This is a genomic window from Streptomyces sp. NPDC031418 (genome assembly GCF_055581605.1).
This window is the reverse complement of the sequence record NZ_JBVIJC010000010.1, coordinates 1-56484: the sequence shown is the minus strand read 5'-3', so window position 1 is coordinate 56484 and position 56484 is coordinate 1. Positions and strand designations below refer to the sequence as shown.

General features: G+C 71.9%; 44 protein-coding genes and 4 pseudogenes (1 of these 48 only partly in view). 29 read left to right on the top strand and 19 right to left on the bottom strand.

Annotated features, from left to right (window positions below; translation table 11 throughout):
* Window positions 1-1457: the 3' portion of a Na+/H+ antiporter gene (locus ACZ5CZ_RS16225; protein ID WP_468943207.1), read on the top strand. 139 nt of this gene lie to the left of the window's left edge; 1457 of the gene's 1596 nt are visible here — the last part of the coding sequence; its start codon lies beyond the left edge, outside the window; its stop codon occupies window positions 1455-1457.
* Between the two features lie 6 nt (window positions 1458-1463).
* Here the strand turns inward: ACZ5CZ_RS16225 and ACZ5CZ_RS16220 are convergent, their stop codons facing one another.
* Together ACZ5CZ_RS16220 and ACZ5CZ_RS16215 are read right to left on the bottom strand one after the other, a co-directional pair.
* Entirely contained in the window at window positions 1464-2381 is a 918-nt protein-coding gene (locus tag ACZ5CZ_RS16220; protein WP_385840059.1) for a 1-aminocyclopropane-1-carboxylate deaminase/D-cysteine desulfhydrase, read from the bottom strand.
* A gap of 279 nt (window positions 2382-2660) precedes the next feature.
* Window positions 2661-3254, bottom strand: a complete 594-nt coding sequence (locus ACZ5CZ_RS16215) for an N-acetylmuramoyl-L-alanine amidase (RefSeq protein ID WP_468943203.1) — start codon at window positions 3252-3254, stop codon at window positions 2661-2663.
* A 224-nt stretch (window positions 3255-3478) separates the two neighbouring features.
* On the opposite strand from ACZ5CZ_RS16215, the gene ACZ5CZ_RS16210 reads away from it, so the two are divergent.
* From ACZ5CZ_RS16210 to ACZ5CZ_RS16200, 3 genes are all read left to right on the top strand, one after another.
* Window positions 3479-4885 carry a family 2B encapsulin nanocompartment shell protein gene (locus ACZ5CZ_RS16210; protein ID WP_468943200.1) on the top strand — a complete coding sequence of 469 codons (1407 nt, stop codon included), beginning with the start codon at window positions 3479-3481 and terminating at the stop codon, window positions 4883-4885.
* A 112-nt stretch (window positions 4886-4997) separates the two neighbouring features.
* Window positions 4998-6149: a family 2 encapsulin nanocompartment cargo protein polyprenyl transferase gene (locus ACZ5CZ_RS16205; RefSeq protein ID WP_468943198.1), complete on the top strand. Its 1152-nt coding sequence runs from the start codon at window positions 4998-5000 to the stop codon at window positions 6147-6149.
* 156 nt (window positions 6150-6305) lie between these two features.
* The gene (locus tag ACZ5CZ_RS16200; RefSeq protein WP_385840055.1) at window positions 6306-6638 is read left to right on the top strand and encodes a DUF952 domain-containing protein; all 333 of its coding nucleotides are present in this window, start codon (window positions 6306-6308) and stop codon (window positions 6636-6638) included.
* Between the two features lie 16 nt (window positions 6639-6654).
* On the opposite strand, the gene ACZ5CZ_RS16195 is transcribed toward ACZ5CZ_RS16200, so the two are convergent.
* From ACZ5CZ_RS16195 to ACZ5CZ_RS16180, 4 genes are all read right to left on the bottom strand, one after another.
* Window positions 6655-7413 (bottom strand): VOC family protein, encoded by a 759-nt coding sequence (locus ACZ5CZ_RS16195; RefSeq protein WP_468943195.1) that lies wholly within the window; start codon window positions 7411-7413, stop codon window positions 6655-6657.
* Between the two features lie 126 nt (window positions 7414-7539).
* The gene (locus tag ACZ5CZ_RS16190) at window positions 7540-7956 is read right to left on the bottom strand and encodes a VOC family protein (protein ID WP_450784585.1); all 417 of its coding nucleotides are present in this window, start codon (window positions 7954-7956) and stop codon (window positions 7540-7542) included.
* 40 nt (window positions 7957-7996) lie between these two features.
* Window positions 7997-8395 (bottom strand): helix-turn-helix transcriptional regulator, encoded by a 399-nt coding sequence (locus tag ACZ5CZ_RS16185; protein ID WP_385840051.1) that lies wholly within the window; start codon window positions 8393-8395, stop codon window positions 7997-7999.
* A gap of 58 nt (window positions 8396-8453) precedes the next feature.
* Entirely contained in the window at window positions 8454-9665 is a 1212-nt protein-coding gene (locus ACZ5CZ_RS16180; protein ID WP_468943193.1) for an MFS transporter, read from the bottom strand.
* A 217-nt stretch (window positions 9666-9882) separates the two neighbouring features.
* Here ACZ5CZ_RS16180 and ACZ5CZ_RS16175 point away from each other — a divergent pair, with 217 nt between their 5' ends.
* A complete protein-coding gene (locus ACZ5CZ_RS16175; RefSeq protein ID WP_468943190.1) occupies window positions 9883-11304 on the top strand; it encodes a non-reducing end alpha-L-arabinofuranosidase family hydrolase in 1422 nt (473 codons plus the stop codon).
* Between the two features lie 51 nt (window positions 11305-11355).
* Here the strand turns inward: ACZ5CZ_RS16175 and ACZ5CZ_RS16170 are convergent.
* Window positions 11356-11711, bottom strand: a pseudogene (locus ACZ5CZ_RS16170) (ASCH domain-containing protein).
* 647 nt (window positions 11712-12358) lie between these two features.
* Here ACZ5CZ_RS16170 and ACZ5CZ_RS16165 point away from each other — a divergent pair.
* The 4 genes and pseudogenes from ACZ5CZ_RS16165 to ACZ5CZ_RS16150 all read left to right on the top strand — a co-directional run bounded on the left by ACZ5CZ_RS16165 (window position 12359) and on the right by ACZ5CZ_RS16150 (window position 14717).
* Window positions 12359-12679 carry a PadR family transcriptional regulator gene (locus ACZ5CZ_RS16165; RefSeq protein ID WP_468943188.1) on the top strand — a complete coding sequence of 107 codons (321 nt, stop codon included), beginning with the start codon at window positions 12359-12361 and terminating at the stop codon, window positions 12677-12679.
* A pseudogene (locus ACZ5CZ_RS16160) lies at window positions 12676-12915 on the top strand (zf-HC2 domain-containing protein); the annotation flags it as partial. The gene ACZ5CZ_RS16165 and the pseudogene ACZ5CZ_RS16160, both read left to right, overlap by 4 nt.
* Window positions 12916-13579: 664 nt before the next feature.
* The gene (locus tag ACZ5CZ_RS16155) at window positions 13580-14059 is read left to right on the top strand and encodes a diadenosine tetraphosphate hydrolase (protein WP_468943185.1); all 480 of its coding nucleotides are present in this window, start codon (window positions 13580-13582) and stop codon (window positions 14057-14059) included.
* A gap of 172 nt (window positions 14060-14231) precedes the next feature.
* On the top strand, window positions 14232-14717 hold the full coding sequence (locus ACZ5CZ_RS16150; RefSeq protein ID WP_468943182.1) for a hypothetical protein: 486 nt from the start codon (window positions 14232-14234) through the stop codon (window positions 14715-14717).
* A gap of 133 nt (window positions 14718-14850) precedes the next feature.
* Here the strand turns inward: ACZ5CZ_RS16150 and ACZ5CZ_RS16145 are convergent, their stop codons facing one another.
* The 3 genes from ACZ5CZ_RS16145 to ACZ5CZ_RS16135 all read right to left on the bottom strand — a co-directional run bounded on the left by ACZ5CZ_RS16145 (window position 14851) and on the right by ACZ5CZ_RS16135 (window position 19107).
* A complete protein-coding gene (locus tag ACZ5CZ_RS16145; RefSeq protein ID WP_468943181.1) occupies window positions 14851-16632 on the bottom strand; it encodes a hypothetical protein in 1782 nt (593 codons plus the stop codon).
* 583 nt (window positions 16633-17215) lie between these two features.
* Window positions 17216-17716, bottom strand: coding sequence for an NUDIX domain-containing protein (locus ACZ5CZ_RS16140; protein ID WP_468943179.1), 501 nt, complete (start codon window positions 17714-17716; stop codon window positions 17216-17218).
* A gap of 35 nt (window positions 17717-17751) precedes the next feature.
* A complete protein-coding gene (locus ACZ5CZ_RS16135; protein WP_468943176.1) occupies window positions 17752-19107 on the bottom strand; it encodes a tetratricopeptide repeat protein in 1356 nt (451 codons plus the stop codon).
* Window positions 19108-19331: 224 nt separating this feature from the next.
* Here ACZ5CZ_RS16135 and ACZ5CZ_RS16130 point away from each other — a divergent pair, with 224 nt between their 5' ends.
* The 4 genes from ACZ5CZ_RS16130 to ACZ5CZ_RS16115 all read left to right on the top strand — a co-directional run bounded on the left by ACZ5CZ_RS16130 (window position 19332) and on the right by ACZ5CZ_RS16115 (window position 22382).
* Window positions 19332-20084, top strand: a complete 753-nt coding sequence (locus ACZ5CZ_RS16130) for a hypothetical protein (protein ID WP_468943174.1) — start codon at window positions 19332-19334, stop codon at window positions 20082-20084.
* Window positions 20085-20166: 82 nt separating this feature from the next.
* Window positions 20167-21078, top strand: a complete 912-nt coding sequence (locus tag ACZ5CZ_RS16125; RefSeq protein WP_468943171.1) for a phosphotransferase family protein — start codon at window positions 20167-20169, stop codon at window positions 21076-21078.
* A 1-nt stretch (window position 21079) separates the two neighbouring features.
* Window positions 21080-21772: a class I SAM-dependent methyltransferase gene (locus ACZ5CZ_RS16120; RefSeq protein WP_468943169.1), complete on the top strand. Its 693-nt coding sequence runs from the start codon at window positions 21080-21082 to the stop codon at window positions 21770-21772.
* Between the two features lie 31 nt (window positions 21773-21803).
* Window positions 21804-22382 (top strand): HAD domain-containing protein, encoded by a 579-nt coding sequence (locus ACZ5CZ_RS16115; protein ID WP_468943166.1) that lies wholly within the window; start codon window positions 21804-21806, stop codon window positions 22380-22382.
* 50 nt (window positions 22383-22432) lie between these two features.
* On the opposite strand, the pseudogene ACZ5CZ_RS16110 reads toward ACZ5CZ_RS16115, so the two are convergent.
* Window positions 22433-24114, bottom strand: a pseudogene (locus tag ACZ5CZ_RS16110) (relaxase/mobilization nuclease domain-containing protein).
* Window positions 24115-24225: 111 nt separating this feature from the next.
* On the opposite strand from ACZ5CZ_RS16110, the gene ACZ5CZ_RS16105 reads away from it, so the two are divergent.
* The gene (locus ACZ5CZ_RS16105) at window positions 24226-24471 is read left to right on the top strand and encodes a hypothetical protein (protein WP_468943163.1); all 246 of its coding nucleotides are present in this window, start codon (window positions 24226-24228) and stop codon (window positions 24469-24471) included.
* A gap of 7 nt (window positions 24472-24478) precedes the next feature.
* On the opposite strand, the gene sodN is transcribed toward ACZ5CZ_RS16105, so the two are convergent.
* On the bottom strand, window positions 24479-24874 hold the full coding sequence (gene sodN / locus ACZ5CZ_RS16100; RefSeq protein WP_014674929.1) for a superoxide dismutase, Ni: 396 nt from the start codon (window positions 24872-24874) through the stop codon (window positions 24479-24481).
* A gap of 145 nt (window positions 24875-25019) precedes the next feature.
* Here sodN and sodX point away from each other — a divergent pair, with 145 nt between their 5' ends.
* Entirely contained in the window at window positions 25020-25454 is a 435-nt protein-coding gene (gene sodX / locus ACZ5CZ_RS16095; RefSeq protein WP_385840321.1) for a nickel-type superoxide dismutase maturation protease, read from the top strand.
* On the opposite strand, the gene ACZ5CZ_RS16090 is transcribed toward sodX, so the two are convergent.
* A complete protein-coding gene (locus ACZ5CZ_RS16090; RefSeq protein ID WP_385840043.1) occupies window positions 25358-25987 on the bottom strand; it encodes a CGNR zinc finger domain-containing protein in 630 nt (209 codons plus the stop codon). The two genes, sodX and ACZ5CZ_RS16090, sit on opposite strands and share 97 nt — an antisense overlap.
* A 462-nt stretch (window positions 25988-26449) precedes the next feature.
* Here ACZ5CZ_RS16090 and ACZ5CZ_RS16085 point away from each other — a divergent pair, with 462 nt between their 5' ends.
* The gene (locus tag ACZ5CZ_RS16085) at window positions 26450-27673 is read left to right on the top strand and encodes an NAD(P)-dependent malic enzyme (protein ID WP_385840042.1); all 1224 of its coding nucleotides are present in this window, start codon (window positions 26450-26452) and stop codon (window positions 27671-27673) included.
* Between the two features lie 153 nt (window positions 27674-27826).
* Window positions 27827-28792: a zinc-binding dehydrogenase gene (locus ACZ5CZ_RS16080; protein ID WP_385840041.1), complete on the top strand. Its 966-nt coding sequence runs from the start codon at window positions 27827-27829 to the stop codon at window positions 28790-28792.
* Window positions 28793-28918: 126 nt separating this feature from the next.
* On the opposite strand, the gene ACZ5CZ_RS16075 is transcribed toward ACZ5CZ_RS16080, so the two are convergent.
* Both ACZ5CZ_RS16075 and ACZ5CZ_RS16070 read right to left on the bottom strand, forming a co-directional pair.
* A complete protein-coding gene (locus ACZ5CZ_RS16075) occupies window positions 28919-29941 on the bottom strand; it encodes a helix-turn-helix transcriptional regulator (RefSeq protein ID WP_468943157.1) in 1023 nt (340 codons plus the stop codon).
* Between the two features lies 1 nt (window position 29942).
* Window positions 29943-30869 (bottom strand): DUF4097 family beta strand repeat-containing protein, encoded by a 927-nt coding sequence (locus ACZ5CZ_RS16070; RefSeq protein ID WP_468943154.1) that lies wholly within the window; start codon window positions 30867-30869, stop codon window positions 29943-29945.
* A gap of 416 nt (window positions 30870-31285) precedes the next feature.
* Between ACZ5CZ_RS16070 and ACZ5CZ_RS16065 the strand changes: the two genes are divergently transcribed.
* The 8 genes from ACZ5CZ_RS16065 to fxsT all read left to right on the top strand — a co-directional run bounded on the left by ACZ5CZ_RS16065 (window position 31286) and on the right by fxsT (window position 44028).
* Window positions 31286-31468, top strand: coding sequence for a DUF6104 family protein (locus ACZ5CZ_RS16065; protein ID WP_019058231.1), 183 nt, complete (start codon window positions 31286-31288; stop codon window positions 31466-31468).
* A gap of 152 nt (window positions 31469-31620) precedes the next feature.
* A complete protein-coding gene (locus ACZ5CZ_RS16060; protein WP_385840038.1) occupies window positions 31621-32028 on the top strand; it encodes a CU044_2847 family protein in 408 nt (135 codons plus the stop codon).
* On the top strand, window positions 32025-34481 hold the full coding sequence (locus ACZ5CZ_RS16055) for a VMAP-C domain-containing protein (RefSeq protein WP_468943151.1): 2457 nt from the start codon (window positions 32025-32027) through the stop codon (window positions 34479-34481). The genes ACZ5CZ_RS16060 and ACZ5CZ_RS16055 overlap by 4 nt, the downstream gene beginning before the upstream one ends.
* A gap of 176 nt (window positions 34482-34657) precedes the next feature.
* Window positions 34658-35698: an AAA family ATPase gene (locus ACZ5CZ_RS16050; protein WP_468943149.1), complete on the top strand. Its 1041-nt coding sequence runs from the start codon at window positions 34658-34660 to the stop codon at window positions 35696-35698.
* 7 nt (window positions 35699-35705) lie between these two features.
* Window positions 35706-39047, top strand: coding sequence for an SAV_2336 N-terminal domain-related protein (locus ACZ5CZ_RS16045; protein ID WP_468943146.1), 3342 nt, complete (start codon window positions 35706-35708; stop codon window positions 39045-39047).
* A 103-nt stretch (window positions 39048-39150) separates the two neighbouring features.
* On the top strand, window positions 39151-39429 hold the full coding sequence (gene fxsA, locus ACZ5CZ_RS16040; RefSeq protein WP_385840033.1) for an FxSxx-COOH cyclophane-containing RiPP peptide: 279 nt from the start codon (window positions 39151-39153) through the stop codon (window positions 39427-39429).
* A 200-nt stretch (window positions 39430-39629) separates the two neighbouring features.
* Window positions 39630-40931: an aKG-HExxH-type peptide beta-hydroxylase gene (locus ACZ5CZ_RS16035; RefSeq protein ID WP_385840031.1), complete on the top strand. Its 1302-nt coding sequence runs from the start codon at window positions 39630-39632 to the stop codon at window positions 40929-40931.
* Window positions 40932-41025: 94 nt separating this feature from the next.
* A complete protein-coding gene (gene fxsT, locus ACZ5CZ_RS16030; protein WP_385840030.1) occupies window positions 41026-44028 on the top strand; it encodes an FxSxx-COOH system tetratricopeptide repeat protein in 3003 nt (1000 codons plus the stop codon).
* A 147-nt stretch (window positions 44029-44175) separates the two neighbouring features.
* On the opposite strand, the gene ACZ5CZ_RS16025 is transcribed toward fxsT, so the two are convergent.
* The 4 genes from ACZ5CZ_RS16025 to ACZ5CZ_RS16010 all read right to left on the bottom strand — a co-directional run bounded on the left by ACZ5CZ_RS16025 (window position 44176) and on the right by ACZ5CZ_RS16010 (window position 50940).
* Complete coding sequence (locus ACZ5CZ_RS16025; RefSeq protein WP_385840029.1) at window positions 44176-47952, bottom strand: multifunctional oxoglutarate decarboxylase/oxoglutarate dehydrogenase thiamine pyrophosphate-binding subunit/dihydrolipoyllysine-residue succinyltransferase subunit; 3777 nt, start codon at window positions 47950-47952, stop codon at window positions 44176-44178.
* 300 nt (window positions 47953-48252) lie between these two features.
* Window positions 48253-49377, bottom strand: a complete 1125-nt coding sequence (locus tag ACZ5CZ_RS16020; RefSeq protein ID WP_385840027.1) for a HAMP domain-containing sensor histidine kinase — start codon at window positions 49375-49377, stop codon at window positions 48253-48255.
* Window positions 49374-50114: a response regulator transcription factor gene (locus ACZ5CZ_RS16015; protein WP_385840026.1), complete on the bottom strand. Its 741-nt coding sequence runs from the start codon at window positions 50112-50114 to the stop codon at window positions 49374-49376. The genes ACZ5CZ_RS16020 and ACZ5CZ_RS16015 overlap by 4 nt, the downstream gene beginning before the upstream one ends.
* A gap of 148 nt (window positions 50115-50262) precedes the next feature.
* Window positions 50263-50940 (bottom strand): spermidine synthase family protein, encoded by a 678-nt coding sequence (locus ACZ5CZ_RS16010; RefSeq protein WP_468943139.1) that lies wholly within the window; start codon window positions 50938-50940, stop codon window positions 50263-50265.
* Window positions 50941-51110: 170 nt separating this feature from the next.
* Here ACZ5CZ_RS16010 and ACZ5CZ_RS16005 point away from each other — a divergent pair, with 170 nt between their 5' ends.
* From ACZ5CZ_RS16005 to ACZ5CZ_RS15990, 4 genes and pseudogenes are all read left to right on the top strand, one after another.
* Complete coding sequence (locus tag ACZ5CZ_RS16005; RefSeq protein WP_385840024.1) at window positions 51111-51938, top strand: rhomboid-like protein; 828 nt, start codon at window positions 51111-51113, stop codon at window positions 51936-51938.
* A gap of 149 nt (window positions 51939-52087) precedes the next feature.
* Window positions 52088-54523 carry an endopeptidase La gene (lon, locus tag ACZ5CZ_RS16000; RefSeq protein WP_468943136.1) on the top strand — a complete coding sequence of 812 codons (2436 nt, stop codon included), beginning with the start codon at window positions 52088-52090 and terminating at the stop codon, window positions 54521-54523.
* A gap of 93 nt (window positions 54524-54616) precedes the next feature.
* Window positions 54617-55588 (top strand): serine/threonine-protein kinase, encoded by a 972-nt coding sequence (locus tag ACZ5CZ_RS15995; RefSeq protein WP_385840022.1) that lies wholly within the window; start codon window positions 54617-54619, stop codon window positions 55586-55588.
* A gap of 138 nt (window positions 55589-55726) precedes the next feature.
* A pseudogene (locus ACZ5CZ_RS15990) lies at window positions 55727-56484 on the top strand (hypothetical protein); the annotation flags it as partial.

Below are 56484 nucleotides of genomic sequence, written 5' to 3'. Positions count from 1 at the left end.
ACACCCTGGACCCCGAGATCGTCCTCCCGCTGGTGCTGCCGCCCCTGCTGTACAAGGAGGGCACCGAGAGTTCGTACCTCGACCTGCGGGCCCAGCTGCGGCCGGTGGCGCTGCTGTCGATCGGGTACGTCCTCTTCGCGACCCTCGCCGTCGGCTGGGCCGCCTATGTCGTCGTACCGGGGCTGCCGCTGCCCGCCGCGCTGGTGCTGGGCGCGGTGGTGGCGCCGACGGACGCGGTCGCGGCCGCGGCGATCGCGCGCCGGGTCGGCCTGCCGTCCCGGATCACGACCATCCTCCAGGGCGAGTCGCTGCTCAACGACGCCACCGCGATCACCGCCTACAAGGTGGCCCTCGGCGCCGCGCTCGGCGAGGGCGCCACCTGGGCGGGCGGCATCCGCGAGTTCCTGCTGGCGGCGGTCGGCGGGGTCGCCGTCGGGCTGGTGCTCATGGTGCCGATCCACTGGCTGCGCACGCGACTGAAGGAGGCGCTGCTCCAGAACACCCTGTCGCTGCTCATCCCGTTCGTCGCCTACGGGGTGGCCGAGCAGTTCCACGGCTCCGGTGTGCTCGCGGTCGTCGTGGTCGCCGTCTATCTCGGACACCGCGCGTGGGAGGTCGACTTCGCCACCCGGCTCCAGGAGGACGCCGTGTGGCGGATGGTCGCCTTCCTGCTGGAGTCGGCGGTCTTCGCCCTGATCGGTCTGCAACTGCCCCTGGTCCTCAAGGGGCTTGGCGCGTACCGGGGCACCGACGCCCTCGGTTACGCGGTCGTCGTCTTCCTGGTCGTCGTCGCGGCCCGGTTCGTGTGGGTCTACCCGGCCACCTTTCTGCCACGTCTGCTCTTCCCCCGGATCCGGGAACGCGAGGAGAACCCCACCTGGCGGGCGCCGATCGTCACCTCATGGGCCGCGATGCGCGGGGTGGTGTCGCTCGCCATCGCCTTCTCGATCCCGCTCACGGTGCACGGCGGCGGCCCCTTCCCGCAGCGGAACCTGATCCTCTTCCTGACGTTCGCCACGGTCATCGGCACCCTGGTCGTCCAGGGCCTGACCCTCGCGCCGCTGATCCGCCTGATGCGGTTCCCCGGCCGGGACCGGCAGGCCGAGACGCTCGCCGAGGCCAACGCCCAGGCGCAGGCCTCCCGGGCCGCCGAGAGCCGCCTGGACGACCTCCTCGCCGACGACCGCAACGCCCTGCCGCCACCGCTCGCCGACCGCCTCCGCCAGGTCCTGGAGCGCCGCCGCAACTCCGTCTGGGAACGCCTCGGGCAGACCAACCCCGTCACGGGCGAGTCCGTCGACGACACCTACCGCCGGCTGTCCCGCGAGATGATCAGCGCCGAGCGGGAGGTCTTCGTCAAGCTCCGCGACCACCGCTATCTGGACGACGAGATGCTGCGCGTCCTGCTCCGCCGGCTGGACCTCGAGGAGGCGGCCGCCTACCGGGAGGCCGGCTGACCCCGGTCAGGCCGGCTGGCCCGGGTCAGCCGGCGGGAAGGGGCGGCCCGTCACGACCGCCGCGACGGCCGTCCCGCGCGGGAAGGCGCCTTCCTCGGCGAGGGTGGTGAGTCCGAGGAGCAACTTGGCGACATAGAGACGTTCGACGGGCAGGCCGTGGCGGTCCTCGAAGTCCCGCGCGAACGCCTCCAGCCGTGGTGTCGTACGCGCGTAGCCGCCGCAGTGGAAGCGGTCGTCCAGCGACCAGGAGCCGGTACGTGCGCCGAAGGCACGTTCCTGCAAGGCGCTGACCTCGCTCTCCAGGAAGCCGCCCTTGAGTACCGGTATGCCCAGTGCGCGCTGCCCCGCGGCCAGCCCGGCGGCGAGGCCGGCCAGGGTGCCGCCGGTGCCGCAGGCGACCGCGACGACGTCCGCGCGCCCGCGCAGTTCCTCGCCCAGCGCGCGGCAGCCGTGCACCGCCTCCGCGTTGCTGCCGCCCTCCGGGACGACATACGCCCCCTCGGCACCGGCCGCGCGCAGCACGGCGGCCAGCGTCTCCGGCTCGGCCTTGCGCCGGTACGTCGACCTGTCGACGAAGTGCAGCCGCATGCCGTCGGCGGCGCACCGGGCCAGGGACGGGTTGAGCGGCCGGCCGGCCAGCTCCTCGCCGCGCACCACACCGGTGGTCGCCAGGCCCAGCAGCCGGCCCGCGGCGGCAGTGGCCCGCAGGTGGTTGGAGTAGGCGCCGCCGAAGGTGAGCAGCGGGCGGCCGGCCGCCGCCGCGATGTTCGGCACCAGCTTGCGCCACTTGTTGCCGATGAGCTCGGGATGGATCAGGTCGTCGCGCTTCAGCAGCAGCGTGACCCCCTGCCGGCCGAAACGCTCGTCCCGGACCTCCTGGAGCGGGGAGGGGAGGCGAGAGGCGAGAAGGTCGACGCTGGTCACCGCTTCATTGTCGCCCGTGGCGCGGGCCCGCGGGGGCGGTTGGACCCCAACAGCTACACAGTGCTGTGGGGTGAAGCACAGGGGCAGGGGCAGGGGCAGGGGCAGGAGCTGGGCCCGGCTCGCCCGGGGCGGCGATGGCGCCGGGGGCCGTTGTTGCCCTGGGTGGCGGCCGCGCGGGGTCGCGGCTGCCACCCCCTTCAACCGCTCCCTCGGCCACGCCGCCTCCGGCGCCGGGGAGCGTCGTCGCCCCAGGGCGGCAGCCCGCCCGCGCCCGTGGCGCTACTCCTTCAGCCGCTCCCCGACCCGCTCCCTCAGCCACGCCATGCCGAAGCCCCGCGGGTCCACCTTTCCCGGCTGCCACTCCCGGTGCCCGATGACCGACCGCTCCGTCCAGCCGTGCCGCCGGCACACCGCCGCCGCGGCCCGCTCGATCGCGTCCAGCTGCCGCGTCGGCCAGGGGTCCGTCCCGTCGCCCAGGTTCTCGCACTCGAAGCCGTAGAAGTGCCGGTTGCCGTCGGTGTCGGACGCGTGGGCCGGCGGCAGCGCCTTCTCGGCGATCACCGCGCGCAGCACGTCGTCGTCGCCGAGCCCCGCGTGGTTGGCACGGCCGTAGCCGACCAGGTGGACCGTGCCGTCCTTGGTGATCACTCCGTGGCACAGCGGGCCCGGCAGCCCCGCGTACCCGTCCCGGCAGACGCCCACCGTGTGCGCGCTGCCCCGGGTCGCGGTGTGGTGGATCATCACGCCGTGCACGGGTCCCCAGGGCCCCTTGTGGTTGCGGTGGTGGTGGCGCCAGTCACCGACCTCGGCGACCTCCAGGCCCTCCGCGCGAAGAGCGTCCAGAAAGCTGCTCGCGGACATGGGTGGGGCCATGACCGACTCCTTCGTCCCGTGCCGGTGGCCGCGCGGGGCGGCCCTGCTGTCCCCGCACTTCTATCGAAAACGGGCGTGGAATCCCCCACCATGCCCACTAATCCGATGATCCATTCCCGCTCTTTCGGGTAATGGCGCGCCCACGGTCCGCGCTGGGAGGCTCGGTTCCGAGACCAGTGCCCGCTGCGATCCGGCGCTGGGTACACATGGGAGGAAACCTTTTTATGTCGGTAGGCGAAGAGGTCCGCTCGGAGCAGGGCAAGCCGCAGCAGTCCCTCGGGACGGCGGCCGCGCGGAACCTGGCCACCACGACCAAGTCCGTACCGCAGATGCAGGAGATCAGCTCCCGCTGGCTGCTGCGCACGCTCCCCTGGGTCGACGTCCAGGGCGGCACGTACCGGGTGAACAGGCGGCTGACGTACGCCGTCGGTGACGGCCGTATCACCTTTGTGAAGACCGGTGACCAGGTCGAGGTCATCCCTGCCGAGCTGGCCGAGCTGCCGGCGCTGCGGGCGTACGAGGACGACGAGGTGCTGACGGAGCTGGCGCGCCGCTGCCGCCAGCGTGACTTCGCCGCGGGGGAGGTGATCGCCGACTTCGGCAACCGGACCGACGAGGTGTACCTGCTCGCCCACGGCCGCGTGGAGAAGGTCGGCACCGGCCCCTACGGCGACGACGCCGTCCTCAAGGTCCTCGCCGACGGCGCCTACTTCGGCGACGAGGCGCTGCTCGACCCGGACGCCATCTGGGAGTACACCGTCCGCGCGGCCACCCCGACCACGGTGCTGATCCTCGGCCGCCAGGACTTCGAGCAGATCGCGGAGCGCTCCGACTCGCTGCGCGAGCACCTTCAGCAGGTGCGCTCGGTCCCGCAGCAGCGGACCAACAAGTACGGCGAGAAGGAGGTCGACCTGGCGGCCGGCCACTCCGGCGAGCCGGACATCCCGCACACCTTCGTGGACTACGAGCCCCGCCCCCGCGAGTACGAGCTGAGCATCGCCCAGACCGTGCTGCGCATCCACTCGCGCGTGGCCGACCTGTACAACCAGCCGATGAACCAGACCGAGCAGCAGCTGCGGCTCACGGTCGAGGCGCTCAAGGAGCGCCAGGAGCACGAACTCGTCAACAACCGCGAGTTCGGCCTGCTGAACAACTGCGAGTACGACCAGCGGATCCAGCCGCACGACGGCGTGCCCAGCCCGGACGACATGGACGAGCTGCTCAGCCGCCGCCGCAGCACCAAGCTGTTCCTCGCCCACCCGCGCGCGATCGCCGCGTTCGGACGCGAGCTGAACAAGCGGGGGCTGGTCCCGGAGACCATCGAGATCGGCGGCAACCGCATCCCCACCTGGCGCGGGGTGCCGATCTACCCGTGCAACAAGATCCCCGTCACCCCGGAGCGCACGACCTCGATCATCGCCATGCGGACCGGCGAGGCCGACCAGGGTGTCATCGGCCTGAGGCAGTCCGGCATCCCGGACGAGATCGAGCCGAGCCTGTCCGTGCGTTTCATGGGCATCAACGAACAGGCCATCATCAAGTACCTGGTCACGGCGTACTACTCGGCCGCCGTCCTGGTGCCCGACGCGCTCGGTGTGCTGGAGAACGTCGAGATCGGCCGCTGGAGGTGACGTTTCTGCACGTCGGGGCCGTGTCTCCGCGCACCGGCCCGGGTATGTCTCCGGGGTATGCGTCCGGCCGGCCCGGTACCGCCGGTGTCCGCGGACCTGGCGAGGGGGAGACATGGCCGAGTTCATGACGGAGACCGAACGGCGTTCGCCCGCCGTGCCCCGTCCGGGCACCGAGCCGAAGGCGCCGGGCCGGACCGGTGACGGCGGCGGCACCGGCCCGCTCGACGGGCTGGAGGCGGCGGCCCTGCTGGAGGCGACCCGGGCGATGGTCGACCCGGAGCTGCGCCTGGCGATCGGCTCGCTGCCCGACTCCATGCGCCGGGTCGCGCGCTACCACTTCGGCTGGGAGCAGGCCGACGGCACACCGGCCGCGGGCAACGCCGGCAAGGCGATCAGGCCCGCGCTGGTGCTCGCCGCGGCCGGCGCGCTCGGCGGCCCGGCGGCCCGCGCGGCGGCCGTCCGGGCGGCGGCGGCCGTCGAACTCGTCCACAACTTCACGCTGTTGCACGACGACGTGATGGACCGGGACACCAGCCGCAGGCACCGGCCCACGGTGTGGACCGTGTTCGGGATCCCCGACGCGATCCTCGCCGGGGACGCCCTCCAGGCGCTGGCCCTGCGGCTGCTCGCCGAGGACCCGCACCCGGCCGCCGGCCCGGCCGCGGCCCACCTCGCGGCCTGTGTCATGGAGCTGTGCGCCGGCCAGCACACCGACACCGACCTGGAGGACCGCGCCCCGGACACGGTCACCCTGGACGAGGTGCTGGCCATGGCCGAGGCGAAGACCGGCGCGCTGCTCGGCTGCGCCTGCGCCCTCGGCGGGCTGTACGCGGGCGCGGACGACGAGGTGGTGGCCGCGCTGGACGGCTTCGGCCGTCAGGCCGGGCTCGCCTTCCAGCTGATCGACGACGTCATCGGGATATGGGGCGATCCACAGCGCACCGGCAAGCCGGCCGGCGCGGACCTGGTCGCCCGCAAGAAGTCACTGCCGGTGGTGGCGGCGCTCGTCTCCGACACCCCGGCGGCGGCCGAACTCGCCGCGCTGTACGGCAAGCCGTACGCCAAGGGCGAGCCGGTGGACGCCGAGGAGATCGCCCGCACGGCCCTCGCCGTGGAGCAGGCCGGGGGCCGGGACTGGGCGCAGACCGAGGCGGCCGACCGGATGGCCCGGGCCATGCAGGAACTGGCCCGCGCGGTCCCCGACCCGGAGTCGGCGGGCGGGCTGCTGGCCCTCGCCGAGTTCGTCACCCGGCGCACCAGCTGAGCGCCGTCGCCCCCGGCGGCGCCACGGAACCCGGAGCCCCGGGTCCGCGCGGCTCCTGACCCCGCTCGGACATGAAGGCTCCGGCCAGGCGGGCCCCGCACATCCCCACAGTGTGCGGGGTCCGCCGCTGTCGTACCGGGGACGTAGCGTGGTCCTATGCCGATATCGCCCCGCATCTTCCATGTGACCGAACGCGCACTGTGGGAAGCGGCCCGGGAGCGCGGCACCTACGAGGTGTCGACGCGCGGCCGCACCCTCCAGGAGGAGGGCTTCATCCACTTCTCCACCCATGAGCAGCTCCCGCGCATCGCCGCGCTCCTCTACGACGACTACGAGGGCCCCGACGACCTGGTGGTCCTGGTCGTGGACCCGGCGCGGCTGGGAGCGCCGCTGAGATACGAGGCCGTGGCACCGGGCGGCGAGGAGTTCCCGCATGTGTACGGACCGGTGCCGGTCGAAGCGGTGGTGGATGTCCAGCCCTGGGTCTGAGCGGCTCTGACCGTGATCAGTCCCGGGGACCGGTCGGCAGCCCGCCCGTCTCCGGGTCGCGCCCGGTGAGGCAGTAGAGGCCGCCCGCCGGGTCCCGCATCACCGTCCAGTGCGCGCCCGGGCGGACCAGGGCGGCGCCCAGCTCCTCGTGCCGGGAGCGCGCCGCCGTGAGGTCGGCGCAGGCCAGGTCGAGGTGGGCGGTCGTGGTGGTGGCGTGCTCGTCGTCCAGCCGCTGGAGCAGGATCCGCACCGGCAGACCGGCCGGCGGCACCACCACCTCGAACTCCGGCCGGGAGCCGGTCCGCCGCTCCCATCCGGTCAGCTCCGCCCAGAACGCGGCCTCGGCGGCGTACCCGGAGGGCGGGATGTCCAGGCACACCTGGTCCAGCCGGCTGCCCGCCACCACCGGCGGCCGGACCGCCTCCGCGTGCCAGGGCACGGCGCAGAACAACTGCCCGCCCGGAGACCGCAGTACGGCCCACCCGTCATGGTCCGCCACCAGTTCCGCGCCGAGCCGGCAGGCCTTCTCGGCCAGCTCCCGTACGTCCTCGACGCACAGATCGAGATGGGCGCCGCCCGGGCCCTCGGCGACGCCCTGGAGCTTCACACACGGGTCCGCCCCGCTGTCCTCGGCCGGCAGCAGGGTTGCGAACTCCCCGTCCTCGCCGCGCGGTTCGGACAGCCGGGTACCGGTGACGGCCGTCCAGAAGGCGCCCGCCTCGGCGAGACGGTCGGCGGGCCGGTCGATGAAGGCGTACGTCCAGCGAATGATCATGGCGGGGAGTGTAGGCGCGAAGCCGCGCCGGGGTACGGGGCGTTCATGGCGCAGGTTCACGACAGCCCAGCCAGCGCCGGGTGTTCACCGCGCGGGCTCACGAAAGCCCCGCCGGTACGCGCCTCTTCACTTCGCGGGCTTCTGGAAGCAGCGCAGCATGTTGCCCGCCGGGTCGCGGAAGGCGCAGTCGCGCACCCCCCACGGCTGGTCCGTGGGCTCCTGGAGCACATCCGCGCCGGACTCGCGCAGCCGCTCCCACAGCGCGTCGCAGTCGTCGGTGGCCAGGATGACCCCGCGCAGCATGCCCTTGGCGAGCAGTTCGGCGAGCGCCTGCCGGTCGGCCGGGGAGGCGTCCGGGTTCGCGCCGGGCGGCTCCAGCACGATCTCCACGTCCGGCTGGAGCGGCGAGCCCACGGTCACCCACCGCATCCCCTCGTAGCCCACGTCGTTGCGGACCTCCAGGCCGAGCACGTCACGGTAGAAGGCGAGCGCCTTGTCGTGGTCGTCCACGGCGATGAAACACTGCGCGAGTCTCACGTCCATGGGATCACGCTAGGCCGGTCGTGCCGCTGGTGCGCGCTGCTCAGTAAAGTCGGCGGCGCGGCCGGGTGAACGTACGGGCCACGCAGGACGGGATCGCCGCCGCCTCCTCGTGCGGACGGGCCCGGTAGGCACTCGGCGTCTCGCCGACCAGCTCGGTGAACCGGGAACTGAACGAGCCGAGCGAGCTACACCCCACGGCGAGGCACACCTCGGTCACCGTGAGGTCGCCGCGGCGCAGCAGCGCCTTGGCCCGCTCGATGCGCCGGGTCATCAGATAGCTGTACGGCGTCTCGCCGAAGGCCTTGCGGAAACTGCGCTGGAAGTGGCCCGGGGACATATGGGCGTCCCGGGCCAGCTCGGTCATGTCGAGTGGCTCGGCGTACTCACGGTCCATACGGTCGCGCACGCGCCGCAGCCGCACCAGGTCCTCCAGGGTCACGCTTCAGCCTGACACACGGCACTGACAGCGGGCGGCCGGATCCGGTGAGCGCCGGGGCTCAGGGCCGCCGGGCCCCGGCCGAGCCGCGCTCCCACGCCCACACCGCGAGCCCCAGCGCCAGCACCGCGCCGCCCGCCGCCGGGACCGCGGCCCAGCCTCCGAACCGGTACGCGGTGATGCCGAGCATCGAACCGGCCGCGCCACCGAGGTAGTACGACGTCATGTACACGGAGGCGATCCGGGCCGGGGGCACGTCCGGCAGGCCGTACACCACACTCATGTTCAGCAGGTGGACGCCGTGCACGGCGACGTCCAGCAGCAGGGCCCCGGCCATCAGCCAGACCAGGCTGTGCCCGCCCGGCCACAACGCCGCGAACCCGGCCACGCCCAGCGCGAGCAGCGCCCCGGTGGCCGTCCGCTGCCGACCCCGGTCGGCGAACCGCCCGGTCGCCCGAGCCGCGATCGCGCCCGCCGCGCCCACCAGCGCGAACAGCCCGATCGCGGACGAGCCCCAGCCGTAGGGCGGGCCGGCCAGCACGAACGCCGAGGTCGCCCAGAAGGCGCTGAACGCCGCGAAGCAACAGGCCCCGATCAGGGAACGCCGGCGCAGCACCGGCTCCGAGGCCGCCAGCCGGAGCGTGGCGGCGAGCTGGGCGCCGTAGCCGATCGGCACGTCGGGCGGGGACGACGGAAGCACCCGGACGAGCAGCAGGGCCAGCGCCGCGAGCGTCCCGGCCGCCGCCAGGAACACCGCGCGCCAGCCGAACGCCCCGCCGACCAGCCCGGCCGCCGTGCGGGAGCACAGGATGCCGAGCAGGACCCCGGTGAGCATGGTCCCCATCGCCCGGCCGCGCTCCCCGGCGGGGACGAGGGAGGCGGCGTACGGGATGAGGATCTGTACGACGACCGCGCCGGCGCCCACCAGTACGCCCGCGGCCGTCAGCACCCACAGCCGGGGTGCCGCGCCCGACAGCAGCATCCCGGCGCTGCCCGCGGCCAGCAGGGTTCCGACGAGGCGGCGGCGGGCGACGATGTCGCCGAGCGGCACGATCAGCAGCAGGCCCAGCGTGTAGCCGGCCTGGGTGGCGGTGACCAGCGCTCCGGCCGCGGCCGGGGAGGCGCCGTACGCCTCGGCGATCCGGGGGAGGAGCGGCTGGCAGTAGTAGAGCCCGGCGGCGATCAGTGCGCAGGCGGCGGCCAGCAGGGGGATCAGCTGGCGGGGCGGGGAGGCGGCCGGGGCCGGGGCGGTGATCGTGGTGCGGGCGGTCATGGGAGGAACGCTACGGCGAGGGTGGACCGGTTCCGAGATCCAATACCCCGCGCTGGGAATGATCCAATTCTCCTCCCCCGGGCGAAACTTTCGGATCGTCCGCCGATTTGTGCGAAAGCTATTGACGCCGTTCGCCGCCTCCTCAATCATCCACTCGCTCGAAACTTCGACCTCTGTTCGTCATACCGAACGAACTCCTCACGATTCGAGGTTCCCCATGCTCAGACGAAGGTTCAGCCGCAGGCGCCTGTCCGTGGTGCTCGCCGCCGCGGTTTCGGTCCTTGTTTCGCTGGCGGCGATGCTGGTCGCCATCCCGGCCCAGGCGGCCACCAGTGGTGCCGTGCAAGGGGTCGGTTCCGGCCGGTGTCTCGATGTGCCGAACGCCAGTCAGACGGACGGCGCGCTGCTCCAGATCTGGGACTGCACGGGCGGGACCAACCAGCAGTGGACGCTGACGGACGGCAACCAGCTGACCGTGTACGGCAACAAGTGCCTGGACGTTCCGGGCCACGCCACCACGGCCGGGACCAAGGTGGAGATCTGGTCCTGCAACGGCGGCACGAACCAGCAGTGGCGGGTGAACTCCGACGGCACGATCGTCGGGGTGGAGTCCGGACTGTGCCTGGACGTGTCGGGCGGCGCCACGGCCAACGGCACGGCGGTGCAGCTCTGGTCGTGCACCGGCGCCGCCAACCAGAAGTGGACCGGCCTGTCCGGGGCGTCGGCCACGTGTTCCCTCCCGTCGACCTACCGGTGGTCCTCGACCGGCCCGCTGGCGCAGCCGGCGAACGGGTGGGTCGCGCTGAAGGACTTCACCACCGTGACGTACAACGGCAAGCACCTGGTCTACGCGACCACCTCCGACGGATCGTCGTGGGGCACGATGGGATTCAGCCCCTTCACGAACTGGTCGGACATGGCGACGGCCGGGCAGACCGGGGTGGGTCAGTCCGCGGTGGCGCCCCAGCTGTTCTACTTCGCGCCCAAGAACACCTGGGTGCTGGCGTCACTGGGCTGGGGCACCAGCTGGCCCTTCGTCTACCGCACGTCGAGCGACCCCACCAACCCCAAGGGCTGGTCCGCGCCGCAGCCGCTGTTCACCGGCAGCCTCCCCACCGGCAGCCCGATCGACCCGACACTGATCGCCGACGGCCAGAACATGTACCTGTTCTTCGCCGGTGACAACGGCAGCATCTACCGCGCGAGCATGCCGATCGGCAACTTCCCCAGCAGCTTCGGCTCCTCCTACACGACGGTCATGAGCGACACGGTGAAGAACCTGTTCGAGGCGCCGCAGGTGTACAAGGTGCAGGGCCAGAACCAGTACCTGATGATCGTCGAGGCGCGGGGCGCGAGCGAGCAGCGCTACTTCCGCTCCTTCACGGCCTCCAGCCTGAACGGTTCCTGGACCCCGCAGGCCGCCACCGAGAGCAACCCCTTCGCCGGCAAGGCCAACAGCGGCGCCACCTGGACCAACGACATCAGCCACGGTGACCTGGTCCGCAACAACCCCGACCAGACCATGACCGTCGACCCCTGCAACCTCCAGCTCCTCTACCAGGGCAGAAACCCCAACTCCGACGGCGTCCCCTACACCCAACTGCCGTACCGACCGGGTCTGCTCACCTTGCAGCACTGAGCGGCGCAGCCGACGCTGGAGGGCAGCAGCTGCCCTCCAGCCCAGGCCGCGTCACGCGGCCGTGAGCCGAACCTCGATGGCGAGGGCGCCGAGCGCTTCCTTCTCGGGAGAGTAGATGGCGCGGATGCCGGCGAGCTGCTGCTCGCGGGTGGCGGTCGGGTTGACATTCGCCGGTCCCTCGCCGTCGAGAAGGGCCTCGAAACCGGAGTACTCGCTGACCCGCAGAACCCTCTTTCGCAGGTCTCGTCCGTGCCCTTGACGCGGAAGCGGATGGTGTCGCCGGCGGCGAGGTCTGCGAGGTGCGGGTATTTCACCCGCACCTCGATGGTCTTGGTGCCCGCGGCGACGAGGTCGAAGTACTGGCGGTAGAGGTTGAGCTCGTGCACGCGGGCGGTGGTGTCGGTCATGGCTCGAGGACGCTCCTGGTGTCCGGTGCGGTCAACATGCGGCCGATCTCGGCGGCCGAGTACGAGCGGAAGAAGTGGCGGGGGTCGGACAGCAACGTATCGGTCAGGGCGAGCAGTTGCTGGGCGTACTCGGCGATGGTGCCGGGCCACCGCCGGGTGGCAGCGGGCCGCCGCCTCCTACCGGGCGTGGGCGGACCAGCACGAGGTGCCCTTCGACGCGACGATTCAGCGGGCTCGGGCGATCCTCGTGGATCACATGGCCCGGCACGGGTCCTTCGAGGTCACCTGCCTGGATGGCATCCTCGTCTACCGCCTGTGAGGGCCGGCCCGGCCGTCGGCGGACAGGCAAGGGGCCCGCCTGGTGGTACCGGGCGGGCCCCTTTCGGGAGGGAAGGGCTCAGGCCTTCTTGGTCTCCTAGTAATGGGCCGGGTCGGTGACCTGCGGGGATCTTCCCTGCGGGTCGCTGACCTGGCCTTTTGGCGATTGGTGGCGATGGGGTGCGACGGTCTTGAGCGGGTGTCTTGCGGACTGGGTGCGGACTGTGACACCAGAACGCTTGGCTTTGAAGGCACTCTCGGCCTTCCATGGGGCGACCCAGTTGATATACGTTTGTTGCTCGTACTCGATACATGGTTCACTTGGAGACATGTCCAACATCAGGCTCACCAAGTCGACCATGGCGGTCCTGGGGGTGCTCCTCGATGCGAAGCCCAACGCGCCAGCGTGGGGTCTGAGTATCTGTCGTGATGCCGATCTCGGCCCCGGCACCGTCTATCCCATTCTTGACCGCCTTCTGGAGCGTGGCTGGCTCAGCTGTTGGGATGAGACGGAAGCTCATCCTGGGCGTCCGGCACGACGGTTCTACGAGTTCACGGGGACTGGTCGTGCCCAGGCGCTTGAAGCGCTGGAGGCGCGTAATGCACGCCGTGCCCGGTTCGGTTTCCGGCCTGCGGGCGGTGCAGCATGACGGAGCATGATCAGGACCGTACGCCTGGACTGGGGGCAGAGCACCTCGGAGAGCGTATGGCCTCCTTGGTGAATGGCGAGCTTGGCCACGGTGTACGTGAACGCGTACTTGCGCACCTCGCGACTTGTGCGAGGTGCAAGGCCGAGGCTGACGCGCAGCGACGTCTCAAGGCGGCTTTCGATGACGTGTCGCAGGAGCCGACCCCGAGCTTCCTCGAACGCCTCCAGAGCCTCCCGAACGTGGCGGCCCTTATCGACGATTTCAACGTGACGTTCGTTCGCGAGCAGCAGCGCCGGGAGCCACGAGCGGAGCGGTTGGCCTCCCTGGCAGCCATAATTGCAGGGGATCGGCGTGGCATGCGCACAGCATGGCTGGCTGATCTCGACGGTGACCCTGCTGCCGGCGTCTCTCTCACCACCTGGCAGCAACGACGGTACGCGTTGGGAGTGCTCGTTGCCGCTGTTCGGTGCCGTCTTCGTGACGGTCTTGGACGTTTGTGGCGTCCTGTCGACTGGACGTTGGAGACGAGGAACCGTCGGGAGACATTTATCGGCGTGCCACCTGCACTGCTGGTGGTCTACATCGCCGAGCACGATGGAGTGCACACCCTTTTGACTGAGGGGTGGGGCTGGGTTGGTGGCTGCGGCGCGGCGGCGTTCGCTTTTGTCCGCTGGCTCCAGCGTCTTCGGGGGATCGAGTTGGCCGACAGCTCTCCGTCCAGCGGAGACTAGGCTGAACTGCCACTTCAACATAGCGCAGCTTCAGTTATCGCTGTCCAATGATGGCGATTCTTGAAATCGGCCGGGGCCGCTCGTCGCCTCACTTGGTTGGTGCTTGAAGCGAGTGAGGACGGTGGGGAGCGAGGAGCACGTCTTGATCTCTCATGGGTAGGCTCGGTCCATGAGCGGTGACTGGCGGACGGACCGGATCGGGGCTGCTCTGCGGGGCGAGAACCCGACCGTGTTGCGGCGACTTGCGTCCGGCTTCGCGGCGATCGGCGACGTTCAGTTCCTGCCCGGGTACTCGCTTCTCCTCGCGGACGAGCTGGGTGTTCAGCGGCTATCTGACCTGCCGAAGGCCAAGCGGCTGTCGTTTCTGTCCGACATGGACCAGCTGGGAGAAGCGGTTGAGCGGGCCTGTCGCCGGCTGGACACCGGCTTCCGCCGGGTCAATTTGGAGATCCTCGGCAACACGGACCCGTTCCTTCATGCCCACGTCTGGCCGCGGTTCGAGTGGGAGCCGGCCGAGCTGGTGGGCAAGCCAGTGTGGCTGTATCCGGGTGACCGCTGGAGTGACGAGCGATTCAGGCTCGGCTCCCAGCACGATGTGCTGCGTGATGCGATCGGCAGCGAACTGGACCGGCTGGGCTCGATGGCCTGATGGTCTGGGCCCGCCGACCGTCAGGTCGGCGGGCCCGGTGATCAATCACGGTCAGTGGACGTCAGGGAGCCCGTCGCAGCGGGACGATGTCGGGGATGGCGGTGGGGACGGAGGGGCGGGCAGCTAAGGAAATCGGGCTGCGTCTCGATGGGCTGCCGGGCAGCATGGCGGAGTGTCTGATCTGCTGTGGGCTGACGTTGCGTACTTCTTCGACCCTGACCTGATGGGTGCGCTGCCCGACGCACGTGTCCCGGATGCCTCAGTCGAGGACTGGCAGGCACTCCTTGACCTTGTCGCTGAACGCGGCTGGAAGTACCAGTACTCCGAGGGCGAGACCGTGCTGCCAGTGCCCCCAGCGCAGACAGTGCTCTCCCGTCCAACCGACGCCGAGTGCCCCGAGCTACGGGTCTGGCCGTCGACCGATGTACTGGCGATCTTCCGTTTCCATGCAGCCGAGGAGATCGACTTCGATGTGGACCTGCGAGAGCTTCAGGGCCAGGAGCGACTCGATGTCTTCTGCCGTTTCCTTCGCGACATCGGTCGACGGCTGGACAAGCCGGTACTGATGGATCCAGAGGGCGATTACGGCCATCCAGTGCTCGGATTCGATGTTGAAGCCGATCGCGTCGTACTTCTGGCTGAACCGCCGGCTATGTGAACGCCTGCCGCACTAGGTCCGGGAGGCTGCAGCCACGCAGGCAGCGGTCCGCTACCTGGGGAAGTAGAACGAGCAGGTCTGGCGAACGCCTGAGCATAGGGTGGGGAGATTCAGATATCGCCATCAAGGGGGGCTAGCGATTAGGAGCCTTGTAGTTTTGCCACCATGTTGGGCCTGCGGCAGGCGCGGTGCCCCAGGTCGTCAGTTGGGTTAGCTCTGCTGTTGCATCGCTGTTTTGCCCCAGACGTGTGTGTCGAATCGCCCCAGACAGTGCCCACGCCAGGTCATCGTCTGTGGCGAGCACAGCAAGTTCGCGTAGTTCGCGCAATCGCGCGACAGCTGTCGCAGGCGTTGCTTGCAGAGCATTGGCGGCCTGCCCGGCCATCCATCTACGCACAAAGCTGGTGGGTAGCCAAGGAGTACCGTCGTACGTCCAGCGAAGCTGGGCGCGAAGGAAAGCCAGCTGGTGTGCGTCGGTATCCTCCGTTGTTTCCGAGAGCGCACGCCACGGGGCGATGGGCCCGGCAAGGATGTGGATACCACTGTCCTGATGCGCGGTAAAGACCAGTTCTTCCAAGTCTCCCGGCAGGGTCGGCTGGAGCATAGCGATCAGCATCGGCAAGGGCGTCTCGGAGCCTGTCCGGGCTTCGACCTGCCACTGCTTGTCATTGGCCATGATGATGACATCGTGGCAGTTCATCGTCTCCAGGACGGCTGTGGTCATCTGCTCGGCAGTCAAACCAAGGCTGTGCCACAGGCCGTCGAGTCCGAAGCTGGTGAACCCGAGCTCGCCCAGTGCCTGGAGCAGCGCCAACTGGCAGGCCAAGACGCTCTCGTACCCCTGGAAAACCCCATCGAGTACATCGGCCCACGCCACCTTGCGGGTCTTGGACTTGCGCTCGATCACGGCGAAGTCTTCTTCGTAGTGAACCAGGGCATGAGCGCGACCGGTGCGCAGGTCGCTGTCCAAGCCGTTGATGAGTCCTTGCAGGGCTGGTTCCTGTTGGGCGGTGTTCACCAGGTCAGTGGCGTTCTTGTGCCGCAGGTTCTCGTACGCGGCCGACTTTCGGCCGCAGGCTAGTAGTAGGACGGTCGCAATGACTTGCCCCGGTCCCTCGACCAGGGCGGCAGCCATACCAAGCAGCGCGCGGCCGGCCTGCCGAGAGTGGACCGCGTTGTCCATCGCGTGCGCAGCTTCCATGGAGCCGTCGAACAGCTCCCAGACGGCCCGCTTGAAGTCCTCCTCGAACAAAGGCGTCGCGGCTAGCGTCCGCAAGACTGTCGGGCTGGACCGGAATACTTCGTAGGCGCGATGCAGCACCTCGTGGAACTGGTCGGGGTCGAATAGGCTGCGGGCCTGCAGGTCGTGCACGGCGAACAGAATCCCGGAGCCGGGCACCCCGCGCGAAGATACCAACTGCATAAGCGCGTCACGGCCAGCGGTGTCCAGGGCCAGCAGGTCCGAAGCCTGGTACGCCTCCAGCGCCCGCGCCAACAGACAATCTTGAATTTGTGCGATGTCGCGCTGTTTGGTCATCACGCTGATGGTGTTTGCGATGACCGCTGCTTGATCGGCTAGTGCTGCGGTGCGGTCCAGGTGCTTTTGCGCGGTGCTGGCCAGATTCTGGGCCTGCAGGGGAGAAGCCGCGAGCAGCGCTGCAAGGTAGGCATCGACCACGGCGTCCAACTCGCCTGCCAGCGCACGCAGGTGCTTGACAAGCGCCCGCAGAGGACGCCTTCCATCAGCGCCGTCAACTATGGCACGCAACTTGACGTACTCGGACACCGCGCGCTCAAGATCCTCAGGGCCCTGGACGTTACCTTCAGCCGTGGCTGTCGCGGCTTCGAAGAAGATACCCATCCACTCGCTCAGGCTGCGGAAGACATCGGCATGCAAGAACTCGGTGGCGTCCATTTGTCGCGAGGACACCAGGGGGACCGGCTGTGACAGAACCGTCCGCGCCCGCGCGGCGGCCTGCCGACGCGCGAGACTGGCCGTGTCTACCTCCCACGGCTCGGGTCGCCTACCGCAGTCGGGACACTCGACGCCCCGAATGCGGTTGACACCGCACCTTGAGCAGGTGATCTGGGAAAAGGCCAGCTTGAAGGTGTGCACGGTCATGGGCTACGTCATCTCAATCGTTCCAGCACAGAGCGTCTACCTTGGTCGCGGCTGTGGGGCCGTACCAGAATGATCCCCTCTTAGCCTTGACTAGAGCACGTGGATTTCATGATTCGAGCCTGACCTGGGAGTGGCGTTGGTGTCTCCTTCGGTTTCGCGGATCAGCACTCGAATCCGTGCATGCACGCGCCCGCGCAATAACGGCGTTCGGTTGATCACCCACCCTGGTCTTCCGACAGCGAGGGCAACGAAGACAAAGCAGCCAGCAGCCAGTATCGCTATGACGTCACGACGGTTGCCAGGGCCGACACGATCGCATAGAAGTGGAGGAGGAACTTCAACGCCGGTCCTTTCAGCCCATGAGGGTGTCTGCGCTCTATTGCCATCCGTCGAGGGAGACTTCCGGACCACCCACGAGGTAGCGGTGGAGGGCACTGGCGGTGGTGTCCACGAACTCCGCGGGGATGGCGTCGGCATCGACCCAGCAGACCTGGGAGTGTTTGCGTGGTTCGCGGTTTTCGGGTTCGCCGGTCCATTCGTGGGCGGTGAAGACGACGGTGAGGAAGCCGTTGGGGGCTTCGACGCCCCAGGCGCCGTGGATGATGTGGGCGACCTTCAGGGACTCCGGCTTCACGGTCAGGCCGGTCTCCTCGTACAGCTCGCGTACGGCGGTCTCCGTGATGGGCTCGCCGGGCTCGCTCTTGCCGACGGGGAGGTCCCACATGCCCTGGGCGAACTTGGCGTTCTGGCTGCGCTGGAGGAGGACCACGCGGTTGGTGGCCTTGTCGTGGACGATGACGGCGGCGACCAACAGGGTCATGGATTCGAGGGCGGGCGGCAGGGCTTTGGGCTGGTCGTCGGTTGTCCGCTGAGCCACGGCGTGTGTCCCTTCGTCGGCCGGTTGGTGGCAGCTTAGGCCAGTGCTTCGCGTGCGCGGCGGGCGAGTTCGGCGGCTCCGGGCACTTTGCGGCGCTGGTAGACGGAGAGGGTGGAGCGGAGCGAGGTGATCGCTTTGCGGGTGCGGTCGGACGTCATGCCCTCCATCAAGGTCAGGGCCTGTGACCAGGCGGCGACGGCTTCGTCGGCTCGGGCCTGGGCAGCGAGGCTGTCGCCGAGATCGGCGTGTGTGAGGGCGTGGACGCGCTTGTACTTCTCGGGGTCCCAGCGCACCAGGGCATCGCGGTGCTGTTGTTCGGTGCCGACGTGGTCGGCGAGGTCGGTCAGAGTGCGGGCGGTGTGGCTGGCGACGGCGCCGGCGGCCGGGCCGCTGACGCGGGAGTAGCTGGGCTGGGGCCCGTCGTCGCGCAGGAGGGCGTCTTCGGCGGCGAGCAGAGCACGGGCCGCTGCGGGCTTCGCTCCGACGGCGGCGTAGGCGCGGGCGTGGGTGATGTGCAGTAGCGCCTCGGTCTGGCCGTCGACGTGGCCCAGGCCGCGGGTCAGGGCGCCTTCGACGAGGTCGACGCAGTGGTGGGGCTGCTTGAGGCTCAGTGCCTGATGGGCGAGGGCGCGCATCATCCAGGCGGCGTGGCCGCGTGGGTCGGCTTCGCAGGCGAGCTGGTAGCCGACCTGGTAGTAGCGCTGGGCGGCGCCTTCCTGACCGAGGTCGTGGTGCTTCCACCCGGCGAGGTACGCGAGTTCGGCGACGGCACCGAAGGCCGCTTGCCGTAGCGCTTCATTCGGGAATCGGCCGCGGAGCATGGGAGCGGCGGTGTCGGCGAGGTAGGCCGTGACCGTCGTCAGGCCGTGGCCGCCACCGAGGCGTTCATCAGCCGCGCTGAAAGCCGCGGTGATCTGCCTTACGACGTCCACGTCCTCCATCCCGACCAGGGAGCGGCCGGTGCGGGCCCGCAGCATGCGGGCGGTGGCCTCGTGGTCGTAGAAGAGCGGCATGGCCACCCCGGCCGTAGTGAAGGCAGCCACGGCAAGGAAGCGGCGGCGTTCGACGTCGGCACGGCCCAGATCGGTGGCGGCCAGAACAGGATCGGGCTCCTGCGCCACCATAGTTTCGGGTGCTCGAAGGCCAATCTCGACCAGAGTGATGGGGCGGCCTGTCCGGCGGGACAGCGCCTCAGCGAGGTACTGGCCGGTCCGTCCGGTGGGCTGGCGTGTGCCGTTCGCCCAGTGGGAGATGGCCGACTTGTTGGTCTGGAGGACCTCGCCGTTCTCGGCCGCGATGCGCCGGATGTCCTTCGCCAGAGCCTCGTACGTGCAGCCGATCGCCTCGATGACATCACGCAGGCGGGAGTTGGGACCTCTCGGCGCTGCCACGATCGCCTCCGCTCCGGAGCTGTAAACCGCGTATACCGCTTCAACTGCCTCTCACCGTACCCACTGTGCGTGACGGAGGGTTCACTAATCATCAGCCGCCCGGCCCCGGTCCAACACCGTGACCAGGCTCCCCCTTCGGCCGGGCGGCCCCCGAAGTTCCGTACGCCTACACCGGGTTCGGGCATTCCTGTGCCCGAACCCGGCCGATCAGAGACGGAGACACGGTGACCATCATCGACACCAAGGCCGCCATCACGGTCGTACTGCCCGAGGCGTTCGACGAGCGTTGGAGCCGTTTGCCCGGCATCCAGGTCGACGGCCGGCGCATCACCATCGACCCGGCCGCGTACTTCTTCCGCTTCGAGTCCAACACCTGGCTCGTCGCCGACTGGGAGCTGGTCAAGTCCCAGCTCCTGGACGTGGAGGAGACGACCGAGAGTACGGTCGAGCAACTCGCGCTGGACTTCATCAAGACCCACGCCGCCTCCACCTCGGATGCCGCCCGGGTGCTGTCCACCGCCTACGAGGTGTACGCCTACCTGTTCCGCGACGAGCACCTCGCCAACCTCGGCCTGCCGCAGATCACCGCCGAGCACCTGCGGATGCTGCGCGAGGCAGCCACGCTGATGGCACTCAACAAGGTGGAGCTGGACGGGCACATCTCCAACGTCGGCCCGTGCTGGTTCTTCCCCGCCGCCACCTCCGTCGTCTTCGACCTGGACGACGAGATGGGCGGGACGCTCGACGAGGTCTACCACGGCGGCTGGTTCAACGAGCACCGCCGCATCGAGTCCATCAAGGCCCACGCCGCCCTCGGCGGTCGCCTCGTGCACGGCTGCCAGTCTGTGCCGGACCAGTCCGGCGGCGTCGTCGCGCCCTACGGTGCGTCGATGACCGCCTTCCGCGACGACCTCGCTGCCTTCAAGTCCGGCTGGATCGAGCAGGTCTACGCCCACCGCGTGAGCCCTGCCGGGTAGCACCACACCGCACACCAGGCTCCGGGGCGGGCCGGCCCCTCTCGCCCGCCCCGGACGCCCTCAACTTCCCTGGAGCCCCCACGTGACCGCGAACCCCAGCGCCGAACTTCTCGACAACCTGCTCACCATGGCCGGACGGACCGGCGCCGTGCGCGAGGAGGTGCGCGTGTGGTCCATGTCCGGTGTCGAGCGCCTGACCTTCCCCGACGCCAGCACCGCGATCTTCAAGTACGCGAAGCGGCCCTTCGATGGCGAGGACCAAGCCCTCCGTCTGGCACATACGCTCAGCGTCCCCGTCCCGCAGGTCCGCGCCTCCGCCGTCCTGGAAGGCTGGCTCGGCATGCTCATGGAAGACCTGGGCCCCGCCGTCCGCGACGCCGACGACCTCGACGGCACCGCCGCGGCCGTGATCCTGCACGGCACCCGTACGGCTGCAGCCCTGCCCCTCCTCGACCAGGCCCGCCTCCGCACACTGCCGAACCGGGCCCTGGAACACCTCGCCCGGCTCCGCAAGGCCGAGCGCTGGCAGGACGCGGACGACATCGAGGACGCGCTCGACCGGATCGCCCAGGCCGCCGAGGCCCGTTCGGCCGGTACGACGGTGGCGCCGTTCGGCTGGGTGCACTCCGAGTTCCACCCCACCAGCCTCCACATTGGTCAACACGGCTGGCGGCTGCTGGACTTTGCCCGTGCCTTCACCGGCCCGGGCCTGCTCGACCTGGCCAGTTGGCACGGCACCCTCGACGCCCCTGACCCCGTACGCCTGCGGGTCTTCCTGGAGCAGTACGTCACCGCCGGCGGCACCCCCGATGCCCTCACCCGACGCGGCGGACTGACCGCCGAGAACTGGGCTTTGGGCTGGCACCGGATGTGGGCCATCGAGTGGTTCATGGAGCAGTCCGTCCGCTGGATCAACGACCCGGCCACCGACCCCGCTTACATCAAAGCCGTACGCCGTCATCTCACCGACGTCCTCCACCTCCTGGAGGTCTGACGTGCTCGCCCAGGCGTCCCCCTGGTACGTCCACGCCTTTCAGCGCACCACGGCCAGCCCCGCCGAGCCGCTGTCGGTACCCGCCCGGATGGAATGGACAACGCGGCCCGGCAGCGGCCCCGGCGCCGAGATTCTCGGCTCGGACCTGCGCCGCAAGCGGCTGCTGGAACTCGGCTGCGGCCCCGGCCACAACGCCGCCCACCTCGCCACCCGCTACGGCGCCCACGTCACCGGCGTCGACCTGGTTGGCCTGCAAGTCCGCCGAGCCCGTTCCCACTACGGTCGGCTCAACAACCTGACCTTCGTCGCCGGTCACGCCCTGCACTACCTGCAAGCCTCCGACGAACACTTCGATGCCATCTACTCCGTCTTCGGAGCCATCGGCCTGGTAGCCCCCGAGCTTCTGCTCCCGGCCATTGCCCACCGCCTCAAACCCGGGCGCACCCTCGCCTTCTCCGTCCCCCACCCCAAGCGCGGCGGCTTGCGACCCACCGCCGACGACCGACCCCGCCGGGACTACGTCACCCTTCCTGACCGCACCCGACTGCCCATCGCCCGCTGGGATTTCGATGCCGACCGCTGGGAGAAGCACCTCGACCGTGCCGGCCTCTGGCTCACCTCGGCCCAGGAGTTCCACGATGCCCGCCGCGGTCTCTGGCCCACCACGTTGCTGATCACCGCGCGCAAGCTCTGACCCTCACTCCGCCGTCTCTTGGGAGAAACCGATGCGCCCGCCCTACCTGCTCCTCGACGTCGACGGCGTCCTCATCCCCTTCCCGGACGCCGACGGGACCAGTCCGGCCACCCACGACCGCTACGACGTCGTTCCCACCGGCCGTAGCGCCGACGATCCGGTCACCGTCTGGCTCAGCCCGAGCCATGGCCCCTTGCTCATGGACGTGATACGGACCGGCCTGGTCACCTCGGTCTGGTGCACCAGCTGGCGCCAGGACGCCACCACACTGATCGGGCCGCTCCTCGGCCTCCCGTTTCTGCCATACGTCGACCTCCCGCGTCCGCAGATCACCACCAGCCACCCCAACGGCTACCTCTGGAAACGAGACCATGTCGATGTCTGGCTGGGCGACATGCCTGTTGCTTGGGTCGACGATGACTTCACCGCCCGCGACCATGCCTGGGCAGCAGAGCGCACGGCGCGGGGCATGGCGACTTTCTTGGTCCAGCCTGATCCTCACATCGGGTTGTTGGCCGAGCACCTGGCTGAAGTCATGGAATGGGTTGGCCGCTTGTCCGTCGTGCCGGCCAGCGAATCCGCTACTGCTCCTGGAGCCGAAGCAGCCTGATGTGATCACAGAGCAGGACGTCAACACCGTCCGAGAGCCAACTGCTTGATCTATCGATGTCGTCCACGTTCCTCGGGCCTGGAGGCCGGCGTCGTGGCCGAGGGCTGGAGCGTCAGGGGCGCCGAGAGGACGCTCCCGGTGTGCTGCTTCGCTGGCGTGCTGCCTGTGCTCGCCTGTTCGGCTGGACGGTGATGCGCCAGTTGAGGACCTCGACGGGGCGTTCGGCAGTCTCGAGTTCTCGCATGGCGGCGACTTCGGCCAAGAGACGCCGGGGTTGTGGCCGGCGGTCTCGGCGCGGGCGAGGGTTGTGGTCAGGGCTGGCCACGCGGGATCGGCGAGGATGCGGTCGGCCTGGCCGGGGAGGGCTGTGCGTAGATCCTGCTCGAAGCGGCTGATGGTGGCGGAGCGTGGCGCGCGTCGGGTGAGATCAGCCAGGACCGGCGCGGCGGCTTCCTGGTAACCGGCCTGTAGGTGACGGAAGGCTTGCTCAGCTGCGGTGGCCTGCTGCTCGTGGCCGTGTTATTCGTGCCACTTGGCAGTTGCCCGCGACAGGTGGAGCGCGGCGAAGATCAGGGCGATGGCGAGTCTGCCCGGATCGTGTGCGGCGTAGGCGAGTTCCTTGGCGGCTTCCCGCAGCGCGGTGGCGGCTTGATGGTCGGCCCAGATCGCCGAGCGGCGGGCGCGGTTGAACACCTGCGCCACTAGTTCGGCCCGGTGAGGGCCGTGGCTGGCGAAGGCCAGGCTGTGGAGGGTGTCGCCGAAGGCATCCAGGTGGCCCTAGGCCACGGCCCTGAGTTGAGAACGGCGTGCGCGTGCCGGATGGCGGTTTCGGCGCGGCGCCAAGGCTCGGCCGGGTCCGCCACCGGTTGAGGGCGGTTGGCCGGCTCCTGGGTCGGGAGGCGTTCGCGCAGACGGTTGCACGACAGGTCGGGGGCGAGCTTTGAGCCGCCGTACCAGACCGGCGCGCCGTTGGCCGTGTCGCCGGGCGCGGACAGGCTGTAGCCGGTCACCTCGCCGGTCTCGGGGCCGATGCGCGGCTTGACCTGGATGCCGAGGGAGCGCAGCACGTTGAAGTACTCGTGGATGCTGCGTACGGCGGCGGCGACCGCGTAGGCCTGCTTGCGCAGCCACTCCCGCGCGGTCTCCTCCCGGCCCTGGCGTTCCGCCATCGCCCGCTCGGCGCCGGTCGGGGTACGCGGGGCGGTGAGGTCACCGGACTTCAGGCGGCGTAGCCCGAACTCGGCCTCGATCTTGCGGCAATTCCAGCTGTGCGCGCCAGCCGTCCTGGTTCGTACGAGGGTGGGCGGCCGTCGGCTCGGACGGTGGTGGCCATGATGTGGATGTGGTCATCGGCGTGCCGGACCGCGATCCAGCGGCACGCCTTGTCGTCTCCCTCGGGGGCGATGCCCGTGGCGGCTACGACGCGGTGGGCAACCTCGGCCCACTCAGCGTCGGTGAGGTAGCGGTCGCCGGGCGCGGTGCGTACGGGGCAGTGCCACACATGCTGGGGAGGCTGCTTCCCGCCGAGCTCCCGGGTGCGGAGGTCGACGTGGTGGTCCAGGCGCCGGGCGAGCTGGGTGTAGATGGTGGTGGGGTCGCGGCTGGGGTCGGGGGCGCCGGCCATGTCCCAGGCAGCCACGATGTGGGGGTCCGTGTGCTCGTCGCGCACTGTGCCGAAGAGGTGGTTGATCAGGCCGAGGGTGCTGGAGCCGGTGGAGACGTCAGGCACCATGCCTGGGAGGAGTCGCTCATCGCCAGCGAGGAGGTCACCCCGCCCACGGTCGCGCAAGTCGAGGCCATGGCCCGGCGCGATGCCGCCGCAAGTCCGTCGAAACTCCAGCACATGGTGACCCCCGACCTGCCCCACTTCTACGCCTCCGCCCTCATCGCCGGCGGAGCGAGCGTCAAGCAGGTCCAGCTCGTCCTCGGCCACGCGTCCGCCGTCACCACGCTGCGGATCTACGCGCACCTGTGGCCGGGCGAAGAAGACCGCACCCGGACCGTCATGGACGCCGTTCTCGGCGGCCTGCGGACCGGGTGCGGACAGGTAGGCGATGCGACCCGCGAAACCGCAGGTCAGCCGGCCTAGCTATAGATCAAGCCTTCTTGGTCTCCCAGAAGATCTTGTCGATCTGGGCGATGTAGTCCAGAGCCTTCTGGCCCGTCGCCGGGTCGGTCGACGCCTTGGCGGCCGAGAGGGCCTTCAGGGTGTCGTTCACCAGCTGGTGCAGCTCCGGGTACTTCTCGAAGTGCGGAGCCTTGAAGTAGTCGCTCCACAGGACGGAGACGTGGTGCTTCGCCAGCTCGGCGCGCTGCTCCTTGATGACGGTGGCGCGAGCCTGGAAGTGGGGGTCGTCGTTGCCGGCCATCTTCTCCTGCACGGCCTTGACCGACTCCGCCTCGATGCGGGCCTGGGCCGGGTCGTACACGCCGCAGGGCAGGTCGCAGTGGGCGCTGACCTTGACCTTGGGGGCAAACAGGCGGGAAAGCATGGAGCATTCCTTCCTCGTGATCGTCTTCTCAGGTGCGACATTACTCCCTGACGAAGGCGATTTCTCGGGTGCCCCCTAGGGCTTAGGACAAAAGTCCAGGGTCAGACTGAGACTGGTGGAGGAACGGACCGGGGAGGTGCCGGGGATGCCGGAACTGTCGCAGGAGACCGAGCGGGGCAGGGCGGCGGCGCCCTTCGGGCTGGCGGAGGTGACGGGTCCGTCCATGGTGCCCACGCTCCGCCACGGCGACCAGCTCCTCGTGCGGTACGGCAGTGCGGTCCGGGCCGGCGACATCGTCGTCCTGCGGCATCCGTTCCAGCAGGACCTGCTGGTCGTCAAGCGGGCCGTGGAGCGGCGCGAGGGCGGCTGGTGGGTGCTCGGGGACAACCCTTACGCGGGCGGGGACAGCACCGACTACGGGGTCGTCCCGGAGGAGCTGATCCTGGGGAAGGCCTGGCTGCGGTACCGGCCGCTCGGCAGCGGTCAGCGCTCCGCGCCCGCGCTGGCCCGCTGGGCGCTGTCGGCCGTACGGCCGCTGCTGCCCGACCGGTCGGCCTCCAGGCGCTTGCGGGCCCGGTAGGCGGCGACGTTCGCGCGGGTCGCGCAGCGGTCGGAGCAGTAGCGCCGGGAGCGGTTGGTGGAGGTGTCGAGGTAGGCGTTGCGGCAGGGCGCGGCCTCGCACAGGCCCAGGCGGTCCACGCCGTACTCGGTGAGGTGGAAGGCCAGGCCCATCGCCGCGATGGCCGCGTAGCCGGCGGTGGCGTTGGACGGGTGGTCGGCGAGGTGCATGTGCCACAGCGGGCGGCCGTCCTCGTCGCGGTGGTCGTGGCCGGAGATCTGCGGCGACACCGGGAACTCCAGGAGCAGCGAGTTCAGCAGGTCCACGGCCAGCGTCTCGTCGCCTGTGTCGGCCGCCTCGAAGACCGCGCGCAGCCGGGCCCGCACCGAGCGGAAGCGGGTGACGTCGGCGTCGGTGGCGCGGCGGGCCGCCGACGCGTTGGCGCCGAAGAGGTCGCGGACGGCCTCGACCGAGGTCAGGGAGTCCTTGCCCCGCGCCGGCTCCTCGCTGTTGACGAGGCGTACGGCGTAGTCCGAGTAATAGGCCAGTTCCACTTGTAGTCCTTATGGGCGCTCTGTCGTCGTGGCGGCGGCGGGTGGGTAACGGACGGGTGCGATCTCAGGGTATTACGTGCCGCCCCGGTGCCGCCGTGTGCGCGCACCCGCGGCCCGTCTCATCATTCGGACGCGTCCATACGTGGGCTTTCCCCTGCCGCACGGCTCTTGCCGCCGGTTCGTACGGCCCTGCCGGGCCCGCCGGGCCCCTCGTCTCATGTCGGCTCCGAGCGGCTTTCCGGTTCCTAGATGTGACCTTGCACCTATTGGACTCGTCGTGAGCGCCGTCCGTCCGGTAAGAAGGTTCTTTACACCCCTCATCCGGGGCTCAGGGCGCGTGTGCGGCGCGCCCGTCGCGTATGCGCTCGTACGTATCAGCAATCGGGCCGTGCGCGGTGCCCGCCCACCCCTCACCAGGAGTGGTCGACCCTCAAACCATGCATACCTAAGGGGTAAAACGAAGTGGCAGCGGAGATCGTCAATCCTCGCAGCGACAGCAAAACGGACCAGGACGGCGGGGCCGAGCCCCTCGATTCCTTCGATCCGGCGTTCGCGCTGCACCGCGGCGGCAAGATGGCCGTGCAGGCCACCGTGCCGATCCGTGACAAGGACGACCTTTCCCTCGCGTACACGCCCGGCGTCGCTCGCGTGTGCACCGCGATCGCGGAACAGCCGGAGCTGGTCAACGACTACACATGGAAGTCCTCCGTGGTCGCCGTCGTCACCGACGGTACGGCCGTGCTCGGACTCGGGGACATCGGTCCCCAGGCCTCCCTCCCCGTGATGGAGGGCAAGGCGATCCTGTTCAAGCAGTTCGGCGGCGTGGACGCCGTGCCGATCGCGCTCGACTGCACGGGCGTGGACGAGATCGTGGAGACCGTCGTCCGGCTCGCGCCCTCCTTCGGCGGCGTGAACCTGGAGGACATCTCGGCACCCCGGTGCTTCGAGATCGAGCGGCAGCTCCAGGAGCGGCTCGACATCCCGGTCTTCCACGACGACCAGCACGGTACGGCCGTCGTGACGCTCGCGGCGCTGCGCAACGCGGCGCGGCTCAGCGGGCGGGAGATCGGGCAGCTGCGTGCCGTCATCTCCGGCGCCGGCGCGGCCGGTGTCGCCATCGCCAAGATGCTGGTCGAGGCCGGCATCGGGGATGTCGCGGTGGCGGACCGCAAGGGCGTCGTCTCGGCCGACCGGGAGGACCTGACGCCGGTCAAGCGCGAGCTGGCGGGCTTCACCAACAAGGCCGGCCTCACCGGCTCGCTGGAGGACGCGCTCGCGGGCGCGGACGTCTTCATCGGCGTCTCCGGCGGTACGGTCGCGGAGGAGGCCGTGGCTTCCATGGCCAAGGGCGCCTTCGTGTTCGCGATGGCCAACCCGAACCCGGAGGTGCACCCCGAGGTCGCCCACAAGTACGCGGCCGTGGTCGCGACCGGGCGCTCGGACTTCCCGAACCAGATCAACAACGTGCTGGCGTTCCCGGGCATCTTCGCCGGGGCGCTCCAGGTGCGGGCCACTCGGATCACCGAGGGCATGAAGATCGCCGCCGCCGAGGCGCTGGCCTCGGTGGTCGGCGATGACCTCGCCGCCGACTACGTGATCCCGTCGCCGTTCGACGAGCGGGTCGCTCCCGCGGTCACTGCGGCTGTCGCGGCCGCGGCTCGCGCCGAGGGCGTCGCCCGCCTCTGACGCCGTGCACAACGGCCCCGCCCGCTCAGGGCGGGGCCGTTTTCCTTCCCGCGCCGTGCGGCCCTGCGCCGGACGGGTGTCCCTGCACAAGAGGGCATGTGTCACAGCGTCCCCCTGTTCCGTCGGCTGACCGGCGCACCTATCGTCGGCTGCATGTTCGCTGTCTACGCCGCCCGAATCGACCGCGACCAGCCGCTCAACGGCCTTGAGTTGGGAGAGCGTCCGGCTCCCGAGGCCCGTCCCGGCTGGAGCACCATCAATGTACGGGCCGCCTCCCTCAACCATCACGACCTGTGGTCCCTCAGGGGCGTCGGCCTTCCGGAGGGCCGGCTGCCGATGATCCTCGGCTGTGACGCCGCCGGGGTCGACGAGGACGGCAACGAGGTCGTCCTGCACTCGGTCATCGGCCAGAGCGGCCACGGGGTCGGTCCCGACGAGCCTCGCTCCATCCTCACCGAGCGCTATCAGGGCACCTTCGCCGAGCAGGTCGCCGTGCCGACCTGGAACGTGCTGCCCAAGCCCAAGGAGCTGTCCTTCGCCGAGGCCGCCTGTCTGCCCACCGCGTGGCTGACGGCGTACCGGATGCTGTTCACCAATGCCGGGGTACGGCCCGGGGACTCGGTGCTGGTGCAGGGCGCGGGCGGTGGGGTCGCCACGGCCGCGATCGTGCTCGGCAAGGCGGCCGGGCTGCGGGTCTTCGCCACCAGCCGGGACGAGGCCAAGCGGAAGCGGGCCCTGGAACTCGGTGCGGTGGAGGCCGTGGAGCCGGGCGCGCGGCTGCCGCAGCGGGTCGACGCGGTCATCGAGACCGTGGGCGCCGCGACCTGGTCGCACTCGGTGAAGTCGCTGCGGCCGGGCGGCACGATCGTCATCTCCGGAGCCACCAGCGGCGACCGGCCCTCGCACGCCGAGCTGACCCGGATCTTCTTCCTGGAGCTGAAGGTCGTCGGCTCCACCATGGGCACCAAGGACGAGCTGGAGGATCTGCTCGCCTTCTGTGCGGCGACCGGGGTGCGGCCCGTCATCGACGAGGAGCTGCCGCTGGACCGGGCCCGGGAGGGCTTCGAGCGGATGGAGTCCGGGGAGCTGTTCGGAAAGATCGTGCTCACCGCCTCCTGAGTGCCACCTCAGCGCCCCCGGGTGCCTGCTGAGTGCCGCCCGGGTGCCTTCTGAGGCGCCGTCGTACGAGGGAGCGTGAGGGTCGCCAAGGCGGGCCCGTGTCGCCGGGCCCGCCTCTCCGTTCCGTCAGGCGGTCGGAGTGCGGAGTACCGCCGCGATGCGGCCCGCCGCCTGCGCCAGCTGGTGGCGGGTGTCGCGGAGCTGGTCCGCCGTGACTCCGTGGTCGCGGGCCGCGTCGCGGATGTCGTCGCGGAAGCGGTCCAGCAGGCGGTCCAGATCGCGGGCCGGGTCACCGGTGAACTCCTCGTGCGCCCAGGAGGGTTCGTACGCGACCGCGAGATCCTCGGAGGCCGGGGTGTACTCCGGCCGGGGTTCCGGGGGCGCGGTGCGGGCGGAGGTCCGGTCCATGCCGAAGCTCTTGCCGAACTCCTTGCCGAAGTCGCCCAGTTCCCTGGCCAGTTCCGTCAGGCCCTCGCGTACGCCCGTCGGCCAGTCGCCACGGGCGAAGCGGTCCTGCACATGGCGGGCGATGCGCTGCACCTCCTCCTGGGCCTGGGCCCGCGCCCGGGCCTGTGCCTCCTGGGCCTGCCGGCGGGCGCGCTCGGCCTCCTCGCGGGCCCGCCGGCTCTCGTCCTTCGCGCGCCGGGCCTGCTCCTTCCACTCCTGCCTGACCCGGCGCATCTCCTCCCTGGCCGCCTGCCAGGACTCCTTGTCCCGGTACTCACCGGCCGCGTCCGACCACTCCCCGGCCTTCGTGTCCCGGCGGGCCTCGGAGGCAGCCGCGCGCATCTCCCGGCGCAGATCCCCGGCCGCGCCGCGCACGTCGGCCTTTATCTCGGCGGCCAGTTCCGCGACCGACTCGCGGATCTCCAGCTCCAGGTCGGCCAGTTCGCCGCTGCGGCCGGCCAGTTCGGCGCGGCCGGCGTCGGTGATGGCGTACACCTTGCGGCCGCCCTCGGTGGTGTGCGTCACCAGACCCTCCGCCTCCAGCTTGGCCAGCCGGGGGTAGACCGTGCCGGCCGAGGGGGCGTAGAGCCCCTGGAAGCGCTCCTCCAGGAGCCTGATCACCTCGTAGCCATGGCGGGGAGCCTCGTCCAGCAGCTTGAGCAGGTACAGCCGGAGGCGGCCGTGGGCGAAGACGGGAGGCATGTCAGAGCACCTTCTTGTCGGTCGTGCCGTCGGCCGGGGCGTCGCCGGCATCGGTGCCCTGGCCGGAGACGGAATTGTCCCCCGGGGTGGGGTCCGTCCCGGCCGCAGGGTCGTCCTCGTCCTCCCGGGCCGGGCGGCGCAGCAGGGCGATCGAGCCGGAGACGGTGGTGGCCCGGAGCCTGCCGGTGCCCGCGCCGAGCCGTCCGGTGATCTTGTGGGCGCCCCACTGGCCCTGCACCCGCAGTCCGTCGAAGGCGTTGGAGATCCGCCCGCTGGCCGTGTTGGCCTCCACCTCGGCGTCGGCCGGGTGCGGCAGCCGGATGGCGATCTCACCGGAGACGCTGGTGAGGCCGACGTCGGTGGGGCCGTCCGGGTCCAGGTCGATGATCATGGAGCCGCTGACGGAGTCCGCCCGCACGGAGGGACCCGAGGCCTCGACCACGGTCAGGTCGCCGGAGACCGAGTGGAAGCGCAGCTCGCCGGTGACCGCCTGGGCCTCCAGGTTCCCCGAGACGGTCTCGGCGCGGACCGGGCCGGAGACGCCGACCAGGGTCGTGTCACCGGTCACTCCCTTGACCACGGCGGAGCCGCGGATGCCGGAGACGACGGCGCCGGCGCCGACGACGCCCACCTCCACGCGGGTGTCCGCCGGCACCGCGAGGGAGACCACGGCGCTGCGCCGCCAGCCCTTGCGGTCGAGCCACTTGAGGAAGCCCTTCCAGGGCAGGTCCTCGTAGGCCACCGTCAGGGTGCCGGCCTCGTGGGTGACGATCAGGGGCGGGCCCTCGATCTCCGAGATCTCCAGGCGGGCTGCGCCCTCGTCCGTGCCCACCACGTTCACCGTGCCGTTGACGACGCGGACCTTGAGGTCGGTCACGTCGGTGTCGAAGGTCAGCTTCTGGGGTTCGGCGATGGACCACTCGGACATGGGGACCCCCTTGGGTGATTTGCTCATGACGCGACACGCCATATCGCGTCCACTGCAAACACGATATATCGCGGTGCCGGGAAGTCAAGACACTCGTTCGGGGGAGGAGCCCGCCGCGGGGGTGCAGGGCGCCTGGCGCAGGGGATCCCGGGGCCGGCGCGTGCGGAGACGCGCCCGCGCGGTTCGGCGCGCGCGCCGGGGCGCCGGGGCGTGCCGGACCGGTGGGGACTCGGGCCGCCGGGGATGTGCCGGACCGGTGGGGGCCCGTGTCGCCGGGGATGTGCCGGACCGGTGGAGGCCCGTGTCGCCGGGGATGTGCCGGAGCGATGGGGGCTCGCGCCGCCGGGGCCGGTGCGTTGCATAGGCTGTGGAGGAAGCCATCGCTGGCGTGGATTGATACGCAGGAGACTCACCCCATGTACTTCACCGACCGCGGTATCGAGGAGCTGGAGAAGCGGCGCGGCGAGGAGGAGGTCACCTTCGAGTGGCTCGCCGAGCAGCTGCGCACCTTCGTGGATCTCAACCCGGACTTCGAGGTGCCCGTCGAGCGGCTCGCCACCTGGCTCGCCCGCCTGGACGACGACGAGGACGACGAGTAGGCGGCATGACCAGGGGGCACGAGTAGGCGGCACGAGCAGGGGACGCGACCGGGCGGCCCGCGGGCACGCCCTTCCTTCCTCTCGCCCCCTCCCCCTCCCCCTCCCCTTCCCCGGGAGTTAGCCTTCTCCTTCCATCGGCGAACGGGGGCGTCATGGCTGGAGGGCTCGAACGCATACGGCTGGACGACGGCACCGTCGTCTGGGCCCGGATCGCCGCGACCGGCGAGGACGCGCCGGACGGGGGCTACTGGGACACCGGCCTCGGCGACCGGATCATCGACATGGCGGGCGGACTGGCCGGCACCGTCGGCGGGGTCGTGCGCTCCCTGCGCGCCGGTCTGGACACCCCGGCCCCCGTCGAGGTCTCCGTCAGCTTCGGAATCGAACTGACGGCGCAGTCCGGCAAGATCGTGAGCGCCATCGCCGAGGGCGGCGGCACCTCCTCCCTCACGGTGTCCCTGACCTGGACCGAACCCCCGGCATCGGGCGGCGGTGCCGGTCCCGCCGCCGGCCCCGGTCCCGCCGTACCGCCCGGCCCCCCGGCTCCCGCGGCCGGATGAGCGCCTTCGGCGAGATGGTGCGCCCCTCCCTCGCACGCATCGGCGCACCGCGTGACGGGTATGCAACGGACCGTGACGCGTACTGGGGGTCGGGGTTCTTCATAGCCCCGGGATGGCTGTTGACCTGCGCTCATGTCGTGGGGAAGGGGGGAGCCGCGGTGTGCCGAGGGGAGAGCGCGATGAGCGTGTCCTGGCAGCAGCGCACCGCCGCCGACGCCTGGGCCGACCGCACCGGCAGCGGCAGCGCCGTCCTCGTGGCACCCCGGCCCGAGCCCGGCCAGGTGCCGCGCGATCCCTGGCCCTTCCCCGACCTGGCGCTCGTCCGGGTCACCGGCGCCGAGGACGTGCCCTGCCTGTGGCTCGGCGACCGGGAGGCGGGCCCCGGCACCCCCGTCGGGCTGTACGGCTGGTCCGTGCAGACCGGTGAGCTGGGCATCCGGCACGCCGCCGGGGAACTCGCCGGCTGCGACGCGCGCGCCCTGCTGCTCGCCGGCAGCCTGCCGGTCGGCGGGCTGTCCGGCGGCCCCCTCCTGGACCTGCGGTACGGCTCCGTCGCCGGCGTCATCAAGGGGCGGCGCAAGGAGGAGGGCGTCGCCGTGCCCGTCACCGCGCTGTACGAGTTACTGGACCTGCGCGAGGGGGCCCGCGTGGTGCGCGACGTCCTGCGCGCGCACGACCTGCACCACCTCGGCCGCCTCGACGACGCCGGACCCGCCCCCGCCTGGCAGCCCGACTGGACCGCCGTACAGCGCTCCCTGCCCGGCCACGCGCCCGCCGTCTCCGGAATCACCGCCGAACTGCGCACGCGGCTCTACGGCCATCTCGCGCAGCTTCCGCCACCGGCCGGTCCGGGCGAGGTCGTCCACCTCGTGGAGGACGTGAAGGAACAGGTGCGCGGCGAACGGCTGCGGTCGCTGCTGCTGCGCCGTGTGCGCACCTGGCGCGAGGGCGCCGGGCTGCTCTCCGGGCTGCGCACCCTGGAGCCGGGCGGCGGCGGCACCCTGGTCGACCTCGACGCCGTGCTGCTGTACGCGGCGAAGGTCCTGCGGAAGACCGCGCGGGAACGGGCCGGGGAGGTGGCTCCGGAGCGGTTGCGCGCCTTCTCCGACTGGATCGCCGCCCAGGCCGCCGGCCATCACAACTGGGCCGTCGGCGAGGCCGTCCGCAGCCTGCTGGAGGGGATCGGGACCGCGGAGGACCACCGTCCGGCGCCGGGAACCGGCCGGTGGCCGGCGGAGGCAGGGGGCGGGCAGCCGGAACCGGCGGGCGGACACGGCCGCCGGCGCGCGGAGACGCCCTCGCCCACCGGCCTCGCGCACCCGCAGGTGCCGGCCCAGCAGGGCGGACCGCTGCCGGACGCGCCGGTCGAGCGAGAGGACGCCCCGACCGCTCTGCCCGCCCCACGGGCCCCCGAGTGGCGCCGGCTTCCGGTGCCCGCCCTGGTGCCCTCCTCGGCCACCCGTACCGATGTGCTCGTCAAGGTCGGGGCGCCGATGTACGACGGCCGGTACCCGTGGAGCGTGCAGCTGATCTACGACGGCCAGGACGTCACCCCGGTCGCCGCCGACGACCGCGGTGTGCGCGCCGAGGAACTGGCGGGGGTGCTGCGGGAGCCGCTGGCGCTGGCGCTGAGCCAGGGGGACCACGGGGAGCACCTGGCCGCGATCGAGGTGTTCCTCCCGCGCAGGCTGTTCGATCTGCCGGTGGACGAGTGGCAGTTGCTCCCCGGCCCGGCCGGCGGGACGGCCGACGCCGGTGCGGACGCCGGCCCCGGGAGCGAGGGCTTCCCGTACGCCATGGAAGACGTGGATGCCCTGGACGACACGGACGACATGGACGACGCGTTCGTGGACGAGCGGGCCATGCCGCTCGGGATGCGGCGGACCGTCGTCGTACGGGACGTACGGCGCAACAGCCGGCCGCCCTCCCCGGAGTGGCGCCGGCGCTGGAAGGGCGCGCAGCGCGGGCCGTTGGCGCACGAGCCGCTGCACGGGCGGCCGCCCGGCGCGGGCGCGGCCGACGGGGGTCCGGGGGAGGGGCATCCGCCGGGTGCGCGGGCCGGGGGCAGGTACCCGTACTACGGCGTGCTGTCCGCGATGGGTGACGCGAGCGTGCCGGTCTACTGCGGACCGGTCGGCAGTGGCGAGGGGCTGGCGGCGATGAAGGACGCGCTGATGGCCGGGCACTCGGTGGTGCTGTGGCGCCGGGACCGGCACGACCACGACGAGTGCCGGGACTTCCACCGGCAGGCCACCGGTCTGCTGGAACTCGCCGGGCACGCCGACGGGTTGTCCGGCCCGGTGCGCGACCTGCGCATCCGGCTGTCCGACCCGGACACCGCCCGCGCCCAAGGCTTGCGCGGCAAGCTCGCCGTACTGGTGGACCCGCCGGACCGGCCCCCGTACGCGGCGGAGGCCATGCGCCCGCCGCCGCTGGCCGCGCCCGGTGGCTGACCCCGCGCCGGCCGCCCGCGTCGCCGTCAACTCGCCTGCGTCGCAAGCCTGTTCGGCGGGCCGGATGACGGGAACCGGACGTGCCGAAGCCCGGCGGGCGGCGGCGGTGGGCGGTAGCCTCGTACGTCGGACGGCCGGGCCCGCTGAATGATCACCAGAGCCGGGAGGAGCCCAAGGTGAACGACTGGCGGATCTACCGCGGAGTGGGTCAGCCGCACGACGGCATGCGGCGGTTGCCGGCCCCGCCGCCGTGGCGGGACTTCGCGACGTCCCGGCAGGCCCCACAGGACACGGCGGACACGGCGGACGGCAGGGCGGACACCGACCCGAGCAGCGCGCGCCGGCTGGGCGTGCGCCGCCGCCTCGTCGAGAACTACGCGCCCCGGCCCGCCGAGGTGGACGCCGTCAACGCGGCCCTGTACCTGCGCCGGCCCCTGCTGGTGACGGGCAACCCGGGCACCGGGAAGTCCACCCTCGCCTACGCCATCGCCCACGAACTCGGCCTGGGCAAGGTGCTGCGCTGGCCCATCGTCAGCCGTACGGCCCTCCAGGACGGCCTGTACCGGTACGACGCCATCGCCCGGCTCCAGGACGTCCAGCTGGAGCGCGCCCGGGGCGGCGGGGAGGCGGCCGGAGGCGGCTCCGGCATCGGCTCGTACATCCGGCTCGGCCCGCTCGGCACCGCGCTGCTCCCCGCCGAGCAGCCGCGCGTCCTGCTCATCGACGAACTCGACAAGAGCGACCTCGACCTCCCCAACGACCTGCTCAACACCCTGGAGGAGGGCGAGTTCTCCATCCCCGAGCTGGAGCGGCTCGCCGACCGGGAACCCGTGGTCGAGGTGCTGACCCACGACGGCGACCGGGTCGCCGTGCGCGGCGGCCGCATCGCCTGCTCCGCCTTCCCGGTGATCGTGCTCACCTCCAACGGCGAGCGCGACTTCCCCGCCCCGCTGCTGCGCCGCTGCGTCCAGCTGGAGCTGGACCCGCCCGGCGAGGAACAGCTCACCGCCATGGTCGAGGCCCACCTCGGCGCCGCGGGGGTCGCCGCGGGCGCCGATCTGATCCGCCGCTTCCTGGAACGCGAACCCGGCGAGGTGCTCGCCGCCGACCAGCTCCTCAACGCCCTGTTCCTCACCCAGCACGACCCGCACGCCCAGGGCCTGACCCGGGAGCGGATCGCGGAGATGCTCATGCAGCCGCTCGACCGTACGAGGTGAGGGGCCGATGCCGGGGATGCGCCGGGACCGCCTGGACGAGCTGATCCACCAGCTGCGCCGGGGCGGACTCCAGCCGACCGCCGAGGACGTCGCGGACGCGCTCTGGCTCGCCGGGCAGCTCGGCACCGCCCCGCCGGGCGCGCCGGCCGGACCACCCGGACCCGGTGCGGCCGCGCCGCAGGGCGCGGTGCCCGCCGACCCGCCCCTCGGCGCCCCCGTCGAGCCCGGCGGCCCGCCGCCCCCGCCGCCGTCCGTCCCGGACCTCCCCGAACCCGCCGTCCAGCTGGCCGCCCCGAGCCCCGCCCCGCCGTCCCGGCCCGACCCCGCCCGCCTCGCCGGCCGCCCGCCCTCCGACGCCGCCCCCGCCTCCTTCCCCGTGCGCGCCCCCGCCGCCGGCGCGCTGCCCGGGCTGCTCGCCCTGGAGAAGGCGCTGCGCTCCCTCGGCCGCTACCGCACCGCCGTCCGGCCGGGCCGGGACGAGCAGCGCGTCGACGAGGAGGCCACCGCCGAGCGCGCCGCCGCCAGCGGCATCCTGCTGCCCGTCCTGCGGCCCGGCCGCCGCCGGCGCTGCGACGTCCAGCTGCTGATGGACACCGGGCCCGCCATGGCCGTATGGGGGCAGATGGTGGAGGAGCTGCGGCAGGCCTGCCAGCAGTCCGGCGCGTTCGCCTCCGTGCGCGTCCACCACCTGTACGCCGACGACTCCGGCAGCCCGCTCGTCGGTACGACCGCCGGTCCCGGCCGGCACACCCGGCTGCGCCCCGCCGAGGAACTCCACGACCCCAGCGGCCGCCGGCTCACCTTCGTCATCAGCGACTGCGTCGGCCCGCTGTGGCAGAACGGCACCGCCCAGCGACTGCTGCACGCCTGGCCGCGCTCCGCCCCCGTGGCCGTGGTCCAGCCGCTGCCGCCCCGCCTGTGGGGCCGTACGGCGCTGCCGGCCGAGCCGGGAGTGCTGGTCCGTGCCGGGGAGAGCGGCGGACGGCTGGACTTCGTGCCCGAGGACGAGCCCTGGGAGGAACCGCCGCCCGGCGCCCGGCCGGTGCCCGTGCTGCAACCCACCCCGGAGGCCTTCGAGGCGTTCGCGCGGGTGCTCGCCGCGACCGGGCCGGTCAGCGGCCCCGCCTGGGCCGGCTTCGCCCATCCCGCCACCGCACCGGCGGCGGCCGGCACCGCCCCGGCCGCCGCGCCGCCGCGCAGCGACGACGACCTGCTGCGCGCCTTCCGCGCGAGCGCCTCACCCGGTGCCCTGCGGCTCGCCGTCTACCTCGCCGCGGCGCCGCTCACCCTGCCGGTGATGCAGCTCGTCCAGCGCGCCATGCTGCCCGACACCGGACCGATGGAACTGGCCGAGGTGCTGCTCGGCGGTCTGCTCCGGCAACTGCCCGGCACCGAGCACCAGCCGTGCTTCGCCTACCCGCCCCGGGTGCAGGACCTGCTCCTGTCCTCCCTCGGCCAGGACGCCGCCGGGCTCGTCCTCAAGCACTGCTCGGCCTATGTGGAACGGCACTTCGGCAAGGGCACCCGCAACTTCGCCGCGCTCGCGGCGGCCCGGCTCGCGGACGGCGCCGGGGAGACGGGGGACGCGGCCGGCACCGCGGAGGGCGCGGACACCGGGGACGGCGGCGGCGGTGTCGAGGCCGAGCTGTTCGCCCGTATCCCGGCCCGCGTCCTGCGCTTCTATCTGCCCGACCTGGTCACACCGGACCCGCTGACCGAGGCCGAGCGACTGCTCGCCCAGTGGCGCCGTCTGGCCGACCCGGAGGCGCTGCGGCGCGCCCGGGACCAGCTCCGGCTCGCGACCGCCGGCACCGGCTCCGGGCCGGCCGCGGACCCCGGCGGGCGGTTCCGGGCCCACCTGGTCCTCGGCCGGGTGCTGCGCGCGGAGGCGGGTACGGCGGCCGCCCGGACGGAGGGACGGCGGCCGCAGCTGCTCCAGGAGGCCGCCGACGCGCTCGCCGCCGCGCATGCGCAGGCCCTGGCCGACGGCCCCGAGCGGGCCGCGGCGGCCCTGGAACTCGCCGCCTGCCGACGCGAGCTGTGGCAGCTGACGGCGGACGACGCCCACCTCACCACCGCTCTCGACGTCCTGGCCCCGGACACCCCGCCCTGGCCCGAGGTGACCGAGCGGGCCCGCCGATGGCTCCGGGACACGGGTGCCGACGACGGAGAACGCCCGGCAGCCGGGGCACCGCCCGCTGCCGACGCACCGCCCCCCGCCGCCGCACGGACCGCCGACCGTCCTTCCGGAGCCGGTGAGCCGCCGGAGGCCGGTGTGCCGTGGCAGGCCGGGGTGGAGCGGGAGCGGCTCGTGTTGCGCGGCCGGCTGCTGATGGACCTGCGGCGGCCCGGTGCCGCCACCGCCGAGCTGCGCGAGGGCTGCGCGCTGCTGGCTGCGGAGGGCGCCACCGACGCCGTACGCGCGCCCGTGCTGCTCGATCTCGCGCGGGCGCTCGCCGCGGCCCGGGCCGAGGACGCGGAGGTGCGGCAGGTGCTGCGGCAGGCGCGGCGGGCCGCCGGGGAGGACCCGGCGCTGCTGGTGCCCGCGCTCGCCGAGCTGGCCGCGTTCCACGCCGGGGCCGGCGAGTACGCGGAGGCCGACGCGCTGTACGAGCGGGCCGTGCTGCTGGCACCGGCCGACAGCGCGCCCCGCCTGCGCCTCCTCACCGCCTGGGGCGAGTCGCTGCTCGGCCGGGCCTCGGCGGCGGACGGCGCGGGCACCGTGGACCGGGCCGAGTACGTGCTGCGGGAGGCGCTCACCGCACTGCCCGCCCGTTCCGCGCAGCGCGGCCGGCTCCAGGGGCTGGTCGCCAGCGCGCTCGCCCAGCGGTTCCGCCATCTCGGCTTCCTGCCGGACCTGTTCGAGAGCCGGCATCTGCTCGGACAGGCGGTGCGCGCGGCGGCCGACGCCGCCGTACGGGCCGAGGTGTGGCTCCAGCTGGGGCGGGTGCGGCTGGAGGGCTGGTACCACGCGGGCGCGCCCCTGCTGACCGACGCGCTCCAGGCGTACGAGAACGCCGAGCGGGAGGCCGTCGCGGCGCACGGTGCCGATCCGGGCTCGGTGACGGCCGCGCGCGCCCGGTACGGCAGCGGGGCGGTGCTCGCCCTGATGGGGCGGCCCGGCGCGGCTCAGGATGCCTTCCGGGCGGCGCGCCGGCAGTGGCAGCGGCTGGTCGGGGCGCTGTACGACGTGGACTGGGCCGATGTGGAGCGGGCCCGGCGGGCGGAGCGGCAGCCGCCCCCGGCGGACGCCCGGTCGCTCTCGGAAGGGGAGTGGCGGGAAGTCGCCCCACCGTGGTGGCCGTGGACCGAAGAATGGCGCAACGCGACGGAACTTGACCGGAGTTGAGCCCTCGCGGGTTTCTGGTTCGGGCCTGTCGGGAAGAAGTCGGCAGCCACTGCGGCTGCGCGGGGCGGGCGCGGGGCAGGGAGGAGCCGAGGTGGGGGAGCCAATGACACGGGCGGCCGGGCTCGGCGAGCACGCCGTACGGGCCGTGGTCCCGCCCGACCTCACCGATGTCGACCTGCGGACTCTGCGGGCCATGGACGATCCGGCGCTGCTCGCGGCGGTGGCCGGGGTGCTGGCCGATCCGGAGGGGCTCGGCCGGGTCTGGTACACGACCGACACCGACACCCTCGTGCCGGGCGGAGTCACCGGGCATATGTTTTCGGCCGGTCATACGCGCCGGGCGCCGACGCGGTCCTTGCCCGGCACGGACACGGTGGCATGACCCCCGGACCACCCGGACCACCCGGCTCCGCCGGCCCACCGGCACGTCCGGGCCCCGCCGCGCCCGCCGCGCCCGCCGGGCCGTCAGGGCGAGCCGCGCCCGCCGGGTTCGCCGGTCCGGCGGAAGCCGTCGCTGCGGCGGAAGCCGTTGCTCCGGCGGAAGCTCCCGCTCCGGGAGAAGCCGCCCCCGGCCTCACCCAGGTGCCCGGCCTCGCCCCCGCCCCCGGCCTCACCCCCGTCCCCCTGCCGGCCGGCACCCTCGCCGCCCTGGCCCGGGCCCAGCCGCGGCCCCGGGCCACCGCAACCCTGCTGGCGGCCCTGCACGCCCGGCGGATGCTGCTGTTCAAGTCGCTGCTGGTCCGGGTCGAACGGAACCGTTCGGGGCTGGACGGGGCGGTGCGGCGGCGGTTCGAGGGGGACTGGGCGCTGCTGGAGCGGGCGGAGCGCGCCGACCCCGCCGCCGTCCGGGCGGTGCTCGACTATCCGACGACCGGCGCCTGGCTGGCCGCCGCGCTCGCCGCGCCCGACGGGCCGCCCTTCGAGGACCGCCTCGCCGGACTCGGCGCGGTCGCCGTGGCCGCCGCCGTCCGCGCCGGCTGCCGGTTCACCACCACCCGCGCGCTGCCGGCCGGCACCCTGTGCCTGCCCGGGCTCGGCCTGCTGCGCGGCGCCCGCGGCCCGGCCCGGCTGAGCGGGCGCGGCGGCGCTCTGAAGATCACCGACGGCGCGGGCCAGACGCTCCGGCTGCCCGGTGCCGTACCGGCCGGACCCGGCACCCGGTGGGCGCCCGACGGCACCCTCGCCTGGTCGGCGCTGCACACCCTGCCCGGCTGCACCGCCGTACTCGACGACCTGGACCCCTACCGGGTGCCGGACGGCGGCATCGGGCCGGCCGCGCTGCCCGCCGCCGAGCGGCCGTACTCCGACCCGGCCGGCTGGGCCGCCCGCTGGCGGCACGCCCAGGCCCTGCTCGCCGCGACCCACCCGGCCCGCGCCACCGAGACGACCGCCCTGCTGCGCGCCGTCGTCCCGCTCGCCCCGCACACCGGCGCCGGACCTCCGATGAGCGCCACCCTGCGGACCGCGCCCGGCGCCGTCCTGGCCCAGCTGCCGGCCGACCGGCGCGAGCTGGTGGAGCTGCTGGTGCACGAGACCCACCACACCAAGCTGGCCGTCCTGGACGAGCTGGTGCCGCTGTGCCGGCCCGGCGGCAGCCTGCACCGGGTGGCCTGGCGGCGCGACCCGCGGCCCGTCCCCGGCGTGCTCCAGGGCGCCTATGCGCACCTGGCGCTGATGGACCTGTGGTCCAGGGCGCGCACCGGAGCCGCCTGGGTGTGGCGTCGGCGCGCCGCTGAACGGTTCGACGCCTGCCTGGAGCAGGTCGCCGAGGCCTTGTCGGCGCTCGCCGGGTCCGATGAACTGACCCCGCACGGAAGGGAGTTCGTCCGGCACATGGGCCGTCACCACGCCCGCCTCGCGGGCGCCGCCCGACAGCCCGGATGACGCTCCGTGGAGGGGTTATTGCGTTACGTTATGCGTTATGCGTTGTGCGCGCGGCTGCCCGTGAGGCCGGCAGCCGCCGGAACAGGGAGCGGCGATGGCGGAACAGCGGCGACCGGTCGCCACGGACGCGGCGGCACCCGAGCATGTGCTCGTGGTCTTCCCGGGCTACCACCGCTCATGGGCGGCATGGATCGCGCAGTGCCTGGAACGGCACGGGCGCCGGGCCACCCTCCAGCGCTGGGACCCGCCGCGCGAGGTGGCGCTGGAGGACTCGCTCGGCGATCTGCTGCTGGCCAGCGGCCAGGTGCTGCTGGTCCTCAACGACTGGTTCTTCGAGCTGGGCCCGCGCCCGCCGGGCGAGTGGAACGACGCCCTGCGCGGCTTCGTCGCCGCGCACGCCGACCGGTTCGCCGCGGTCAACCTCACCAACCGCCCGCTGCTGCCCGCCACCGCCGTACTGGAACCGGCCAGCCTGTGGGCGCTGAGCGAGGAGGCCGCCGAGGAACGGCTGCTCCGCCGGCTCGGCATTGAACCCCTCGCCCGCCCGCGCCCGGTGCCGGGCCGCATCCGCTACCCCGACGAGCGCTGCGAGATCTGGGGCGAGGTGCCCCGCCGCAACCCGCGCTTCACCGGCCGTGACGACCTGCTCGGCGAACTCCAGCAGCGGCTCGCCGACGCCGAACGCGGAGCCGCCGCCTGCACCCTGGTCGGCATGTCCGGCATCGGCAAGACCCAGCTCGCCGCCGAGTACGCGCACCGCTTCAGCACCGACTACGACCTGGTGTGGTGGGTCAACTCCGACGACCGCACCATCCAGCGCGACCGCCTCGGCGAACTCGCCGTCGAACTCGGCCTGCGCGCCGGCAGCGAGCCCGGCGAACGCATCCGCGCGGTCCGCAACGCACTGCGGCGCGGCGAGCCGTACGGGAACTGGCTGGTGGTCTTCGACGGCTGGGACGACATCGAGGGCGTGAGCGGGCTGCTCCCGCAGGGCACCGGGCACGTCCTGATCACCTCCCGGAACCGGGGCTGGAGCGAGCACACCGACGTCCTGGAGATCCCCGCCTTCCTGCGCGCCGAGTCCACCGGCTATCTGATGCGCCGCGCCCCGCACATCTCCGCCCGGGAGGCCGACGAGGTGGCCGCCGAGTTCGGGGACGTACCGCTGCCGCTGGTGCAGGCCGCGTCCTGGCTCGGCGAGTCCCGGATGGAGGTCGCCGAGTACCTGCGCATGGTGCGCGAACGCCGGCTGTCCACCGTCGACGAGCCCGTCACCGGCGAGGGCTTCCCGCAGTCCTCGCTGACCTCCTGGGCCATACTGCTCAACCGGCTGCGCCGCTCCCAGCCGCAGGCCATCGACGTGCTCGGACTGTGCACCTCCTTCGCCCCCGGCCGCATCCCGCTGGGCCTGATCCGCGCCTACCCGCGCGCCGAACTCCCCGACGAGCTGCGCTGGATGGCCACCGACCTGCCCGCCTGGACCCGGGCGCTGGACACCCTGGTCAGCTACTCGGTGCTCACCCGGGAGACCCGCGGCCCACTGGCCGCCGAGATGGGCCCGCACCAGGAGTCCGTGCACATGCACCGGCTGGTCCACGACATCGTCTCCAAGCTGACCGGCGACAGCGGCCGCGAGGTGCACCGGCGGGCGGTGCGCACCCTGCTCGCCGAGGCCGACCCCGGCAACCCCGCCGACAGCCGCAACTGGCCGCGCTACGCCGAACTCCTGCCGCACCTGTCGGCCTCCGGCGCCCTGGAGAGCCGCCAGCCGCGCGTGCAGGAACTCGTCCTGAACTGCCTGCGCTACTGCTCCCGCAGCGGCGAGTACAGCGGCGGCCTGGAACTGGCCCAGCAGGTGCGCGAGCACTGGTCCCGGTTCATGGAGCCGATCGACCAGCCGATGCTCGACCTGGCCACCCAGGAGGGCAACATGCTCCGCAACAGCGGCCGGTTCCGGGAACTGTACGAACTCCACCGGGGCGTGCTGGGGCAGCTCCAGGCCGCGCCGCGGCGCAACGAGATCGGCGAGCTGGCCAGCAAGGCCGCCCTCGCCTCCGGGCTGCGCTCGCTCGGCCGCTACCAGGAGGCGTACGACCTCCAGCGCGAGGTCCTGGAGGGCAACGAGCGGCTCCTCGGCCCGGACGAGCCGCCGACCCTGGTCGCCCGGCACAACCTCGGCGTCAGCCTGCGCATGCTCGGCCGGTACGCGGAGGCGCTGGACCTCGACCTGGAGACCCTGGCGCTGGGCGAGAGCGTGCTGCGCGCCCGGCACATCAACACCCTGCACTCGGGCAACGCGGTCACCCACAGCCTCCGGCTGCTCGGCCGCTACCGCGAGGCGCTCGCCCGCCAGGAACCCGTCGTACGGCTCCATGTGCAGGTGCTCGGCCCACGGCACCCGCAGACCCTCGAAGCCCGCTCCCAGCTGGCCATGTGCCGCCGCCGGGAGGGCGGCAACGCGCCGGACGTCGGCCCGGCCATGGCGGGCCTGCTGGACGAACTGATCCAGCTGTACGGCCGTGAGCACCACCGCACGCTGGGCTTCCTCACCAACTACGGCAACTTCCTGCGCGAACACGGCGATCTCAGCCATGCCCGGGAGCTGATCGACGAGGCGGAGGCGGGCTACCGGGCGCTGCTCGGCCCCGCGCACCCCGTCGCCACCGGCATGCTCTCCAACACCGGGCTGGTGATGCAGGCGGCCGGCGAGCGGGCCGACGCGCTGGCCATGTTCGAGGCCGCGCTCGCCGGGCTCAGCGCGACGCTCGGGCCGGACCATCCCTGGGTGCTGGGCTGCGCCCTCAACGCGGCCGGCGCGCGCAACCTCAACGGGCGGATCCCGGAGGCGGTGGAACTGAGCCGGGACAGCCTGCGCCGGGTGCGGCACATGCTGGGACACGAGCATCCGCTGACGCTGTCCTGCCAGGTGGCGCTCGCCGCGGACCTGCGCGCCGCGAACGAGCAGGAGGAGGCGGGCAAGCTGGAGGAGGACGCCCTGCTGGCCCTCACCCGCACCCTGGGCGCCCAGCACCCCCACACCATCTCCTCCCGCCAACGCATCCGCCCCTACTGGGACTTCGAGGCCTACATCGGCTGAAGCGCGCCCCAAAGGGGCGCGGGGAACTGCGCGAGCAACCGCAACCGGACCCGCAGCCGCACACGACCTCATCCCGCCCCCGGGTAGGCGAAGGGCCCGGTACCGAGTACGAAACTCGATACCGGGCCCTTACGGGGTCAGTGGGGCTTACGCCTCAAAAACCTCACGCACCAACTGCTCCTGCTCCGCCTGGTGCCGCTTCGCGGAACCCACCGCCGGGGACGAACCGTGCGGACGCGAGATGCGCCGCAGCCGCTCGCCGGCCGGGATGTCCGCGCCGACCGCCAGGTCGAGGTGGTCGATCAGGTTGAGCGCGATGAACGGCCACGCACCCTGGTTCGCCGGCTCCTCCTGCGCCCACAGGTACTTCTCGGCGTTCGGGTACTTTTTGATCTCCGCCTGGAGCTCGGCACCCGGCAGCGGGTACAGCCGCTCGATACGGATGATCGCGGTGTCCGTGACGCCCCGCTTCTGCCGCTCGGCCTCCAGGTCGTAGTAGACCTTGCCCGCGCAGAAGACGACCTTGCGGACCGCGGCCGGGTCGACCGTGCTGTCGCCGATGACCGGGCGGAACTCGCCGCTCGTGAACTCCTCCGCCTTCGACGCCGCGGCCTTCAGACGCAGCATCGACTTCGGGGTGAAGACGACCAGCGGCTTGTGGTGCGGGTTGTGCACCTGCCAGCGCAGGAGGTGGAAGTAGTTCGACGGGAGCGTCGGCATCGCGACCGTCATGTTGTTCTGGGCGCACAGCTGGAGGAACCGCTCCGGGCGGGCCGAGGAGTGGTCCGGGCCCTGGCCCTCGTAGCCGTGCGGCAGCAGCAGGACCACACCGGAGGTCTGGCCCCACTTCTGCTCGGCCGAGGAGACGAACTCGTCGACGACGGTCTGGGCGCCGTTGACGAAGTCGCCGAACTGGGCCTCCCACATCACCAGCGCGTCCGGGCGGGCCAGCGAGTAGCCGTACTCGAAGCCCATCGCCGCGTACTCGGACAGCAGCGAGTTGTAGACGTTCAGCCGCGCCTGGTCCTCGGAGAGGTACTGGAGCGGGGTGTACTCCTCGCCGGTCTCCCGGTCGATCAGCACCGCGTGGCGCTGGCCGAAGGTGCCGCGCTGGGAGTCCTGGCCCGCCAGGCGGACCGGGGTGCCCTCCAGCAGCAGCGAGCCGATGGCGAGGGTCTCGCCCATGCCCCAGTCGATGGTGCCGTCCTCGACCATCGCCGCACGCCGCTGCAACTGCGGCTGGAGACGGGGGTGGACGGTCATGTGCTCGGGCACGCTGACCTGGGACTCGGCGATCCGCTTGACGACCTCGGCGGAGATCGCGGTCGGCACCGCGACCGGGAAGCCGTCCTGCGGGGCCTCGGCGGCGCCGCCGGCGGGCTGCGCGGTGGCCTCGCGGACCTCGGTGAAGACCTTCTCCAGCTGGCCCTGGTAGTCCTGGAGCGCCTGCTCGGCCTCTTCCAGGGTGATGTCGCCGCGACCGATCAGGGACTCGGTGTAGAGCTTGCGCACCGAGCGCTTCTTGTCGATCAGGTCGTACATCAGCGGCTGGGTGAAGGCCGGGTTGTCCGACTCGTTGTGACCGCGGCGGCGGTAGCAGATGAGGTCGATCACCACGTCCTTGTTGAACGCCTGGCGGAACTCGAAGGCGAGCCGCGCGACGCGGACCACGGCCTCCGGGTCGTCGCCGTTCACGTGGAAGATCGGGGCCTCGATCATGCGGGCCACGTCCGTCGCGTACATCGACGAACGCGAGGACTCGGGGGCCGCGGTGAAGCCGACCTGGTTGTTGATGACGATGTGGACCGTGCCGCCGGTGCGGTAGCCGCGCAGCTGCGACATGTTCAGGGTCTCGGCCACCACGCCCTGGCCCGCGAAGGCCGCGTCGCCGTGGATCGCCACCGGCAGGACGGTGAAGTCCGTGCCGCCCTTGTTGATGATGTCCTGCTTGGCGCGGGCGACGCCCTCCAGGACCGGGTCCACCGCCTCCAGGTGGGAGGGGTTGGCGACCAGGGAGACCTTGATCTGCTCGCCGTCGAGGCCGGTGAAGGTGCCCTCGGCGCCCAGGTGGTACTTGACGTCGCCGGAGCCGTGCATCGACTTCGGGTCGAGGTTGCCCTCGAACTCGCGGAAGATCTGCGCGTACGACTTGCCGACGATGTTCGCCAGCACGTTCAGCCGGCCGCGGTGGGCCATGCCGATGACGACCTCGTCCAGGCGGGACTCGGCCGCGGAGTCGATCACCGCGTCGAGCAGCGGGATGACGGACTCGCCGCCCTCCAGGGAGAAGCGCTTCTGGCCGACGTACTTCGTCTGGAGGAACGTCTCGAACGCCTCCGCGGCGTTCAGCCGGCGCAGGATGCGCAGCTGCTCCTCGCGCTCCATCTTGGAGTGCGGGCGCTCCACCCGGTCCTGGATCCACTTGCGCTGCTTGGGGTCCTGGATGTGCATGAACTCGATGCCGGTGGTGCGGCAGTACGAGTCGCGCAGCACGCCGAGGATGTCGCGCAGCTTCATCATCGACTTGCCGGCGAAGCCGCCGACGGCGAACTCGCGCTCCAGGTCCCACAGGGTGAGGCCGTGCTCGACGATGTCCAGGTCGGGGTGCTTGCGCTGCTTGTACTCCAGCGGGTCGGTGTCGGCCATGACATGGCCGCGGACCCGGTAGGAGTGGATCAGCTCGAAGACGCGGGCGGCCTTGGTGACGTCGTCGTCGTGCGAGGCGTCGATGTCCCGGAGCCAGCGGACCGGCTCGTAGGGGATCCGCAGCGCCTCGAAGATGTCGTCGAAGAAGCCGTTCTCGCCGAGCAGCAGGTTGGCGACCTGGCGCAGGAACTCGCCGGAGGCGGCGCCCTGGATCACCCGGTGGTCGTAGGTCGACGTGAGCGTCATGACCTTGGAGACACCGAGCTTGTTCAGGGTGTCCTGGCTGGTGCCCTGGAACTCGGCCGGGTAGTCCATGGAGCCGACGCCCATGATGACCGACTGGCCGGGCATCAGACGCGGGACCGAGTGGACGGTGCCGAGGCCGCCGGGGTTGGTCAGGGAGACCGTCACACCGGTGAAGTCGTCCATCGTGAGCTTGCCCTCGCGGGCGCGGCGGACGATGTCCTCGTAGGCCTGCCAGAACTCGAAGAAGTTCAGCGTCTCGGCCTTCTTGATCGCCGCGACGACCAGCTGGCGGTCGCCGTTCGGCTTGACCAGGTCGATGGCGAGACCGAGGTTGACGTGGGCCGGCTTGATCAGCGTCGGCTTGCCGTCCTTGACGCCGTACGACCAGTTCATCGACGGCATGGCCTTGATGGCCTGCACCATCGCGTACCCGATGATGTGCGTGAAGGAGATCTTCCCGCCGCGGGCGCGCTTGAGGTGGTTGTTGATGACGATGCGGTTGTCGAACAGCAGCTTCACCGGGACGGCGCGGACCGAGGTGGCGGTCGGCACCTCCAGCGAGGCGTCCATGTTCTTCGCGACCGCGGCGGCCGGACCGCGCAGCACGATCTGCTCCGGGCCCTCGGGGGCCGCGGCGGCGGGAGCGGGCTTGGCCGCCTTGGGCTGAGCGGGCGCCTGTGCGGGCTGCGCCGGCTTGGCCGGGGCGGGAGCCGGAGCCGCGCTCGCGGGCTTCGGAGCGGCCGGAGCGGCGGCCTGCGGGGCAGGGGCCGGGGCGGCGGCCTTCGGGGCCGGGGTGGTGGTCTCTGCGGCCCCCGCGGCCGCAGTACCCGCCGGAGCCGGGGTGGCGGGTGCACCCGGCTTGTAATCGGCGAAGAAGTCCCACCAGGCACGGTCTACCGAATTCGGGTCCTGGAGGTACTGCTGATAGATCTCGTCGACGAGCCACTCGTTCGGACCGAACGCGGCAGCGGGGTTCTTCCCGGCTTGGTCGTCGGTGGAGACGCTCGGGTTACTGGGGGACTGTGGCGACACGGCGGCAACCGCCCTCTTCCGCTTCACAAGGTGATGGACAGCGGGAATAAAGGCTACGCCTCCATCGGCGGGAAGGTCAGGCCGAGCAAGGTCATCGTCGCGTAAGTCACATCGGAAATCTTGTTTCGGGGCTTGATATGGCGGGAAACAAGCGTGGTTCCACTGTGGGAGGGTGCACGGGCCGGGCCCGGCGCGCCTTCGTTCGAAGGGTGGCGCGGGCCTGCTCCTGATCACACGTGTCCAGCTGCGCGGAAGGGCAGCGACCGGCGTGGATCTTGTGCCTCCGGTTCGGACTTTACGTCAACTTGGTGCGGAAGTCAGTCCCGGGAGAGTGACGATGATCCGGCAGCCCCGCTCGGATTCGGCCACACCGATCCGGCCGCCGTGCAGATCCACCGCCCAGCGGGCGATCGCCAGCCCGAGGCCGGTGCCGCCGTCGCTGCCCGGGCCGTGCGGCCGGGTCACCGCACCCCGGTTGAACCGCTCGAACACCTTGTGCCACTCCGACCGGGGGATGCCGGGGCCCTCGTCCAGGACCTCCAGCTCCAGCGACTCCGGCTGCGGCCCGCGCCGCGCCCGCACCGTCACCCGGCCGTGCGGCGGGCTGTGCTTGACCGCGTTGTCGATCAGGTTGGCGACGACCTGGTGGATCCGCTCCGGGTCCGCGTGCGCGGTCAGCTCCGGCGGGGAGACGTCCAGGTGCAGATGGACGTCCGTACGCGTGTGGCGGCCGGTGTCCGAGGCCAGCCCAGCACGCGCCGACGCCGCCATGTTGGCCTCCTTCAGCACGCCCGAGAGATACGGCCACACCTCGAAGCGGCGCATCTTCAGCGGTACGACGCCGTTGTCGAGCCGGGACAGGTCCAGCAGCGTCTCCACCAGCCGGCCGAGCCGCTCGGTCTGCTTCAGGGCCGTCCGCATGGTCTCCTGGTCGGGCTCGGTGACCCCGTCGACGATGTTCTCCAGCACGGCGCGCAGTCCCGCGATGGGGGTGCGCAGCTCGTGCGAGACGTTCGCGACCAGTTCCTTGCGCTGCCGGTCCTGGGCCTCCAGCTCGTCGGCCATGACATTGATCGTCTGGGCCAGGTCGCCCAGCTCGTCCCGGCGGTTCTCGCTCACCCGGCGGGTGTAGTCGCCCTCGGAGATGGAGCGGGCCACCGTGTTCATCTCGTCCAGCGGCATGGTGAGCGAGTGCGCCACGAACTGCGTGATCAGCAGCGTGGCGATCATCGAGAAGACCGTGATGAAGCGCAGCTCGGTCTTGGTGTGCACCGCGATCATCGACAGACCGGTGGTGATCAGCACCGAGATGACGACCAGCGCGCCCAGCTTGGTCTTGATCGAGAACGGGCGTACGCCGCCCCAGGGCTCCTCCACGGGACTCCCGGGGCTCCTGGGTGCGGCCTGCCGCCCGGCACCGCTCATGGCGTCGGCGTCTCCAGCGCGTACCCGACCCCGTGCACCGTGCGGATCCGCTCGGCGCCGATCTTCCGGCGCAGCGCCTTGATGTGGCTGTCGACCGTACGGGTGCCGGAGGCGTCCGCCCAGTCCCACACCTCGGCCAGCAGCTGCTCCCGGGAGAGGACCGCGCGCGGGGTGTTCGCCAGGCACACCAGCAGGTCGAACTCGGTCGGCGTCAGATGGACGTCCTCCGACCGCACCCGCACCCGGCGCTGGGCGTGGTCGATCTCCAGCTCGCCGAGGCGCAGGATGCCGCTGCGCGGGGTGGCGGCGGCCAGCGCGGCCCGCTCCACCCGGCGGAGCAGCACATGCACGCGGGCCGCGAGTTCCCGCATGGAGAACGGCTTGGTCATGTAGTCGTCGGCGCCGACGCCGAGCCCGACCAGCATGTCCGTCTCGTCGTCCCGCGCGGTGAGCATCAGTACCGGCACCGGCCGCTGCGCCTGCACCCGGCGGCAGACCTCCAGGCCGTCGAAGCCGGGCAGCATGATGTCGAGGATCAGCAGGTCGGGCTGCCAGGCCTCGGCGGTGTCGACCGCGGCCGGACCGTCGGCCGCGGTCTGCACCAGGAATCCCTCTGCGCGGAGCCGGGCCGCGATGGCGTCGACGATCGTGGTGTCGTCCTCGACGACCAGCACCCGGCGCTGCGCGCCCGGTGTGCTGGTCGCCGCACCGCTCTGGGAGGTGTGTGTCTGCTCCATCGCCCGCCCCTGCTTGTTGCTTTCCGGAACCCGTGGGGTGATCCCATGTCTGCGATCGACGCGTGAGGACCGGCCGGGGGACCTGTTGAGAGATCCGTTGACTGATCCGCGTCAGGGCAGCACATTACGGGGACTCGCCGTGCCGTCGCTATCCAGGGCGGACGCCGAGGTGCACGGCGTCGGGAACGCCCCGGGCAACGGGGACCTCTTCGGTACGCACCTGACGGAACCCGGCATTCCGCAAGCTTCCTTCAAATTCCGGAGAGGGCTCGGCCGACCACACCGCGAGCACCCCGCCCGGCCTCAACACCCGGGCGCAGGAACGGAGTCCGGCCGGTGAGTACAGACTGCCGTTGTCCTCGGTGACGGTCCAGCCCGGCCCGTTGTCGATGTCGAGGCACAGCGCGTCGAACGTGTCCGATGTCTCATTGACGTAACGAACGAGATCGGCTTCCACGATCTCCGTCCGGGGGTCGGCGAGCGCCCCGGCGGACACCTGGGCGAGCGGCCCGTCCCGGTGCCAGCCGACGACCGCGGGCTCCCGCTCCACGACCACGATCCGCCCCCAGCGCCCGTCGGCGGCGGCGTGCGCGAGCGAGAAGCCGACGCCCAGCCCCCCGATCAGCACCGCCGGCTCCGGCCGGCCGTCCAGCGCGTCGTACGCGGCGTCGACCAGCAGCCGCTCCGAGCGGCCGTCGGAGGTGTCCATAAGAAAGCAGCCGTTGGCGATGATCTGCAACAGCGCGCCGTGTCTGCGCAGCACCACCTCGCCGTACGGCCCGTCACGCCGGTCCAGCACCACAGGAGAGTCGTCCAGGGCAGTCATGCGTCCATCCTGCTCGAACTGGGCATTTCCTTCACGGGAATTGCGGATGACGCGGCCGTGGACGCAATCGGACGGTGAGAGGTTGCTGTGAATCCGCTCTCGCGTGGCGTCGGTCATAGACAGCGGCCCGCGCAACGCTGACTGTGGGCGTAACGGAAGGAGCGCCTCAGGTGGAACGGACCGCGACGGGCCCGGTGGCGCCCGCGCTCCCGGCGGACTCGCCTCTTCCCGGCGGAGTCGTCGTCGCGGACCTGCTGGACGGCATGCCCGCCCCGCGCGCCGCGCTGGCCGGGGCCGCGGATGTGCGGAAGGCCGTGGACACGACGGGGACCGCGCAGGCCGTGGCGGTGGCTCCCGTCGTACGGCGCCCGCCGTCCGCCCTTCCGGCGCGGCTCGGGCGGCTGGTGCCGACGCCCGTCGGAACCCCGTTCACCTTCGGCTATGCGACGCTGCTGGCCGTCACCTCCGTGATCGCCATGGTGGCCGACCCCGCGCTGGTGCACGCCCTCTACCGGGACTCCAGCACGGACGTGTTCCACCTGGCGTGCTCCCCGGTGACCGTGCTGGTGGCCAGTGCGCTGTGGATCGCGGGCGGGATGGTCTCGCCGTACGCCTTCGCCTTCGTGCTGGTGCTGACCGCGCTGGAGCGCCGGATAGGCGGGGCGCGGGCGGCCGCGGTGTTCCTGTCCGGGCACATCCTGGCCACCCTGGCGACCGAGGTGCCGGTGGGCCTGGCCGTCGCCCTCGGCCACCTCCCCCTCACCTCGCTGCACCGCCTCGACTACGGCATCAGCTTCGGTGTGGCCGCCAGCACCGGCGCCCTGGCCGGCCTGCTCACCCCCTGGCTGCGCTGGCCCCTGCTCGTCTCGGTGGCCGGGCTGCTCCTGGACGACCTGGCCGCCTTCACCGATCCGATGACCGACTGGGGCCACCTCATCGCCCTGACGATCGGCGTGCTGGCCTGGCCGCTCGTCCGCCGCTGGCAGCGCCGCGCCTGAGCGCGCTCACCCCTCGCACTCCCCGAACCGCCCCCGTGGCACCCCCACCCCTGAACGTGATCGCTGAGAGCAAACACAATCCAGGGAACAATCCCCCTAGCCAGAACATTGAGTCGGTACAGCTCAAGTTACCGGCCTAAGGGGAGATCATGGCTGCTGAGTCACCGGCTTTCACTCTCGTCCTGCCCGTGCTGCCGCTCGACGACGAGGTCGTCCTGCCCGGCATGGTGGTTCCGCTGGACCTGAGCGATGCCGAGGTACGGGCCGCGGTGGAGGCCGCACAGGCCGCCGCCCGCTCCGAACCCGGAAAGCCCAAGGTGCTGCTGGTGCCGCGCATCGACGGCACCTACGCCAGGACGGGTGTGCTGGGCACGGTCGAGCAGGTCGGCCGGCTGGCCGACGGTGACCCGGGAGCCCTGATCCGCGGCCGCGGCCGGGTCCGCATCGGCGCCGGCACCACCGGCCCGGGCGCCGCCCTGTGGGTCGAGGGCGCCGAGGTCGCCGAGGAGGTGCCGGACCCGCTGCCGGGTCAGGTCGCCGAACTCGTCAAGGAGTACAAGGCGCTCGCCACCACCTGGCTGAAGAAGCGCGGCGCCTGGCAGGTCGTCGACCGGGTCCAGGCCATCGACGGCGTCGCCGCGCTCGCCGACAACTCCGGCTACTCGCCCTTCCTCACCACCGAGCAGAAGGTCGAACTGCTGGAGACCACCGACCCGGTGGCCCGGCTCAAGCTCGCCACCCAGCAGCTCCGCGACCACCTCGCCGAGCAGGAGGTCGCCGAGACCATCGCCAAGGACGTCCAGGAGGGCGTCGACAAGCAGCAGCGCGAGTTCCTGCTGCGCCGTCAGCTGGAGGCCGTCCGCAAGGAACTGCGCGAACTGAACGGCGACGCCAAGGACGCGGCCGAGGAGTCCGACGACTACCGCGCCCGCGTGGAGGCCGCCGACCTGCCGGAGAAGGTCCGCGAGGCCGCCCTGAAGGAGGTCGACAAGCTGGAGCGGGCCTCCGACGCCTCGCCCGAGGGCTCCTGGATCCGCACCTGGCTGGACACCGTCCTGGACATGCCGTGGAACGTGCGGACCGACGACAGCGCCTCCGCGTACGACATCCAGGGCGCCCGGGCGATCCTCGACGCCGAGCACGCGGGGCTCGAGGACGTGAAGGAGCGCATCACCGAGTACCTGGCGGTGCGCAAGCGGCGCGGCGAGCGCGGCCTCGGCGTGATCGGCGGACGGCGCGGAGGCGCCGTACTCGCCCTGGTCGGGCCGCCCGGTGTCGGAAAGACCAGTCTGGGAGAGAGCGTCGCGCACGCCATGGGCCGCACGTTCGTCCGGGTCGCCCTCGGCGGCGTCCGGGACGAGGCGGAGATCCGCGGTCACCGCCGTACCTACGTCGGCGCGCTGCCCGGGCGGATCGTGCGGGCCGTCAAGGAGGCCGGGTCGATGAACCCGGTGATCCTGCTCGACGAGATCGACAAGGTCGGCTCCGACTTCCGCGGAGACCCCGCCGCGGCCCTCCTGGAGGTCCTCGACCCGGCGCAGAACCACACCTTCCGGGACCACTACCTGGAGGTCGAGCTGGACCTGTCCGACGTGGTCTTCCTCGCCACCGCCAACGTCCTGGAGGCGATCCCGGAGGCCCTTGCCGACCGGATGGAGATCGTCCGCCTGGACGGCTACACCGAGGACGAGAAGATCGTCATCGCCCGGGACCATCTGCTCCCGCGCCAGCTGGAGCGGGCGGGCCTGGACCGGGACGAGGTCACCGTGGAGGAGAGCGCGCTGCGCAGGCTCGCCGGCGAGTACACCCGCGAGGCGGGAGTGCGCACCCTGGAGCGGTCCATCGCGCGGCTGCTCCGCAAGGTCGCGGCCCAGCACGAACTGGGCGAGCGGAAGCTGCCGTTCACCGTGACGGACGCCGATCTGCACGCCCTGATCGGGCGGCCGCGCCATGTGCCCGAGTCCGCCCAGGACCCGGCCGAGCGCCGTACCGCCGTCCCCGGCGTGGCGACCGGCCTCGCGGTCACCGGCGCCGGCGGTGACGTGCTCTTCGTCGAGGCGTCCCTCGCCGACCCGGAGACCGGCGCGGCGGGCCTGACCCTCACCGGCCAGCTGGGCGACGTGATGAAGGAGTCGGCGCAGATCGCGCTGAGCTTCCTGCGCAGCCACGGCGCCGAACTGGAGCTGCCGGTGGCCGACTTGAAGGACCGGGGCGTGCACGTCCACTTCCCGGCCGGCGCGGTCCCGAAGGACGGCCCGAGCGCCGGCATCACCATGACCACGGCCCTCGCCTCCCTGCTGTCCGGCCGGCCTGTGCGCACGGACGTGGCGATGACCGGCGAGGTCTCGCTGACCGGCCGGGTGCTGCCGATCGGCGGGGTGAAGCAGAAGCTGCTCGCCGCGCACCGCGCCGGGGTGACCACCGTGATCATCCCCAAGCGCAACGCACCCGACCTGGACGACGTCCCGGCCGAGGTGCTGGACCGGCTCGACGTGCACACCGTGACCGACGTCCGCCAGGTCCTGGAGCTGGCGCTCACGCCCGCCGCGCAGGACGCGACGCCGGAGGTCCCGCTGGCGGCATGACCCCCGCCCGGCACGCGGCGAGGCCCGGGTTCCCTGCGGGGACCCGGTCCTTCGCCCTGCGCGGACAAGCAGGGCACTCGGTAGAATTCAGGCGTGAGTTGGCCTCCCAGCCGGCCCTCCGGGCTGATCGGGGCCGAGATCGCGGGCTACCGCGTGGAACGCGAGCTCGGCCGCGGCGGCATGGCCGTCGTCTACCGGGCCCGGGACCTGCGCCTCGACCGGACGGTCGCGCTGAAGCTGCTGGCCCCCGAGTACACGCGCAACGACGCCTTCCGCCGCCGCTTCGCCCAGGAGTCCCGGGTCGCGGCCGCCATCGACCACCCGCACATCGTCCCCGTCTTCGAGGCCGGTGAGACGGACGGCGTCCTGTACATCGCCATGTGCTACGTCGCCGGGCAGGACCTGCGCGCGCTCATCGACCGCGAGGGCCCGCTCGCGGTGCCGGCGGCCCTGCGCATCGCCGCCCAGCTGGCCTCCGCGCTGGACGCGGCCCACGCCCGCGAACTCGTCCACCGGGACGTCAAACCCGGCAATGTCCTGGTGGCCAGGGGGGTCGACAGCGACCACCCCGAGCACGTCTACCTCACCGACTTCGGACTGGCGAAGAAGTCCCTGTCGCTCACCGGGTTCACCAGCGCCGGAGAGTTCGTCGGCACCCTGGACTACGTGGCGCCGGAGCGGATCGCGGGGCGCCCGGTGGACGGCCGGGCCGACCAGTACAGCCTGGCCTGCGTGGTGCACGAGACGCTGGCCGGCGGCCCGCCCTTCCGGCGCGACGACCACCTCGAACTGCTCTGGGCCCACCAGTACGACGCACCGCCCGGGCTGAGCGAGGAGCGGCCGGAGCTGCCGCGGGCCGCCGACGAGGTGCTGTTCCGGGCCCTCGCCAAGACCCCGGACGACCGCTACGGCTCCTGCCTGGAGTTCGTCGCGGCCCTGCGCGCCGCCATGGGGCCCGCCGAACCGCCGGTCCGGGCCGCCCGCCGTACCCCCACGCTGGTCGACCCGTGCCCCGCGGTCCCGGCACCGCCCGCCTGGGCCCGCCCGGTCCTCGCGCCCCAATAGTGTCATTTGTCCGGATCGTCAAGTCCCGAGTCCTCGGAACATGACCGGCATGGCGCCCGTCCCGCCTACTTGAAGTGCGGCCCCCACCGGAGAAACCGGAAACCGAAAAGGGCCTTACGGAACAAGTAGGAGGACACCATGAACCGCAAGATCGCGAACCGTACGGAGAACCGGACGAAGCGAGGTCTGCGCCTCGCCACGGTGGCCGCGGCGGCCATGGCCGCCGCCGGGGGAGTGATGCTCCCGGCCGTCACCGCGACGGCCGCCCCCATGCCCCAGGTGCAGACGATGGCTGTCGCCCACGACCACCACGAGCACCACCACCACCACCACGACCACGACCACCACGACCACCACGACAACGCCGACCACAAGGGCACCGGCGGCAACGGCGGCAACGGTGGTGCGGGCGGGGTCCTGGGCGGTAACGGCGGCAACGGCGGAAAGGGCACCACCACCGGCGGCAACGGCGGTACGGGCGGCACCGGTGGGATCCAGGGCGGCAACGGCGGTAACGGCGGAACCGGCGGGACGACCGGCGGCAACGGCGGTACGGGCGGCACCGGTGGTGTCGTGGGCGGCAACGGCGGTACCGGCGGGAACGGCGGGACCACCGGCGGCAACGGCGGCAACGGCGGCGCCGGGGGTGTCGTGGGCGGCAACGGCGGTACCGGCGGGAACGGCGGGACCACCGGCGGCAACGGCGGCAACGGCGGCGCCGGGGGTGTCGTGGGCGGCAACGGCGGCGACGGCGGGAACGGCGGGACCACCGGCGGCAACGGCGGCAACGGCGGCGCCGGGGGTGTCGTGGGCGGCAACGGCGGTACCGGCGGGAACGGCGGGACCACCGGCGGCAACGGCGGCAACGGCGGCGCCGGGGGTGTCGTGGGCGGCAA

What these genes read in the sequence shown, in the direction of transcription:
- ACZ5CZ_RS16215 (WP_468943203.1), bottom strand. Translation starts at nt 3,254, where the DNA reads ATGGCCCCACCCATGTCCGCGAGCAGCTTTCTGGACGCTCTTCGCGCG.
- ACZ5CZ_RS16210 (WP_468943200.1), top strand. Translation starts at nt 3,479, where the DNA reads ATGTCGGTAGGCGAAGAGGTCCGCTCGGAGCAGGGCAAGCCGCAGCAG.
- ACZ5CZ_RS16205 (WP_468943198.1), top strand. Translation starts at nt 4,998, where the DNA reads ATGGCCGAGTTCATGACGGAGACCGAACGGCGTTCGCCCGCCGTGCCC.
- ACZ5CZ_RS16200 (WP_385840055.1), top strand. Translation starts at nt 6,306, where the DNA reads ATGCCGATATCGCCCCGCATCTTCCATGTGACCGAACGCGCACTGTGG.
- ACZ5CZ_RS16195 (WP_468943195.1), bottom strand. Translation starts at nt 7,413, where the DNA reads ATGATCATTCGCTGGACGTACGCCTTCATCGACCGGCCCGCCGACCGT.
- ACZ5CZ_RS16190 (WP_450784585.1), bottom strand. Translation starts at nt 7,956, where the DNA reads ATGGACGTGAGACTCGCGCAGTGTTTCATCGCCGTGGACGACCACGAC.
- ACZ5CZ_RS16180 (WP_468943193.1), bottom strand. Translation starts at nt 9,665, where the DNA reads ATGACCGCCCGCACCACGATCACCGCCCCGGCCCCGGCCGCCTCCCCG.
- ACZ5CZ_RS16175 (WP_468943190.1), top strand. Translation starts at nt 9,883, where the DNA reads ATGCTCAGACGAAGGTTCAGCCGCAGGCGCCTGTCCGTGGTGCTCGCC.
- ACZ5CZ_RS16165 (WP_468943188.1), top strand. Translation starts at nt 12,359, where the DNA reads ATGTCCAACATCAGGCTCACCAAGTCGACCATGGCGGTCCTGGGGGTG.
- ACZ5CZ_RS16155 (WP_468943185.1), top strand. Translation starts at nt 13,580, where the DNA reads ATGAGCGGTGACTGGCGGACGGACCGGATCGGGGCTGCTCTGCGGGGC.
- ACZ5CZ_RS16145 (WP_468943181.1), bottom strand. Translation starts at nt 16,632, where the DNA reads ATGGACGCCACCGAGTTCTTGCATGCCGATGTCTTCCGCAGCCTGAGC.
- ACZ5CZ_RS16115 (WP_468943166.1), top strand. Translation starts at nt 21,804, where the DNA reads ATGCGCCCGCCCTACCTGCTCCTCGACGTCGACGGCGTCCTCATCCCC.
- ACZ5CZ_RS16105 (WP_468943163.1), top strand. Translation starts at nt 24,226, where the DNA reads ATGGTGACCCCCGACCTGCCCCACTTCTACGCCTCCGCCCTCATCGCC.
- sodN (WP_014674929.1), bottom strand. Translation starts at nt 24,874, where the DNA reads ATGCTTTCCCGCCTGTTTGCCCCCAAGGTCAAGGTCAGCGCCCACTGC.
- sodX (WP_385840321.1), top strand. Translation starts at nt 25,020, where the DNA reads ATGCCGGAACTGTCGCAGGAGACCGAGCGGGGCAGGGCGGCGGCGCCC.
- ACZ5CZ_RS16080 (WP_385840041.1), top strand. Translation starts at nt 27,827, where the DNA reads ATGTTCGCTGTCTACGCCGCCCGAATCGACCGCGACCAGCCGCTCAAC.
- ACZ5CZ_RS16075 (WP_468943157.1), bottom strand. Translation starts at nt 29,941, where the DNA reads ATGCCTCCCGTCTTCGCCCACGGCCGCCTCCGGCTGTACCTGCTCAAG.
- ACZ5CZ_RS16070 (WP_468943154.1), bottom strand. Translation starts at nt 30,869, where the DNA reads ATGTCCGAGTGGTCCATCGCCGAACCCCAGAAGCTGACCTTCGACACC.
- ACZ5CZ_RS16065 (WP_019058231.1), top strand. Translation starts at nt 31,286, where the DNA reads ATGTACTTCACCGACCGCGGTATCGAGGAGCTGGAGAAGCGGCGCGGC.
- ACZ5CZ_RS16060 (WP_385840038.1), top strand. Translation starts at nt 31,621, where the DNA reads ATGGCTGGAGGGCTCGAACGCATACGGCTGGACGACGGCACCGTCGTC.
- ACZ5CZ_RS16055 (WP_468943151.1), top strand. Translation starts at nt 32,025, where the DNA reads ATGAGCGCCTTCGGCGAGATGGTGCGCCCCTCCCTCGCACGCATCGGC.
- ACZ5CZ_RS16045 (WP_468943146.1), top strand. Translation starts at nt 35,706, where the DNA reads ATGCCGGGGATGCGCCGGGACCGCCTGGACGAGCTGATCCACCAGCTG.
- fxsA (WP_385840033.1), top strand. Translation starts at nt 39,151, where the DNA reads ATGACACGGGCGGCCGGGCTCGGCGAGCACGCCGTACGGGCCGTGGTC.
- fxsT (WP_385840030.1), top strand. Translation starts at nt 41,026, where the DNA reads ATGGCGGAACAGCGGCGACCGGTCGCCACGGACGCGGCGGCACCCGAG.
- ACZ5CZ_RS16020 (WP_385840027.1), bottom strand. Translation starts at nt 49,377, where the DNA reads ATGAGCGGTGCCGGGCGGCAGGCCGCACCCAGGAGCCCCGGGAGTCCC.
- ACZ5CZ_RS16015 (WP_385840026.1), bottom strand. Translation starts at nt 50,114, where the DNA reads ATGGAGCAGACACACACCTCCCAGAGCGGTGCGGCGACCAGCACACCG.
- ACZ5CZ_RS16010 (WP_468943139.1), bottom strand. Translation starts at nt 50,940, where the DNA reads ATGACTGCCCTGGACGACTCTCCTGTGGTGCTGGACCGGCGTGACGGG.
- lon (WP_468943136.1), top strand. Translation starts at nt 52,088, where the DNA reads ATGGCTGCTGAGTCACCGGCTTTCACTCTCGTCCTGCCCGTGCTGCCG.